We start from the raw sequence: 55,696 nt of genomic DNA, 5'->3' as shown, positions 1-55,696 counted from the left end.
GAACGTGTAGGTGATCAGCAGGTCGGTGCCGCCCACCTGCGGGCTCTCGGCCGGGAACGGCCCGCCCTCGGTGGTGAGCGCGATCGCGTTGAAGTTGTTGAAGTTGTACGCGAACGACGAGATGAGCAGCGGCGTGAGCGCGACCAGCAGCAGCGGGAGCGTGACCCGGCGGAACGCCTTCCACGGCGTGGCCCCGTCGATGGAGGCCGCCTCGGTCAGCTCACGCGGGATGGCCTGCAGCGCGCCCGTGGTGACGAGGAACATGTACGGGAAGCCGAGCCACAGGTTGACCAGGATCACCCCGAACCTGGCGGTCATCGGCTCGCCCAGCCAGTCCACGTTGGCCCCGAGCAGTTGGTTGATCAGGCCGAAGTCGCGGTTGAACATGTCGCGCCACACCAGCAGCATGGCGAAGGCGGGCATCGCGTACGGCAGGATCAGCAGGATCCGGTAGACCCGGGTGCCGCGCATCTTCGGATGGTGCAACGCCAGCGCCACCGACATGCCGAGCACGAACGTGCCGAACACGGAGCCCAGCGCGAAGACCACGTTCCAGCTGAGCACTCCCACGAAATATCCGGAGATCGTGGGATCGGTCAGCACGCGGGCGAAGTTGTCGAACCCGACTCCGACCTGCCAGCCCTGCGCCAGGTGCTCGCCCTTGGCGTTGACGAAGTAGCCCTGGTCCTCGTCGGCCGTCCAGGTGTCGCCGTTGCCGCGCACGCAGTCGCAGGCGGCGTCGTACACCAGGGCCGCCCGGCCCTCGACGGCCCTGCTCAGCCCATTGGCCTTGATCACGCCGCCGTCGGTCGGCACGGCCAGCGCGGTGATCTCCTGGGCGCGGGCGGCCGCCTCGGGCGCCTTGAGCACGGTCAGGCCGGGCGCCTTCAGCACCTTTCCGGTGACGCCGACCTCGGCGCCCGCCAGCGGCGTGAGCCCTTTGGAGTCGCCCAGGGAGACCTGCTTGGTCGCCGGGTTCACCAGCAGGAACACCAGCTCCTCGCCGCGTAGTGCGGCGGTCAGGCCGTACTCGGGCGAGCCCGGGGCCTGCCGCACGGAGCCGGTCTCGATGGCGGTGATGGCGGCGGCCTTGTCACCGCGGTGCCCGTCGCCGAAGTTCGTGAACGCGGTGGTGACCGTGTAGGCGACGGGGAACACCTGGAACGCGATGAGGAAGACGGTGCCCGGGATGAGGTATTTGGCCGGGATGAAGCGGCGGGTGAGGTAGAGGTAGGCGATGGCCGCGCCGGCCGCGCACAGCACTCCCAGCGACACCCAGGAGCCGGCGGCGACCAGCGGCGGCACGGCGTAGACCAGGATCGCGGCGGCCACGGCCAGCACCGCGATCCTGGTCACCACGAACGCCGTGGTGATCTCCCTGCGGGGCCGCTCGGGCGCGCTCGCCCGTGCGGCCTCGCGAACGTCCACAGACACGATCGTCAGTTCTTGAGCGCGCCGTCGATGGTCTTCTGCGCGGCCGTGGCCGCCTTGGCGGCGTCGCCGCCCTTGACGACGGCGGTCTCGGCGATGCCGAACGGCTCCCAGATCGCGGCCATCTCGGGGATGGCGGGCATCGGCATGCCCTCCTTGCCCGCGTCCATGAACTTGACCGCGTCGGGGTCGGTGGCCTGGACCTCCTGCAGCGCGGCGGTCAGCGCCGGGGGCCGCGGGTCGGCCTCGTACAGGGCCTTGGCGACGTCCTTGTTGGTCACGTAGTTGGCGACGAACTCCTGCGCGAGCGCCTTGTTCTTGCCCTTGGAGGCGACGAAGAAGGACTGGACGCCGACGAACGGCGTGGCGGGCTTGCCGTCCTTGAACGCCGGGACGGCCGTGATGTCGTAGGAGATGCCGCCCTTCTTGACCTCGCTCATCGCCCACGGGCCGGAGACGAGGTAGGCGCACTTGCCGGAGGCGAAGTTGACGATGTAGTTCTCGTTGGTGATCGACGTGCGCAGCGCGCCGTCGCCCTTCTCGCCGAGCGCCTTGAGCTTCTCGAACGCCTTGACCGAGTCGGGCGCGCCGAGCAGCACCTGCTTGGGGTCGGGGTCGCCGGTGGAGGTGGCGCCGAACAGGGCGCCGCCGCCGGAGGCGAAGATCGGGTAGACGTGGAAGGCGTCGCCCTTCTGGCCGACGGGGATGCAGAGCACTTCCTTGACCTTGCCGGCCTTCTTGAGCTCCTTGCCCTTGTCGATCATTTCCTCGATCGTGGCGGGGGCGTCGGGGGCGAGCTTGGTGTTGCGGATCAGGGCGATGTTCTCCACCGCGTACGGTGCGCCGTAGATCTGGCCGTTGAAGGTCACCGCCTGGACGGCCTTCTCGGAGAAGGCGGCCTTCTGCTCCTCGGTCAGCGTGACCGGGTCGATGGCGCCGTTCTGCACGAGGTTGCCGATCCAGTCGTGCGCACCGATCATGACGTCCGGGCCGCTGCCCTGCTGGGAGGCGGTGAGGAAGGTCATCTGGTTGTCCTTGCTGATCTCCTTCACCTCCACCGTGACGCCGTTCTCGGTGCCGAACTGGTCGGCGAAGGGCTTGAGCGGCTTGACGCGGCTGGGGTCGGCCCAGATGACGAGCGTGCCGGAGCTCGCGCCGGTGGTGGCCGCCGGGGCGGAGGCGGACGCGCTGGGCGCCGCCGGAGATGCCGACTGGGAGTTGCCGCACGCCGTCGCGGTGAACGCGAGGGTCGCGAGAGCGGCCGTACCGAGAGCCCGCATGCGCATGGGACCTCCTGAGGTCACGCAGGAACGGCGGCACGCAGGGACACGCACCGCCGCCACGAAGGAAAGCCAGTTTTCCGGGACGTTACTGACTCTTTGCAAGAATTGGAAGAACTTGCAAAAAGCGTTACAGAAGCTCGATGTGAGATCTGCAACTTTCCGAAAGTTGCGCTTGACCGGGTGGAAGCGATCAGGACATCCTTCACCAGAACATCACCCGACATCTCGGGCATCCGGGGGAAGGACAGCCATGCTCGGCAACGACGACTGGTGGCGGGACGCCGTCGTGTACCAGGTCTACCCGCGAAGCTTCGCCGACGCCAACGGCGACGGCATGGGGGATCTCGAAGGCGTGCACGGCCGCCTGGACTACCTCGCCGGCCTGGGCGTGGACGCCATCTGGCTGAGCCCCTTCTACGCCTCCCCCATGGCCGACGGCGGCTACGACGTGGCCGACTACCGCGACGTGGACCCCATGTTCGGCACGCTCGCCGACTTCGACGCGCTGGTCGCCGACGCCCACGCCAAGGGCATCAGGATCATCGTGGACCTGGTCCCGAACCACTCCTCCGACGAGCACCCCTGGTTCAAGGCGGGCCTGCGCGATCGCTACATCTTCCGCGACGAGCCGAACGACTGGGAGTCGATCTTCGGCGGGCCGGCCTGGACTCAGGTGGAGGACGGCCAGTGGTATCTGCACCTGTTCGCCCCCGAACAGCCGGACCTCAACTGGGACAACCCTGAGGTACGCGCCGAGTTCCGTGACGTCCTGCGCTTCTGGCTGGACCGTGGCGTGGACGGCTTCCGTGTTGACGTGGCGCACGGCATGATCAAGGCCGCCGGGCTGCCCGACGTGGGGCCGAAGGACGGCCCGCAGGCCGAGATGCTCGGCGACGAGCAGCTGCCGTACTTCGACCAGGACGGCGTGCACGACATCTACCGTGAGTGGCGGCCGATCCTCGATTCCTACCCCGGCGGGCGGATGGCCGTGGCCGAGGCGTGGGTGTCCTCGCCCGAGCGGCTGGCCCGCTACGTCGGCCCCGACGAGCTGCACCAGGCCTTCAACTTCGACTTCATGATGGCCGACTTCCACGCCAAGTCGTTCCGCACGGTCATCGAGAAGGCGCTCAAGGAAGCCGAGCTGGTGGGCGCGCCGACCACCTGGGTGCTGTCGAACCACGACAAGCCCCGCCACGTCACCCGCCACGGCGGACTGGCACGCGCCCGCGCGGCCACGCTGCTCATGCTGGCCCTGCCCGGCTCTGCCTACCTCTACAACGGGGAGGAGCTGGGCCTGCCGGAGGTGCTCGACCTGCCCGACGAGCTGCGCCAGGACCCGGCGTTCCTACGCCGGGGCGAGAGCCGCGACGGCTGCCGGGTGCCGATCCCGTGGACCGCGGCTCCGGGCTGCGGCTGGCGGGACCCGTGGCTGCCGATCCCGCAGGAGTGGACCGCTCTGTCGGCCGAGGCCCAGCAGGACGACCCGGCCTCCACGCTGAACCTCTACCGGGCCGCGCTGCGCATCCGCAAGGAGCACCCGGCGCTCGGCGGCGCGAGCTCCGGCACGCTCACGTGGCTCGATTCCCCCAAGGACGTGCTGATCATCGAGCGCGACCCCGGTCTGGTCGTGGTGCTCAACACCGGCGAGGAGCCGGTGTGCCTCGACCTGGCGGGCGAAGTGCTGCTGTCCAGCGGTCCGCTGGCGGCCGACGGGTCGGTTCCGCCGGACACGGCGGTCTGGTTCCAGCGGTGACCAGTTGGGGGAATCTTTCCCATTAAGCGACATATGACGGTAATTACCCTCGGTAGTGTCGGTGGGTGTCTGCCCTCTGGGCGAGGTCCCTGCGGGGCCGCGTCACCCTCATCGCGACGGCTGTAGCCGCCCTCGTGCTCATCCCCGTGGGCGTCGGGACGGTCCTCGTCACGAGGTCTCTGGTCGAGGCCAGCGTGTACGAGAGCACCCGTGACACCGCCGAGCGCATCGCGTACGAGATGCGCAGCGGCGCCCTGCCCCTGGGCGCCGCGATCCCCGTGTCCGACCCGGCGGTCGACCTGATCCAGATCGTCGGGGCGGACGGGCGGTTCCTGGCCACCAGCGACGCGGCCAGGAACCTGCCGCCGCTCAGCGACGTGCGGCCCACGGACGAGGACCGGGTCATCAGCACCACCCACTGCCTGCCCACCGAGTGCGTGCACCTGTCGGCGGTCCGGGTGAGCAAGTTCACCGACTCCCCCGTCGTCTACGCCGGCCGCAGCACCCCCGACCTGCTGGCCACGAACACCCTCGAGGCGATCGTGTTCACCGAGATCGCCGTGCTGGTCGGGCTGGCCGGATGGGCCACCTGGCTGGTCACGGGCCGGGCGCTGCGGCCGGTGGCGACCATGCGCGATGAGCTGGACGCCGTGCACGCCGGCGACCTGAGCAACCGCGTCACCGAACCGACCGGCGCCGACGAGGTGGCCGACCTCGCCAGATCCGTCAACAGCACGCTGGCCCGGCTGGAACGCTCCGCCGAGCAGCAGCGGCAGTTCGCCTCCGACGCCTCGCACGAGTTGCGCACCCCCATCGCCGGGCTGCGCGCCCAGCTCGAGAGCGCCCAGCTCTATCCGGACGACACCGACGTCGAGATGCTCGTGAGCAGCGCACTGCGCGACACCGACCGTCTGGAGGCCATCATCACGGACCTGCTCCTGCTGGCCAGGATCGGCTCCCGGGTGGACGCGGCCAAGGAGCGGGTGGACCTGGCCGAGCTGGTCCGCCAGGAGCTGTCCATCCGCAGCGACAAGATCCCCGTGCGCGCCGACCTGGTCGAGGGGGTGCGCGTGGACGGCGTACGGCTCCAGCTCGCCAGGGTGCTGACGAACCTGCTGGACAACGCCCAGCGGCACGCCGAGCACTACGTCAAGGTCACCGTCTCCAAGGAGGAGGACGGCATGGCCGTGATGTCGGTCGAGAACGACGGCGTGGAGATCCCCGCACAGGACCGCGAGCGCATCTTCGAGCGCTTCACCCGCCTGGACGCCGCCCGCAGCCGCGATGCGGGCGGCACGGGGCTGGGCCTGGCCATCGCGCGGGACGTGGCGATGGCGCACCGCGGCCAGATCACCGTGGAGGACTGCACGGGCGGCGCCAGGTTCGTCCTGCGGCTTCCCGCCGTTTAGCCCCGTTCCAGCGTGAACAGCGTGATCATTGGGGCATGACGAAGCAAGCGCCGCGTCGTGCGGTATCTGTGCGAGCAGGGCATCACCCAGTTCCTGGACCTCGGCTCGGGATTGCCGGCGCAGGAGAACGTGCACGAGGTGGCGCACCGTCACGCGCCGGAGGCACGCGTGGTCTACGTGGACAACGACCCTGTGGTGGCCACCCACGGCCGCGCGATGCTGGCCGACCCCAACCGGGTGGCCATCGTGCTGGGCGACATACGCCGGCCGGAGCAGATCCTGTCGGACCCCGAGGTGCGCGGGCTGCTGGACTTCGACCGGCCGGTGGGCGTGTTGATGATGTTCATCCTGCATCTCATCCCCGACGAGGACGACCCGCAGGGGTTCGTGGCCGCCTACCGCGACGCCCTCGCCTCCGACAGCTATCTGGCGATCTCGCACGGGATCAACGACGTGGCCACCGAGCGGGTGATGCAGGTCAGCGAGTTCTGTGCTTATGGTCGCGCTCACTCGGCCCTCGCTGGTCACGCAGGCTACCGCTCTCGGGCCTAACCGTTCGCCGCTCCGCAAAAAGGCCAACGCGGCGGCCCGGCAGGGAGATCGGCGCCTTCTTCGGCGACCTCGAGCTCATCCCGCCGGGCCTGGCCACCGGGCCGGGGATGCCGTGGCCTTTCACGGATCCCGATCACCCGCTGTTCATGAACGAGGAGATGACCCGCATGGCGTACGCGGGCATCGGCCGCAAGCCCTAGACCTTCGTCAGCTCCTTCTCGCCGGCCTCCGGCCCGGCCGCCGGCTCCTCGTCATCCAGCAGCGTGGCCTCGTCGAACGGGGCGTGCCCGGTCAACACCTGCTCGGCGCGCTCCCTGTCGAACTCGCCCGTCCAGGTGCCGACGAGCACGGTGGCGACGGCGTTGCCGGCGAAGTTCGTCAGCGCCCTGGCCTCCGACATGAACCGGTCGATGCCGACGATGAAGCCCACGCCCTCGACGAGCTCGGGCCGATGCGCCTGCAGGCCGCCGGCCAGCGTGGCCAGCCCCGCGCCGGTCACGCCCGCCGCGCCCTTGGACGCGACCATCATGAACAGCAGCAGCGCCACCTGCTCGCCGAGCTCCAGCGGCGACCCGGTCGCCGTGGCGATGAACAGCGTGGCCATGGTCAGGTAGATCGCGGTGCCATCGAGGTTGAAGGAGTAGCCGGTCGGCACGGTGATGCCGGCCACGGTCCGGCTCACGCCCAGGTGCTCCATCTTGGCGATGAGCCTGGGCAGCGCCGTCTCCGACGAGGAGGTGGACAGGATCAGCAGGAACTCGCGGCCGAGGTACCGCAGGAGCGACCACAGGTTGACGCGGGCGACCAGCCACAACATCGGGCCGAGCACGACGCCGACGAACAGCAGGCAGGTGATGTAGAAGGCGGCCATGATGATCGCCAGGCTCTTGAGCGCCTCGATGCCGGTGGCCCCCACGACGGCGGCGATCGCGCCGAACGCGCCCACCGGCGTCGCCCACATGATCATGGCGAGGATGCGGAACACGAGCCGCTGCAGGTGCTCCACGCCACGCAGGATCGGCGCGCCCTTGGTGCCCATGGCCTGCAGCGCGAACCCGGTCAGCAGGGCCACCAGCAGCGCCTGCAGCACCGATCCCGAGGTCAGCGACGACACCAGCGTGTCGGGGATGACGCCGAGCAGGAAGTCGACCGTGCTGCCGCTCTCGGCGCCCTTGGCCGCCTCCGCCTCGGCCGCCTGGCGGGCGGCGTCGGTGAGCTGGAGCCCCTCGCCCGGGTGGATGATATTGCCCACGACCAGGCCGATGAGCAGGGCGACCGTGGACATTACGATGAAGTAGCCGAGCGCCAGACCGCCGACCTTGCCGACCTTGGCCGCCTGCCGGACCGAGCCGACGCCGAGCACGATGGTGCAGAAGATGATCGGCCCGATCACCATCTTGATGAGCGCGACGAATCCGGTGCCGAGCGGCTTGAGCTCCTTGCCCACGTCCGGCCAGAGGAACCCGACCAGGATGCCGAGGAGGACCGCCACGATGACGGCCACGTAGAGGTAGCGAGTGCGATCACGCATAGGGCGGTTCTCCAGCCATTTGGGGGGAAGTTCCGGTTGTGCGACTATGCGCTGCACAAGTGACCCAGGTCACGATTGCGTAAGTTACGTTCACGAAAGAAGTCGTTAACATGCGGCGCTGGAGCCTGGCGGGCCAGATGTTGGTCCTGCAGCTGCTTGTGGTCGTGGTCACGGCCGCCGGCGGCGCCGTGCTGGCCCTGGTGCAGGCGCACGATCTGCTCACCCACGAGGCCCGGAGCACCGCAGAGGCGGTGGCGGTGGCCGTGGCCACCACGCCCGAGGTGCTGGAGGCCCTGGACGGCCCGGACCCGAGCGCGCGGCTGCAGCCGCTGGCGGAGGGGATACGCAAGAGCACCGGCGTCGACTTCATCACCATCATGACGCCGGACGGAACCCGCTACACCCATCCGAATCGGGCCGAGATCGGCAAGAAGTTCCGCGGCAACATCGGGCCGGCGCTGGCGGGCAGGACCTTCACCGAGACCTACACCGGCACACTCGGCCCGTCCGAGCGGGCGGTCACCCCGGTCGTCTCGGACGGCCGGGTGGTCGCGCTGGTCAGTGCGGGCATCACGGTCGAGAGGGTCAGCGGCTGGCTGCGTGACCGGCTGGCCTGGGGCGGCTTCATCGTGGCGCTCGCGCTCGGCATGGGCGGCGCCGGAACGTGGCTGGTGACCGCGCGGCTGCGCCGCCAGACCCACGGGCTCGGCCCCGTGGAGCTGGGTCGCATCCACGCCCACCACGACGCGATCCTGCACGCCGTCAGAGAGGGGCTGCTGCTGATCGGCAAGGACGGCACGCTGACGCTGTGCAACGATGCCGCCCGGCACCTGCTCGGCCTGCCCGACGACGCCGAAGGGCGACACGTGGACGAGCTCGGGCTCGCGGACGTGCTGACCGGGGACGAGGAACGCGTTCACCTGGTGGGCGACCGCGTCCTGGCCGTCAACAGCGCCGGCAGCCGCCTCGGCACAGTGGTGACCGTACGCGACCACACCGAGCTGCAGGCGCTGAGCGGCCAGCTCGACGCCGAGCGCGGCTTCGCCGACACCCTGCGCGCGGCCGCGCACGAGGCCGCCAACCGGCTGCACACCGTCATCACCCTGGTGGAGCTGGGCCGCACTGAGCAGGCCGTCGCGCTCGGCACCGCCGAGTTGCGCGCCGCGCAGGAGCTGACCGACCGGGTGGTGGGCTCGGTACGCGAGCCGGTGCTGGCGGCGCTGCTGCTGGGCAAGAGCGCCGAGGCCGCCGAACGCGGCAGCGAGCTGGTCATCAGCCAGGACAGCGAGCTGGACGACCTGGGCCTGGACCCGCGCGAGCTGGTCACGATCGTGGGCAACCTCATCGATAACGCCATCGACGCGGCCACCCGCGTGGAGGCGCACCTGAGCGCGGACGACAAGGAGGTCCTCATCAGGGTCGCCGACAACGGGCCCGGACCGGCCGACCCGGCGGCGTTCGCCAAGGGCTGGACGACCAAGGGCGACGGCCGCGGGCTCGGCCTCGCGCTCGTCGGGCAGGCGGTACGCCGGTTGGGTGGCACCATCGACGTCCAAGGCTCGGTGTTCACCGTCAGGCTGCCCATCCCGGCGCGGCCGCACCCGGACCGGGAGGGGGCACGATGATCTCGGTGCTGGTGGTCGAGGACGAGGAGATCACCGCCGAGGCCAATCGCATCTACGTGGAGCGGGTGCCGGGCTTCGAGGTGGCCGGGGTGGCCCGCTCCGGCGGCGAGGCGCTGCGCTTCCTGCGCAAGAGGCCCGTCGACCTGATCCTGCTCGATCTGCACCTACCCGACATGCACGGCCTGGAGGTGTGCCGGGCCGTGCGCGCAGGCGGCCTCATGTGCGACATCATCGCCGTCACCTCCGCCCGCGACCTGGCCATGGTCCGCTCGGCGGTGTCGCTCGGCATCTCCCAGTACCTTCTCAAGCCGTTCACCTTCGCGACATTGCTCGAAAAGCTCACCCGTTACGCCCGGTTCAAGGATGAAGCCGGGGTCGCCGTCGGCCAGGGCGACGTGGACCGGGTGCTCGGCACCCTCAGAGGCAGCTCGGAGCTGCCGAAAGGCATGTCCAGGGACACCCTCGACGCCGTCGCCGCCAAGCTGCGCGAGCGGCCCGAGGGCATGGCGGCCCAAGCCGTGGCCGACGCGATTGGAGTGTCCCGCGTGACGGCCCGCCGCTACCTGGAACACCTGGTGGAGCTGGGTGTGGCGGCCCGCATGCCGCAGTACGGCGCGGTGGGCCGTCCAGAGCTTCTCTACCGGATCCCCATGGAAAGTTAATGACGGTGACGCTGGCCGTTCAATCCGGCCCTCTAGCTTCTGGGTGCAATCCGATGCTTTGAGGAGACACACCTTGCGAGTCTTGGCCGTTGTTCCCGCCCGCGGAGGTTCGGCGGGCGTTCCCCTGAAGAACCTCGCCCTGGTCGGGGGCGTCCCGCTGGTCACCCGCGCGGTGCGGGCCTGCGTGCGCGCCGAGCTCGTGGACCAGGTCGTGGTCAGCACCGACCACGCCCAGATCGCCGAGACCGCCCGCGAGGCCGGCGCGCTCGTCGTCGAGCGTCCCGAGGAGCTCAGCGGCGCGACCGCCTCCAGTGAGTCCGCGGTGCTGCACGCGCTCGACGCCCTCGGGGAGGACCCCGAGGTGGTGGTGCTCGTGCAGTGCACGAGCGCGTTCATCGACCCCGACGACCTGTCCGCCGCCGTGCGCAAAGTGCTCGACGGCGAGGCCGACTCGGTGGTGTCGGGCCTGCCGACGCACGAGTTCCTCTGGACCGCCACCGGCGGCGGCGTCAACCACGACCCCGGCGTCCGCCCGCGCAGGCAGGACCGCGACCCCGAGTTCCGCGAGAACGGCGCCTTCTACGTCATGCGCACCTCCGGTCTGCGCGAGCACGGCCACCGCTTCTTCGGCACGATCGCCGTGCAGCCGGTGCCGCCGCAGCACGCCATCGAGGTGGACAACCCCGAGGACCTCGAGCTGGTACGCGCGCTGGCCCCGTTCATCGACGCGCCCGAGCCGATCGACATCGACGCCGTCATCACCGACTTCGACGGCGTGCACACCGACGACCGCGCTTACGTCGACTCCGACGGCCGCGAGATGGTGCTGGTCAGCCGCTCGGACGGGATGGGCGTGTCACTGCTGCGCCGCGCCGGCGTCAAGATCCTGATCATGTCGACCGAGCACAACCCGGTCGTGGCCGCCCGCGCCCGCAAGCTGGGCGTGCCCGTGCTGCAGGGGCTGGCCGAGAAGCGGACCGTGCTGCGCGACTGGCTGACCATCGAGGGCCTCGACCCGGCCCGCGTGGCCTACGTCGGCAACGACGTCAACGACCTGGGCCCGATGGGCGAGGTCGGCTGGCCCATCGCCACGCCCGACGCGCACCCGCGCGTGCGCGCCGCCGCCCGGGTGGTGCTCACCAGGCCCGGCGGGTCCGGCGCCGTACGCGAGCTGTGCGACCGCGTGGTGGCCGCCCGTCCCGAGGCGCCGGTGGCCGAGGCCAAGGTACGTCCCAGGCTCGGCCCCGTGGCCATCGGCGACGTGCTGGTCGGCGACGGCGAGCCCGTCTACGTCATCGGCGAGATCGGCATCAACCACAACGGCGACCTCGACATCGCCCGCCGGCTCATCGACGTGGCCGCCGACGCCAGCTGCCAGGCGGTCAAGTTCCAGAAGCGCACCCCCGCGATCTGCGTGCCCGAGGAGCAGAAGGGCCAGATCAGGCAGACGCCGTGGGGCGAGATGACGTACCTGGAGTACAAGGAGCGGACCGAGTTCGGCCGCGACGAATACCGGCAGATCGCGAAATACTGCGACGAGCGCGGCATCCACTGGTTCGCCTCGCCGTGGGACGTGCCGTCCGTCGAGTTCCTGGAGGACATGGACGTCGTGACGCACAAGGTGGCCTCGGCCAGCGTGGCCGACCACGAGCTGCTGCGGACCCTGGCCGGCACCGGCAAGCCGATCATCCTGTCGACTGGAATGTCCACGCTGTCGGAGATCGACGCGGCCGTGGAGATCCTCGGGACTGATAAGCTGATCATGATGCACGCGACGTCCACGTACCCGCTGCCTCCGGAAGAAGCCAACCTGCGCACGATCACCACGCTCAAGGAGCGGTACGGCGTCCCCGTCGGCTACTCCGGCCACGAGCGCGGCCTGCAGATCTCGCTGGCCGCCGTCACGCTCGGCGCGGTGACCGTGGAGCGGCACATCACGCTCGACCGGACCATGTGGGGTTCCGACCACGCCGCCTCGCTGGAGCCCTCCGGGCTCGAGCACCTCGTGCGCGACATCCGGATCATCGAGCAGGCCATGGGCGACGGCGTCAAGCGCGTCTTCCCCGGCGAGGAGGCTCCGAAGGCCCGCCTGCGCCGGGTGACCGTCTGACCGTCACCACCAGGAGAACAAACCATTGATCACGCTCTCGGTCGTCGTGCCGATTCGAGACGGCGAGCGTTTCATCGCCGACGCGCTCACCTCGCTCTGCCGTAACGCGCGGCACGACTTCGAGTTCATCGTCGTCAACGACGGGTCCGTGGACGCCACCGGGGACATCATCGACGACTTCCGCGCCGATCTCCCCGGGCTGACCGTACTGCGCAATCCCGCGCCGGTGGGGCTCGCCGACGCCCGTAACACGGGCCTGTCGGCGGCCTCCGGCCGGTACGTGACGTTCATGGACGGCGACGACTGGCTCGCCCCCGGCTACCTGGCACACCTCGTCGACGCCGTCGACGGGCTCGGCTGCGACTTCGTGCGCGTCGATCATGTGCAGGTCGAGGGCCGAAAGCGGGTCGTGCACCGCGCCCCCATGGCGCGTAGGGGCGCGGTGCTCAACCCTCGCGACGCCATCCTCCCGGCGAACGTGCGGACCATGGTCGACTACCCGTACGCCTGGGCCGGGATCTACCGGCGCTCGCTCGGGGACCTGCTGCACTTCCCCGGCTCGCTGCACACCGCCGAGGACCGGCCGTGGATCTGGCGGCTGCACCGGGAGGCCGCCACGTTCGCCGTCGTATCGCTGGCGGGGATCTTCTACCGGCGCATGGTGTCGGGGTCGCTGACGCAGGTCGGCGACGAGCGCCAGCTGCATTTCTTCGACGCCTTCGAGCTGGTGTTCAAGGACCTGGAGCCGGAGTTCATGCCCAAGGCGGTGCGCAACTTCTGCGCGCTGCTTGCCCACCATCTGGAGATCGGCGACCGGTTCACGCCCGCACTGCGCGCCCGCTTCGAGGAGCGCGGCGCGCAGGTGGTGCGCTCGCTGCCGCTGGAGCCGGTGTCGGACGCGGTGTCGCGCATGTCCGTCGAGCGCGAGGCCACGCTGCGGGCGCTGGTGCCCGACCTGCCCCCCAGCTCGCACGTCCGGGTCCGCCGCGACCGGGAGGATACATAGTGAAGGTCTTCTACGCCTCGACGTTGTTCGGGGCGATGTCGCTGGCCGCCGCGATCGACGACGGCCGGTTCGGCGACGGGCGGCGCGTCCTCGTCGTGTCCAACAACGCCGCCATTCCCGAGGTGTCGACACCGCTGGACAAGACGCCCGGCTTCGCGGTGCTGCGCTCGCGCTTCGACGAAGTGCACTCGTGGAACGACCTCATCGCGCCCCTGCACCCGTCGGACTGGAAGGCACGCGTCATCGAGGTGCCGATGATGGAGCGCCTCATCCGCTCCCATTGGGGGCTGGACGCGGTCGAGGAGCTGGTGCTGGAGTCGATCGCGGTGCCGCCCGCCCGGACGATCGCCGGGCTGGTGCGCGACTGCCCCATCACGGTCTACTCCGACGGGCTGATGAGCTATGGCCCGACCCGCGACCCGCTGCCCGCCGAGATCTTCCGCCGCATCGGCCGGCTGATCCACCTGGACCTGGTGCCGGGCCTGACGCCGCTGCTGCTCAGCGAGTACGGCGTCGCGCCCGAGATCCTGCCCGGCGAGCGGTTCCTGGCGATCGTGTCCGAGGTGGCCGCCACCGCTCCCGACATGATGGCCGGGCAGGCCGTCATCCTCGGCCAGTACCTGTCGGCCCTGGAGATCGTCACGCCGGAGGAGGAGGCGGCGCTGCACGAGACGATGCTCAAGGCGCTGTCCGCCCGCGGCTACACCAACGTCGTGTTCAAGCCGCACCCGGCCGCCGGGCGCCGGCACGCCCAGCTGATGCGGGCCGCCGCCGAGCGCCTGGGAGTGCGGCTGTCGGTGCCCGGGGAGAGCGTCCCGGCCGAGGTGTGCTTCGCCGCGCTGCGGCCCGAGCTGGTCGTCGGCTGCTTCTCCACCGGGCTGGTGACCGCGCAGCGGTACTTCGGGCTGTCCGTGGCCTCGTACGGCACGGAGCTCGTGCTGGACCGGCTGGCGCCGTACGAGAACAGCAACCGGGTCCCGGTCACGATCGTGGACGCGCTGCTGCCGCGGCTGTCGGCCGAAGGCCACATCGAGCAGCCACCGGCCGTGGACCTGCCGGCGCTGGTGCGCGCGGTCGGCTACTGCATGCAGGCCGAAACCTATCCCGACCTGCGGCCTGCGGGCATCGAGTTCGACGCCCGCTACTTCAAGCGCAAGCGCCTGGAGACGCTGGGCTTCGTGGCCAAGCCCAGCACGCTCACCCGCCTCCGGCGCAAGATCCGATCGGCGATCTGACGCCCACCACGAGGCCCCCGGCTCCCGGCCGGGGGCCTCGATGTATGCGCGGGCGGCCGTGCGGCCGAGGTCGCGTGCCAGCCCTGCGGGTGGCGGCTCAGCGGCCCCACACCCCGACCGGGCAGCCTGGGCCGAGAGCCGGGGCCGAGAGCCGTAGGGCCGGGGTCAGGTGAGGGCGCGGAGGTAGCGGCGCATGCGCCGCTTGGCCTTGTAGCCGGCCCGCAGCATCGTGGGCGGCACCTCCACCCGCAGCCGGGCCCGCCGCCGCGCCGCCGCGAACTCGGGTCCGTCCAGGAGCGACTTGGCGGGCACCCGCGGCCGGGAGATCACCAGCCCGGTCAGCAGCCCGGCCCAGTCGTTGCGCTCCACCGGGTGGAAGTAGTTGGCCGCGCACCACGCCGCCGACGCCGTGCGGAAGTCGCCCGCCGCCATCTCGTCCAGGGTCCCCAGCAGGTCGCTGCCCTCGAACACCAGGTTGATCATCTCGGTGCTGACGCCGAAGTCGCGCAGCACCAGCGACGGCACGTCCAGCGCGATGGCTTCCAGCGCCGCCGTCGAGCTGACCGTGACGAATCCGGCGGCCCGCATCAGCTGATCGTGCATCGACCCGGCTTCGAACACCAGTCGCCCCGGCTCACCCATCTCCCGCCACAGCCGCTGGTAGTGGTGGCGCTCGTTGTGCGTCTGCCGCTCGTCCTCCAGGGCCCGCAGCTTGACCACCACGTCCAAGTCGGGCCGCCGCCGCGCCAGCTCGGCCAGCGCCACCAGGATCCGCTCACGCTCCTCGCGCTCGCGCGGCACCTTGGCCTGGGTGGCGAACACCACCCGGTTGCCACCCTGGGCGGCCACCTTGGACCGCAGGAACGGCAGCCTGGCCAGGCCCACCGCCCCTCCCCCGCCGAGCCGGTGGGCGATCTCGCCGAACTCCGCCACCTCCCGCTCGCTGTGCACCACGAACAGGTCGCAGCCGCTGCGGAACTGCCACGCCTTGTCGGTCGCGGGCACCGAGATGCCCGGCAGCCCGCTGACGAACACCGGCCGCGGCCGCAGGTCCGCGAGCACCTCGGCCACCAGCACGTCCACGACCGGGCCCGTGCAGGCCACGAGGATCACGTCGGGCCGGATACGCTCGGCCGCCCGCCGTACCGACCGGGCCGACATCACCGCAGGCGCCTCTCGCTCGCCCACGGCCGCGGCGATCTGCTCGGGCGAGGGCGCGATCGGCGTGCGCACCACCACCAGCTCCGTTACACAGCCTTCGGGCAGATCGGCGAGCAGGCAGGCCGCCCACTTCAGGTACGAGTCGGAGTCGGCGACCGCCAACACTTTCAACCGGACACTCCAGTCAGATGCGAGCGAAGGGCGGGAGCCGCCCTGCTGGTCCACCAGTCATCGGGAACGTCCACGGGCTCGACGGCGACGCCGCGCGGGCTCAGCAGCACCCGCAGCGAGGTGATCGCGGTCGAAGGGAGGCTGAGCACGCGCTGGCCGGAGTCCAGGCCGCGCAGGGTCAGCTCGGCGGGCGCGCCGGCGTCGTGGACGGTGATGCCGGGGCGTTCCCGGATCAGCGCCACGTCCACGGGGTCCTCCCGGCGGTGCGGGTAGTAGGCGACCGGCTCCTGCGAGGCCAGGTCCGTCAGCCAGCGCAGGTAGCGGTCACGGTGAACCAGGCCGTTCCTGACGAGCGAGGTGCCGAGGACAACGGTGCGCTCGGCGGGGCCCTCGGCGCTGGGCGGTTGGGCGCGCAGCCAGGCGAAGTCGTGGCGGACGAGATCGACGCCCACGCGGCGTACGCCATCCTCCAGGTCCTTGTCCACGTCGAGCGCGGTGAAGACGGAGACCTTGCTCAGGCGCAGCCGCAGCGCCGCCGCCAGGCCGAGCGCGGCGCGCAGCCTGGTGGGGTGCGCCCGGGCCCGAAGCAGCGGCCGGCGTGGCCCCGCGGCCAGCAGTTCGAGCAGCCGGATCGTGGCCAGCCCGTCGTCGACGATGACGATGCGGCCGGGATTGGAGGTCAGCCAGCGCAGCTGCACCTTGCCGGAGAAGGCGTCACCCACGGCCTGCACGCGCCGCGGCATGTGATCGCGCGGCTCGGCCAGTTCGAGGCCTTCGGGCAACCCGAGCCTGCGCAGCTCCTTGCGCGTGGCCTTCAGCGGCCGCAGTCCCGCTCGCGGTACCACGACCGTCTCGGGCCCGAGGAGCCCGGCGTGGTGGGCCTCGACGGCGCACAGCATCTGGAGCGGGGACTCCACCCAGGCCGACGCCTGTTCGACCACTCGTTGCCCTCCCAGCCGGGTGATGGCCCGTACATGACCGCTCTAAATTAGCCCCGCCGCCTTAAGCCGCCTGGAACGCGACGTGAACAATGGAGGCATGAATTCGCTCATGCTCAACACCGACGGCGTGCAGATCCCGCAGCTCGGATTCGGCGTCTGGCAGATCCCGAACGACGAGGCCGAGCAGGCCGTGGGGATCGCTCTGGAAGCCGGTTACCGGCACGTCGACACCGCCTCCGCGTACGGCAACGAGGAGGGCGTGGGACGGGCCGTGCGCAGCGCCAAGCGCCCACGCGCGAAGCTGTTCGTCACCACCAAGCTGTGGAACGCCGACCACGGCCGCGCCGAGGAGGCCTTCGACGAGAGTCTGGCCAGGCTGGGCCTCGACTACGTCGATCTTTTCCTCATCCACTGGCCGGTCCCGAAGCAGGACAAGTACGTGCAGGCGTGGAAGGCCCTGGAAAAGATCTACCGTGACGGGCGGGCCAAGGCCATCGGCACCTCGAACTTCACCGTCCAGGCCCTCACCCGGCTCATGGAGGAGACCGAGATCACGCCGTCCATCAACCAGATCGAGCTCCACCCGTACCTGCAGCAGCGCGAGATGCGCGCCTTCCACGAGGCCAACGGCATCCTGACCGAGGCGTGGAGCCCGTTGGGCCAGGGCCAGGGCCTGCTCGACGACCCGGCGCTGAGCGTGCTGTCGGGCAAGTACGGCAAGACGCCCGCCCAGATCGTGCTCCGCTGGCACCTGCAGCTCGGCAACGTCGTCATCCCCAAGTCCGCCACCCCGTCGCGGATCCGCGAGAACATCAACGTGTTCGACTTCATCCTCGACGCCGAGGACATGGCCGCGATCGGCGCCATGAACAGGGGCAAGCGCATCGGGCCCGACCCCGCCACCTTCAACATGACCTGATACCTCTACGATCTCCCCTTGTGCGGGACTTCGGATGGGGAATAGCGGCGACCGGCGGCATCGCGCGAACGGTGGGGGCGGCCATCGTGGCCGAACCCGGCATGCGGGTGGCCGCCGTCGGCTCCAGGAACCTGGGCCGCGCGCAGGCCCTGGCAGCGACGCTGGGCGCGGAGTCGGCCTACGACTCCTACGAGCGGCTGTGCGCCGACCCGGCCGTGGACGCGATCTACGTGGCCACTCCGCACGCCCAGCACCTCCAGGTCGCCGAGGCCGCCATCGCCGCCGGCAAGGCCGTGCTGTGCGAGAAGCCGCTTGCCGCCACCGTGGACGACGCCGAGAAGATGGTGCGCCTGGCACGCGAGGCAGGCGTCTTCTTGATGGAGGCCATGTGGATGAGGTTCAACCCCCTCATCCAGAAGATCGCCTCCGATGAGCGCTTCGGCGAGATCCGGTCCGTGCAGGCCTCTTTCGGCTTCACCCTGCCCTACGACCCCGCCCACCGGCTCTGGGCACCCGAGCTGGGCGGCGGCGCACTGCTCGACCTGGGGATCTACCCGTTCGGGCTGGCCCAGCTGCTCCTCGGCATGCCCTCCGGCCTGCGTGTCACCGGCTCCCTGGCCCCGAACGGGGTGGACGCGGAGACCGCCGGCGTTTTGCTCTATCCCGGCGGCAGGCATGCTCTCGTGGCGACCTCGTTGCTCGGGAATTACCCGAACGATGCCAGCGTTGTAGGCAGTCAGATGCGGGCAGACATCCAGGCTCCGTTCTGGGCGCCGCAGCGGATTCTCCTCACCGGGCCCTCCATGGAGCCGGAAGAGCACGTGCTCGATCCGGCCGACAACGGGTACGCCGGAGAGCTCCGCGAAGTCCGTGCCGCGACGGCCGAAGGCAGGACCGAAAGTTCGATCATGCCGCTTGACGAGTCCCTTGCCATGATGGGGCTTCTTGCCGACGCTCGCAGGCAACTTGCCTAGCTGGGCCTTTAGGCAGTTGTAATCCCCTTGCCCCATGTATTACCTTATGGGGCATCTTGCGGCATGCGTCCGGTTTGTCCGGACACGTCCGACCATCGCACGAAACATCACAGGACAGTCCTGTGACCGCTGAATCCGCCTTGCGCGGAACCGGGGACCCATGTCCTTTGGGGCGAATCGGCACTTCGGTGCCGTAGGGCAGCTTCCACGCCCGAGCCCGTCAGCTAACCCGGTAAGCGGCATGGAAGCAAGGAGTAACCCCTCGATGGCCAAGCACCCCATTTTCGCTGCCAACAAGATCAACATCGCCCGCGCCGCCCTCGGCGCCACCGTCCTCGCCGCTGCGTTCACCGCCCACGTCACAGGTGCCGCGTCGGCCGCGACGGACAAGCAGCCGGTCGCCTCCAAGGCCGAACAGGCCGGCATCAAGGCCGCGGCGACCGACAAGACCAAGATCAATGTCACCGCCGCCCAGGTCCTGGCCCTGGCCAAGTCCCAAGTCGGCACCAGTGAGAACGCCGCCGGCGGCGGCACCAAGTACCAGCAGTGGTACGCCAACTCCCAGCGCGCCGCCGAGACCATCGCCCGCGACGGCGGCAGCCGCGCCCACTACCTGAACGCCGCCTGGTGCGCGATGTTCGTCTCCTGGGTCGGCGAGCAGACCGGCGCCCGCCCGCAGGTCGGCTGGGACGCCTGGACCGTCGCCCACGCCAAGTGGTTCAAGGCCAACAACCGCTTCGGCACCGACGTCAGGCCCGGCGCCGTCGTGTTCTTCTCCTGGAACGGCAGCAAGGACATCAGCGACATCAAGCACGTCGGGTTCGTCGTCAAGGACAACCAGGACGGCACCATCTCCACCATCGAGGGCAACACCGGCAACGGCAAGGTCGAAGAGCGCACTCGGCCGAAGTCGCAGGTCGTCGGCTACGGCTACCCCGAGTACGCCGCCTGACGATCCCTGCGCCCGCACGAGCGCGCATCCCCACGCGGGACGCGCGCTCGCCGCGTTCACGGCCCGACCCTGAGCCGAACGCGCGCCCCTGCTGAGGCAGATGGGGTTCAGTCCAGGAAGAACCGCGCCAGAGCGGCTGCGACGGCGGCCGGGTCGTTCTCCATTGGGATGTGACCGGCGCGCGGGATGCGGACCAGGGAGGTGTTCGGCATCTCGGCGGCGAAACGCTCGGCGTGCCGGACCTCCTGGAAGGTGTCGTCCTCGCCCCACACCAGCAGCTTCGGCGTCCCGTCGGCCTGCAGCGCGGGCACCAGGTCCAGCGTGTAGCGGCTGTCGGCGGCGCCGGCCAGCGCCATCCACGACCGTCGCACCCGGGCGTCGTGCCACGGGTCCAGGTAGTCGGCCAGCTCGGCCTCCGTCGCCGGACGGGCCAGCGCGGTGGTGACGGCCGTGCGGCGGGCGGCCAGCAGCTCCTCCGCGGTCACCGCGGCCACCGCGGCCGGGTCGCGGAAGCGGGCCACGCCAGGCACCGGCCACGAGTCGTACGTGACCGAGTTGACCAGCGCCAGCCGCCCCACCTTCACCTCGCCCGCCGCCAGCAGATGCTGCGCCACCGCGCCCCCGATGTCGTGCCCCGCCACAGCCAGCGGTTCGGCGGCGCCCACCGCCGCCGCGAACCGCGCCACCCACCCGGCCAGCGCCGGAACCACCGCCGTCGCCATCGTGAGCTCCCCTTCGGAGCGCCCCAACCCCGGCAGGTCCACCGCGACGGGACGCAGCCCCGCCGCCGCCAGCTCGTCCAGCACCGGCTGCCAGACCCGGCTCCAGTACGTCCCGTGCAACAGCAGCACCACCGGACCCCGCTCACCCGCCGTCAGATAGCTGGCCCGCCGCCCGTCGATCTCGATCGTCATTCGCTCAGACATGGCATAACCATCGGGTTCTAACCGACCCGTGGTCAAATACCCATTAAGGTATGCCGGTATGACGTTGGCGCAGCTCCGCACGTTGATCGCGGTCGCCGAGCACGGCGGTTTCACCGCCGCCGCCGACATGACCGGCATGTCCCAGCCCGCCGTCAGCCGCGCCATCGCCGCGCTGGAACGCGAGCTCGGCGCGGCCCTCTTCGTACGCCACCGCGACGGCATCGCCCTCACCGAGGCCGGCCGCCGCGCGGTCGAGCGGGCCCGCGAGGCGCTGCGTCACTTCGACCTCGTCCGCGCCGACGTGGCGGCCGCCGCCGGGGAGATCACCGGCGAGCTGCGCCTGGCCAGCCTCCCCAGCGCCACGGGGACGCTCATCGCCCGCCTGCTGCGCACGTTCACCGACCGCTACCCGCAGGTGCGCGTACGGCTGTTCGAGGGGGTCGACGACGACATCCGGGCCTGGCTGCACCGGGGCGCCGCCGAGATCGGCGTCGTCACCCTGCCCGCCCCCGGCCTGGACACCGTGCCTCTCAGCACCCACGACATGGTGGCCGCGCTGCCCACCGGCCACCCGCTGGCCGATCAGGAGGTCGTCCACGTCGCCGACCTCGCCGGCCGGCCGTTCATCCTGACCACCGCCGGCTGCCGCCCTCTCATCATGACCGCGGCACGGGAGTCGGGCGTGCGGCTCGACATCGCCTTCGAGGCCAGCGGGCCGGCCGCCATCCTGGAGATGGTGGCCGCGGGGCTCGGGGTCAGCATCGTCCCCACGCTGGGCCTGCCCGCCGACCTCGGCGCGGTCGTCACCCGGCCGCTGAAGCCGCGAACGACCCGCTCACTCGCCCTCGCCGTCCCGTCGCTGGCCGACTGCCCTCCAGCCGCCCGCGCGTTCCTCGACCAACTGGCCGCCTTTACATCGTAGATTTCTCCGGTCATCTCGGGAGAGCCTGTTCGTCGGCTGAGTGAGCCGTGACACGCTAGTTGGAGCATGGCCATGGCTATTGGCACTATCCAACATCGCTGGCCCAGGCTCGTGTGACTCCCAGTTTTAGGTGGCGGTTCCCAGTTCTAGTTGGCGGCTGGGTGTTCTCTCCGGCCGGTCGCTAGGTCACATCGGAAGGGCGCGCTATCCCAGCTGGTCGCGGCGGCGCGACAGGTAGGCGGACTCCTTCGACTCCAGGAAGGGCCCGTCGGTGAGCACCGCCTCTCCACCGCGGTTGTCGATCACAGTGGCCGTGCTGGGCGCCCCGAGGCCGGCGGCGAGGTCAGATGCGTGCTACTACTCGAACAGGTGGCGGTTGGCTCGGCTCCAGGCCAGCCTTTGGCCCGCTTCGTCGAGGAAGCCGTCGGCGACCCAGTCGGCTTGGGGCTGGTGCCCGGCATCGGCCAGCCGGCGAACCTGCTCGATGAAGTCCCGTTGAACGCCGATGACCGCATCGATCAGACCCGAGGTGGAAGTCAGGCCGTAGGCGGCGGCAAACAGCTCCAGGCGATGACGCCGGCTGGGCGGCGTGGGGTAGCTCAGCCAGCGAAGGCATTCGGCATCGTCGCGGAACGGCGCGACGTACTCCAGCGCGTAGGCGATGTCGTGCAGCCGAGGCCTGGGCCGGGCGTAATCCCAGTCCAGGATCCCGACGGGGCGTGCACCACGCCAGACGATGTTCCACGGGCCGAAGTCCCCGTGGCAGATCACCTCGTCATCGCGTGGTTCTGCCTCGCCGCTGGACCATCCGATCCCCCGGGGCGGGCGAAAGCCGGCGACCGCGTCGTGATAGTCGCGTAGCAGGCGGGCAAAGGCCGTCAAACCTGAATCCCCGACCACCTTGGCCCAGCTCTGAGGACCGGATTCGCCGTCCAGGTAGGTGAGGATCTCGCGACCCTCCTCATCGATCCCCAGCACCCGCGGCGAGTAAGGGAAACCCACCTCCTCCAGATGCTGGAGCAACGCATGGATGGCCGGTGTCCACGGGTGCGTGGGTCTGCGAACCGTGTCGCCGAGGCGTATCACCCTGCGATGCGCAGAATCCTGCAAGATCTCCTCATCCGCCACGTGTTCAGAGACTACTGCGATTCCGACGCGATCGGATCAGGCGCGGCGAAGGCCGTGCCCCCAGAAGCAACCGGGAGAACGATCCGGGGTGGCAGGTCGAGACCGGACTCGAGTACGTTCGGCTTCTCGCGAATGCGTGTCGATTCGCCCGGCCGCCGTTCGACGCGTTGCTGAGACGCGGCACGCGTGAAAGGGAGACAAACACCGATGAAATTCATGATCGTGGGCAAGGCGAACGAGGAGACCGAGGCCGGGGCGCTGCCCAGCCAGGAGCTCGTCGACAACATGCACGCCTACAACGAGTCGCTGGCCAAGGCCGGGGTGCTGCTGGCCGCCGAAGGACTCTACCCGAGCTCGCAGGGGGTGCAGATCGCCTACAGCGGCGGCAAGGCAACGGTGATCGACGGGCCGTTCGCCGAGGCCAAAGAGCTGATCGCCGGGTTCTGGCTGATCCAGGTGAAGTCCAGAGAAGAGGCCATCGAGTGGGCGCTGCGGCTCCCGGTGCCGCCGGGCCACGACGGGATCGGGCTGGACGTGTGGCGGGTGTTCGACGCCTCGGACGTACCGGACGACTCGATGCCCGCCGAGGAGCTCGAGCGCGAGGAGGCCCTGCGCGAACGCCTCGTCGTCGACCAGTCCGGCGACTGACTCGGTGAGCGGCCCTGCGGGCCGCCCACGTCGATCACATTCCGCCCGAGACCGGCACCACGGCTCCGGTGATGTTGCCGTTGGCCGCCGAGGCGAGGAACGCCACGGTGCCGGCCACGTCGGACGGGGTGGAGAAACGGCCGGTGGCCGTGCGGTCGAGCATGCCGGCCGCCATCGGATTGGCCGCCATCAGCGCGGCCTGCTCCTCCGGCATGGTTCCGCCGGGTGCGACGACGTTGCTGAGCACCCCCGAGCGCCCGGCCTCGGCGGCCAGACTGCGGCTGAGCCCTTCGAGCGCCGCTTTGCCCGCGGCGAACTCCTCCCGCCCGACCATGCCGACGCGAATACCCTCGGAGGACAGGAAGACGATCCGGCCCCAGCCGCCGGCCTTCATCACCGGCAGCACCGCCTGAGCGGTGTGGAAGACGCCCTCGACGTTGACCCGCAGCGCCTGCGTCCACTCCTCCACGGGGATGTCCTCGAAGGCCCGCCCCGGCACCGGCCGCTTCATCAACGCGGCGTTGGCCACCAGTACGTCCAGCCGCCCCCACCGCGTGACCACGGCGTCCACCGCCTCCTTGACGGACACCGGATCGCCCAGATCGTAGTGAACCGCCATCCCGCCGATCTCGTCGGCCATCTCCTTGGCGCGCACCTCGTTGTGGCGGTACGTCAACGCGACGCGTGCGCCCTCGGCCGCGAACACCCGGGCCAGCGCGCCACCGATGCTCCCCGTCCCGCCGGTGATGAGCGCGACCTTGTCGTTCAGCCCCAGATCCATCAGTGCCTCCACACTCTCGGAAAGATACTTATGTTGTAGCAGTATCTTTGCTCATGCCGCAAGATACTGCTGATCTAGCAGTAGTACGTACACTGACCCTCGTGACGACAAGCGGGACGGACGCGTGTGTCCGGGAGATCATCGAGTTGGCCGGGCGGCTGCACGCCCGCACGCATGCCCACTACGAGGCCAAGGTCGCCGAGACCGGGCTGACAATGCCCCAGGCGCGTGCCCTGATGTTGCTGTCCGCCGGCGAGGCCATGTCGATGCGGGCCCTGTCCGACCTGCTCGGCGCCAACCCGTCCAACGTGACCATCACCGTGGACCGGCTGCAGGGCCGCGGGCTGGTCGAGCGTGATGAGGTGGTCGCCGATCGCCGGGTCCGCGCCGTACGTCTGAGTCAGGAAGGCGCGCAGCTCAAGCGGCGGCTTGAGGCAGGCCTGCTGGCCGGCAACCCCACCGCCACCCGGCTCAGCACCACGGAGCAGGAGACGCTGCGGGACCTGCTCCGGCGACTCGTGGACGAGCGATAGCGGGTTGCGACGCGACGTGCGGCCCTGGTCTGATAGGCCCGTGACGGCTACCGACACGCATCGTGCGATCGAGGCGGTCTGGCGGATCGAGGCGGCTCGGCTCATCGCTGGCCTCGCCCGGCTGGTGCGCGACGTCGGCCTCGCCGAGGAGCTGGCACAGGACGCGCTGGTCGCCGCCCTGGAGCAGTGGCCCGAGTCCGGGGTGCCGCGCAACCCCGGCGCCTGGCTGATGACGGTCTCCAAGCGCCGCGCCATCGACCTGATCCGCAGGAACGAACGCTTCGAACGCAACCTGGTCGAGCTCGGGCACCGGCTGGAGCACGAGGAAGAGCTGCCCGAGGTCGATGAGATCGAGGACGACCTCCTACGCCTGGTGTTCACCGCCTGCCACCCCGCGCTGTCGATGGAGGCGCGGGTGGCGCTGACCCTGCGCGTGCTCGGCGGCCTGACCACCGAGGAGATCGCCCGCGCGTTCCTGGTCCCGGAGTCCACGGTCGCTCAGCGCATCGTCCGCGCCAAGCGAACGCTGGCCGACAAGCAGGTCCCCTTCGAAGTCCCACAGGGCGCCGAGCTGGCCGGCCGCCTGGCCGCCGTCCTGGAGATCATCTACCTCATCTTCAACGAGGGCTACTCGGCCACGGCCGGCGACGACTGGATGCGCCCCGCCCTGTGCGAGGACGCCCTGCGCCTGGGCCGGGTCCTGGCGGGCCTGCTGCCCAAGGAACCAGAGGTCCACGGGCTCGTGGCGCTGATGGAGATCCACGCGTCCCGTTCAGCTGCCCGCGTGGGCCCCTCCGGAGAGCCCATCCTCCTGCTGGAGCAGAACCGCGCCCGCTGGGACCAGCTCCTCATCCGCCGCGGCCTGGCCGCCCTGGACCACGTAGAGGTGCTTGGCGGCGCCCACGGTCCCTACGCGCTCCAGGCCGCCATCGCCGCCTGCCACGCCCGCGCGCTCAACCCCGGCGACACCGACTGGGTACGCATCGCCGGCCTGTACGAAGAGCTGGCCAAGCTGTCGCGCTCCCCCATCGTCGAGCTCAACCGGGCGGTGGCCCTGTCTATGGCGTACGGCCCGGCGGTGGGGCTCGAACTCCTGGACCAGATCATGAACGAGCCGTCGCTGAAGGACTACCACCTGCTTCCGAGCGTCCGCGGCGACTTCCTGTACAAGCTGGGACGGCTGGGGGAGGCGCGGGCCGAGTTCGAGCGGGCGGCGAGCATGACCCGCAACGCCCGCGAGCGCGCCCTGCTGGAGGAGCGCGCCGCCGCCTGCCAAGGCTGACCGGCGGCGGCCACGCCCGTGTTTGCCTACTTCAGGCCGCTCGTGGCCAGGCCCTCGAGGCGCTGCCAGGCGCCCGTCGATCGACCCGTCAGATGCACGAGCCGATGGCCGTCCCCCCGCTCAGCCAGGTCTGGATGATCTCGCCTTCGTACGGCGCCGCCCGGTGCCGGTGATCGGATAAACGATGGGTGCTGCGTCACTCATGGGAATACGTCCGATCGATCGGAGGTCGGCCCGGTTGCTCGGCGTCCCCGCGACTATAGGGGCGGATTTCCACACCGGACACGGGCCTCCTTGGGAGGCGGCTCTTTGCAGGATGTCGCCGTAAGCATGCTTTGCGAGGGCAATGACCCATGTTTACTCACGCGCATTTTTCGCGACCAAGCGCATCCGGAAAGCGATCTGATCAACGACGTCCGCTTCGCGTCCCCACCTGCCTCATCGTTGGCCGGCGCCCAGCCGTCAGTGACGACGTACACGCCTGACTGACGCAGCGCGACGCGCCCTGTTGCGTCCGGGGCATCATCCCGCGTCACGAACCGGACAGGCGACGGCTCCGGCTCGTTCCCATGGGCGAGGGTCAAGGGGAGCCGGGGCGTGTGCAGCTACAGGCCACGTCCATCCGCGAACACCGAGCAGGGGATATAATGAATTGGTTATATTCGCCGACGAACTGCGACCGCCGTCGTCGGGGACGACGGAGATCCGTATGATTTTCGCGTTCGACCCCGCCCGGGAGGCGATCTTCCTTGTAGCGGGCGACGAATCGGGGAACTGGAGCGAGTGGTATGCGAAGGCGATCCCACTGGCGGACGAACGGTTCACCGAGCATCTGATCGCGTTGAAGGAGCAAGAGAAGCGATGAGCGCCGAATTCGTCAAATGGAGCGAGGTCAAGGCCAAGGCGCGAGAGCTCGACCCCCGGAGCGATACGGATCGTGAAGCGGGCCGGGAGGCGGCGCGGGCGCGGCGCGAGGCGTACCAGCGTGGGTATCAGCTCAGTGAGATGCGCAAGTCGATGGGCGTAACGCAGGCCGAACTGGCTGAGGCACTCGGCGTGAGCCAAGCACGGATATCAAGGATCGAGAACGGCGAAGTGTCGGGAATCGAGGTTGTCCGCGCCTATGTCGCCGCGCTCGGGGGCACCGTCGAGGTGGTGGCCACAGTGGGCGACCGAACTTGGAAGGTTGCGTAGCAGGAACTCCGCCAAGATAGAACGAGATCCTCACCATCGCCCTTGTTCTACAGCCCGAGTGCAGACAATCGCTCTTCACAGCAGGTGGTCGAACGACTCGCTCTCCGGTACATCGGATGAGTCTGGAAACGCTCCCACTTGCGGTTCGATCGCATTCGACCCAGGAGAGCTCATGGCCGTAGAGATCGTTTACGAGACACACGCCACCACCACCGACAACCAGAACGGCATCGCGACCGGCCACCTCCCCGGCCGGTTGTCCGACCTGGGTCACCGCCAGGCCTGGGAGCTGGGCGAACGCCGGCGCGCCGATGGGCTGGCGGCGGTGTTCACCTCCGATCGGCATCGTGCCGTCGAGACCGCCCGCATCGCCTTCCCTGACGGCCGCCCCCGGTTCACCAGGACGCCCGACTGCGGGAGTGCGACTACGGCGATCTCAGCGAAAGCCGCGCCTTCCTCGTCGCCGCGCGGCGCGCCCGGCACATCGACGAGCCGTTCCCCGACGGCCAGAGCTACCGCCAGGTGCTGACGGCCACCAGCAGCTTCCTCAACGACCTTGCAACGGGATGGGACGGCGCCCGGATCCTGATGATCGCCCACTCCGCCAACCGATGGGCCCTGGACTGCCTGCTCACGGGCGCGTCGCTGGTAGACCTGCTGGCAGCGCCGTTCTCCTGGCAGCCGGGCTGGCACTACACCTTGCCCTCAGGTTGGTCCGGCAACCCTGGAACGTGACTGCAAGCAAGCGGTGCCGTACGGGCGGGATGCCCGGGATGCGACACAAAAGATGTCTCTTGTGGTGGGAGCGCTCCCAATCCGCTCTTTGCGTGCTTTATCCTGATATGTCCGGCTTCAACTTTCCAAATCGCACCATTGGTAACGGTTGCGTTTCAGTGGATTGACGTGTAGACCCCGTAAGTGCACCCTTTGTGGGAGCGCTCCCAAAGACTCCCACCGCGGCTGAGCATGTGCCGCGGTGCACTCCCCCAACATTCACCCGAGAAGGGGTCCACCATGATGATCAGCAAGCGTCGCGGCGGTCTGGCCGCGGCCTCTGTGCTCGCTGCGGCGGCGCTGACCGTCGCGTCCTGCGGCTCCGGCAGCACCCCGCAGTCCAGCGGCGCTCCGGCCTCCTCTGCGGCGGCCCAGCCGGTCACGATCCGCGTGCAGACCTTCGGCGGCGGCACGAACTTCGGCTATGAGAAGGCCGTCGCCAAGTGGAACGCCGAGCACAAGGACATCCAGATCAAGCATGAGAACCTCACCGACCAGTTCGAGCAGCAGTACTGGCCGCAGATGATCCAGTGGCTGCAGGCCGGCAACGGCGCGGGCGACGTGGTCGGCATCGACGAGGGCGGTATGGGCCTGGCCAAGGCGCACCCCGAGTGGTGGGCCGACCTGAAGGAGTACGGCCTGGAGTCCCGCAAGGCCGACTTCCCCGCCTGGAAGTGGGAGACCGGCGTCACCGCCGACGGCAAGGTCTTCGGCCTCGGCACCGACATCGGCGGCATGAGCATCTGCTACCGCTCGGACCTGTTCAAGAAGGCCGGTCTGCCGACGGAGCGGGACAAGGTCAGCGCCCTGTGGCCGACCTGGGACGAGTTCATGAAGGTCGGCCAGCAGTTCCAGTCGAAGGTCAAGGACACCAAGTGGGCTGACGGCACCAACACGCTGTACCAGGTGGTCCTGTACCAGGAGGCGGCCAAGAACGGCAACGTCGCCTACTTCGACGCGCAGAACAGCCTCATCGTCGACAAGAACCCGGCGGTGAAGACGGCGTTCGACTTCGCCCAGAAGATGACCCAGCAGGGCCTGACCGCCAAGCTGCGCAACTTCACCGACGAGTGGGCGGCGGGCACCCAGAAGGGCGCGTTCGCCACGCTCGGTTGCCCGTCCTGGATGCTCGGCGTGGTCAGCGGCAACGCCGGCGAGGGCGGCGCGGGCAAGTGGGACGTCGCCTCCGTGCCGGGCGGCGGCGGCAACTGGGGCGGCTCGTGGGTGGCCGTTCCCAAGCAGACCAAGCACCCGAAGGAAGCGGCCATGGTCGCCGACTACCTGACCCAGGCGCAGACCGAGGCGAGCATCTTCTCCGACTTCGGCAACATGCCGAGCAACACCAAGGCTCAGCAGGACCCGGCCGTCCAGGGCGCGAAGAACGAGTTCTTCAACGACGCCCCCATCGGTGAGATCTTCGCCAAGTCGGCGTCGAGCCTGCAGCCGGTGTTCCTCGGTGTGAAGCACGCCCAGGTCAAGAACGCCATCGAGTCGGTTATCCAGGGTATGGACGACGGCTCCGTCGCCCACGACAAGGCCTGGCAGCAGTTGGTCGACGACGCGGTGAAGGCCGCGGGCTGATCTCCCCGCCCGGCCCGCCACAAGCGGGCCGGGCATGTTGCCGCCGAAAGGTCTGCTATGAGCCTCGACACCCTTCCGCGCGCGACGCGGAGCTCCCATCGCCGTGATCGTCCACCCGGCCGCCGCTGGCGTTCCCGGCTGGACATCAAGGCGATGCCGTACGCGCTGGTGTCCCCGTACTTCATCCTGTTCGCCGCCTTCGGACTCTTCCCGTTGGCCTTCACGCTGTACTACTCGCTCTACGACTACGACCTGGCCGGGACCGTCGAGTGGGCCGGGCTGGGCAACTACACCGCGCTGCTGGGCGACGATGACTTCTGGCGCGCCGTCGTCAACACGATCGGCATGTTCGTCCTCGCCACCGTTCCGCAGATGATCCTGGCGCTGTTTCTCGCCAATGCGCTCAACAAACGCTTCAGGCTGCGCCTCGCGATCCGCATGAGCGTGCTGCTGCCGCTGGTGACCTCGGTGGTCGCGGTCGCGGTGGTGTTCACCCAGCTGTACGCCCGGGACTGGGGCCTGGTCAACTGGATCCTGAGCCTGTTCGGCGTGGATCCCTTCAACTGGCGGGCGGAGCGCATCCCGTCGTGGATCGCCATCGCGACCATGGTCGACTGGCGCTGGACCGGCTACAACGCGATCATCTTCCTGGCCGGCATGCAGACGATCCCACGCGACCTGTACGAGGCGGCCTCGATCGACGGCGCCTCGCCACGTAGGCAGTTCTGGCAGGTCACGCTGCCGATGCTGCGCCCGACCATGATCTTCGTGGTGCTCAACTCCACGATCGGCGGCCTGACCCTGTTCTCGGAGCCGATGACGTTCTACAACGGCAACCCCGACGGCGGGTCGCAGGGCCAGTTCCAGACGGTGGCCATGTTCGTTTACAAAGAGGCCTTCCGCGAGTTCGACTACGGCTACGCGTCCGCCGCCGCCTGGCTGCTGTTCCTGCTGATTCTCATCGGCGCGGCGATCAACTTCCTGTTCGTGCGCAGGATCGGGGGCACGAAATGACCATCTGGAAACCGACCGTCCTCACCAGGGTCATGCTGGCGCTGGCCATCATCGTGTCGGCGTTCCCGCTGTACTGGATGCTGGTCATCGCCTCGCGCACGAACTCCGACGCGGTGGCGACGCCGCCGAAGTTCCTGCCGGGCGGAAACCTGGGCCAGAACATCATCGCGGTGCTCACGCACCCGGAAGCCCAGTTCGTGGCGGGCCTGACGAACTCGTTCATCGTGGCGAGCGTCGTCACCGTCTCCGTCATCATCATCTCGACGCTGGCCGGGTTCGCCTTCGCCAACCTGAACTTCAGGGGCCGGAACCTGCTCCTGGTGCTCGTGTTGCTGACGATGGCGGTGCCGCTGCAGCAGATGGGCGTGGTGCCGCTCTACCGGCTCATGGTGAGCCTGGAGTGGACGGGCACGCTCAAGGCCGTCATCCTGCCGTACCTGCTCAACGGGTTCGGCATCTTCCTGATGACGCAGTACACGCGGCAGTCCGTACCGATGGAGCTGGTCGAGGCCGCCCGGGTGGACGGCGCCGCCACGCTGCGCATCTGGTGGAACGTCGTGCTGCCGGCGGTGCGGCCCGGCATGGCCGTGCTCGGCATCAACACTTTCATGCTCATGTGGAACGACTACATGTGGCCGCTGATCGTGCTCAACCAGGACAACCCGACCGTCCAGATCGCGATCAACGGGCTCAACGCGAGATTCTCCACGGAGTACTCGTTGATCTTCGCAGGCACGGCGCTGTCCATCATTCCGCTCGTGCTGGTATTCGTCGCATTCGGCCGTCAGATCGTCGGCGGACTCATGGAAGGTGCGGTCAAGGCGTGACGACTCAAGAGGAACAGACGCGTGCCGGGCTGCGCTTTCCCGCCGGCTTCGCGTTTGGCGCGGCCACCTCGGCGTACCAGATCGAAGGCGCAGTCCAGGAGGACGGGCGGGGCGTCTCCATCTGGGACACGTTCGCCAAGACACCGGGCCGGGTGCTGAACGGGCACAACGCGGACGTGGCCATCGACCACTACCACCGCTACCGGGACGACGTCGCCATCATGGCGGAGCTGGGCCTGACGGCCTACCGGTTCTCGGTCTCCTGGCCGCGCATCCAGCCGACCGGCTCCGGCAAGGTCAATCAGAAGGGGCTGGACTTCTACAAGCGGCTCACCGACGAGCTGCGCGGGCACGGCATCGACCCGTGGCTGACCCTCTACCACTGGGACCTGCCCCAGGAGCTGGAGGACAAGGGTGGCTGGCCCAACCGTGACGTCGCCTACCGCTTCGCCGACTACGCGGCGACGGTCCATGAGGCGCTGAAGGACCATGTGCATACCTTCAGCACCGTCAACGAGCCATGGTGCGCCGCGTTCCTCGGCTACGCCTCGGGCGAGCACGCCCCCGGCCGGCGCGAGCCGCAGAACGCGATCAGGGGCGCGCACCACCTCAATCTGGCGCACGGACTGGCCGTGCAGGCGATGGACGCCCGGCGGGTGGGCGGCTGCGTCAACCTGTACGCGATCAACCCCGCGACCGACAGCGTGGAGGACCTGGACGCGGCGCGGCGCATCGACGGGCTGCAGAACCGGTTCTTCCTGGACGCACTGATGCTGGGCCGTTACCCGGAGGACGTGCTGAACGACCTTCCTGTCGAGATCGACTTCATCCAGCCGGGCGACATGAAGATCATCAACGCGCCCATCGACCTGCTGCTCGTCAACTACTACAGCCGCTTCACGGTCTCGGGAGCACCAGGCGGCAAGCAGTCGGCGTCGGCGGCTCCCACGGATTCGGGCTCGCCGTGGGTGGGCAGCGAGCACGTGTCGTTCGTCAGCGCCGGGCATCCGGTGACGGCGATGGGCTGGGAGATCGACGAGAGCGGTCTGGTCGAGGTCCTCACGCGGGTGGCGCGGGAGTACCCGGCGATCCCGATGGTGGTCTCCGAGAACGGCGCCGCCTTCGACGACGTGCTGGCGGACGGCCGGGTGCACGACCGGGAGCGGCAGGCGTACGTGGAGGCGCACCTCGGCGCGTGCAAGGAGGCCATCGACGCGGGCGTGCCCCTGGAGGGGTATTTCGCCTGGTCGCTGATGGACAACTTCGAGTGGGCGTGGGGCTACGGCAAGCGGTTCGGCCTGGTCCATGTGGACTTCGAGAGCCAGGAGCGGCTGCCGAAGGACAGCGCGCTCTGGTACTCGGAGATCATCCGGCAGAATAGGCAACATGAACCGACCGACTCTTGAGGCTGTCGCGGCTCGGGCCGGTGTAGGCCGGGGCACGGTGTCGAGAGTCATCAACGGCTCGCCGAACGTCAGCGCCAAGGCCCGCGAGGCCGTCGAGCTGGCGATCCGCGAGCTCGGCTACGTGCCCAACCGTGCCGCGCGTGCCTTGGTGACGCGCCGCACCGACACTGTGGCCCTGGTGGTGTCCGAGTCGCAGCTGCGGGTCTTCGACGAGCCCTACTTCGCCGGCACCATCCGCGGCATCGGCTCGGCGCTGGCCGAGACCGGGCTCCAGCTCATCCTGGCGATGGCGCGCTCCCCCGAGGAGCACGAGCGTCTGGAGACCTACCTGACGGGGCAGCACGTCGACGGCGTGCTGCTGCTGTCGCTGCACGGCGCCGACCCGCTGCCGGGCCGGCTCGAGGCGATGGGCGTGCCGACCGTACTGGGCGGCCTGCCCGTCGGCCTCCACCCGTACAGCTATGTGGACATGGACAACAGGGCCGGGGCCCGGCAGGCGGTCAAGCACCTGCTGGGCCTCGGCCGCCGCCGGATCGCCGCGATCGCCGGCTCCCAGGACATGGGCGTGGGCGTCGACCGACTGGCCGGCTACCGCGACGCGTTGCTGCCCTCGGGCCTGCCCGAGCTGGTGGAGTACGGAGACTTCTCCGAGCAGAGCGGGGCGACGGCGATGGCCGAGCTGCTGAAGAAGCATCCCGACGTGGACGCCGTGTTCGCCGCGTCCGACCCGATGGCGCTGGGCGCGATGCGCGTGCTCAAGGCCGCCGGCCGGGCGATCCCGGAGGACGTGGCGGTGATCGGGTTCGACGACTCCAAGGCCGCGGTGAGCGCCGACCCGCCGCTGACCACCGTCCACCAGCCGACCGAGGCCATGGGCCGGCAGATGGCGCAGCTGCTCGTGGCGCGCATCAACGGTGAGGCGCTGCGCCAGCCCGTCGTGATCCTGGACACCCATCTCGTACGCCGCGAATCCGCCTGACCAGCGAGGAGTTCCGTGGACAGCAGAACCAAGCGCCAGTTATCCGCCGCCGAGCTCGACGCGCTGGCCCGCCGGGCTCTGGGCACAGGCGTGACGGCTTCCACCGAGCTGACCGACGGCTACGCCAACGCGGTCTGGCGGCTCGCGCTCCAGGACGGGCGCGAGGTGGTGCTGAAGTTGTCGCCGCACCCGGACCTGGACCAGCTCAGCTACGAGCGCAACCTGCTGCGCATGGAGGCGACCGCGATCGAGCTGGCGGCGGGGGCGGGTGTCCCGGTCGCGCCGCTGGTGCACGCCTGCTACGACGACCCGGTGCTGGGCGGCGACTACCTGATGCTGGCCGCGCTGGACGGCGTGTCGTGGAACGAGGTCAAGCCCGATGGCGAGGCCGCGCTGCGCCGTGAGCTGGGCCGCCATCTGGCCAGGTTCAACGCGGTGACCGGCGAGGTGTTCGGCTACCCGCACGCCGGCATCGTGGGAGAGACGTGGCGGGAGGCGTTCCTGGCGATGGTGACGGCGCTGCTCGGGGACACCGAGCGGTATCCGACGCCGCTGCCCCGGCCGGTCGAGGAGATCATGACGGTGTTCGAGAACGCCGCGCCCGTGCTCGACGAGGTGACGACGCCGCACCTGGTGCACTTCGACGTGTGGGTGGGCAACGTCTTCCTGGATCTGCGCGGCACGCCGCGGATCCAGGCCATCATCGACCACGAGCGGGCGTTCTGGGGCGACCCGATCGCCGAGTTCGTCACGCCGACGATCTTCGGTGAGCTCCGCGAGGACGACCCGCTGCTGGCGGGCTACCGCGAGGTGACGCCGCTGGAGCTGACTCCCGCGGCGCTCACCAGGCTCGACCTCTACCGGGCCTACCTCTCCTTGATCCTGCTGGTGGAGAACGGACCCCGGCAATACCCGGAGGACGAGTACGCCAGACTCCGCGACGGCGCGACGCGGTCACTGACGGACATGCTGGACCGCCTCGTACGCTCCTCCCTCAGCCCCCGCGGTTAGCTTCGCGCACTGGCCGGCCCCGGCGCCTGCCAGCTCGTTCGGCACACCGAGGTCCGCCGGCGCGGGTGTGTTGCCCCCGCAGGCGAGGGCTCCCTTGACGGTGGATCCGGACAGGATCGGCGCCGTGTTGCCGGTCAGCAGCGCGGTGCCGCGCAGGTCGGCGCCCACGACGACCAGCTCGGCCGCGCCGCTGACGGTCAGCGCGCCCTCCACACGGGCTTTGAGCAGGTGTACGGCGACCGGCCGCGACGCGGCCACAGCGCCGATGACGCGCCCGCCGGAGACCACGAGCGAGGCGCCCGGCTTGACCGTGACGGGGCCGCTCACCTGGGCGTGGTCGAGGCAGGTGACGCCGTCGGCGACGACCACCGCGCCCCGGTGCTCGCCGGTGACCGTGCGGGTGCAGGCGGGTGGCGGCGCGATCGTGGTGGCGGTCAAGCTCTTGGCCTTGCCGTAGTTGCCCGCCGCGTCGATCGAGCGGTATTCGATCGTGTGGCGGCCGCGCGGCAGTTTGCCGTACACGAGCGAGTCGATGACCGTGCCCTGCTCGGAGAACGTCCACGGCAGCTGCGAGGACGTGGGCCAGCCGAAGTAGTTGAACCAGCCGTCACCGTCCACCCGGGACTCCGAGACCACATACCCGTCGCGGTCGTCGGTCCCGGTGAGCCGCATCGAGAACGGGCCGTTGTAGACGTAGGTGTCGCCCGACCTGGCCAGCGGTTCGGACAGCTCGTACGCCGTACGCGGCCGCTCGGCGTCGATCGACCACGTGAGCGTGCGGCCGCCGAGTGCCGCGGTGAGCGTGTGCGTCCCAGGGCCGAGATCGAGCTCGCCCAGATCGAGATCGGTGCCGCCCTTGACGCGTTTCCCGTCGAGCGTCCAGGTGATCTCCGGGACGGCGGCGACCGGGTGGGTCGTCTCGACGTACACCACCTCGGCGCGGCCGAGCGGCCGGTCGGCCGGCGTCGACGACACGATGGCGGGCTGGACGCCGTCCGGCGGGGTGGTCAGCGCGGTGTCCACGGTCCACGTGCGGGACCTGGCCATGGACTGCCTGATCGCCGGGTCCCTGACGAACTCGGTCGGGTCGGCGACGGTGGCCGTGACCGTGTGCGTGCCCGGCGTCAGGTCCAGTGTGCGCAGGTCGAGCGTGTCCCGGTCGCCCGGCAGGTCGCGGCCGTCCACGGTCCACGTGGTCGTCAGCGAGTGGCTCACGGGCCGCATCGGCTCCACCCACACCACCCGATCGGCGCCGACCGGCGCGTCCGCGGGCGTGGAGTCCTGGATCAGCAGGGTCTTGGCGGCGATGCGCTGCGTCACGATCTCGCGGCTGACCTGGTCGAAGTAGTAGCCGAGCGTCTTCATCATCGAGTGCGCGCTCGGCCGCCACACGCCGGTCGTGTAGTAGAGGCCGCCCTCGTAGCGGCCGATCGGGCCGCCGGACTCGCTCGGCTCGCCCAGCCAGCGCCACCACTTCTTCTGCTGGTCGCGCATCTGCTGCTCGGTCAGCAGGCTGTGGTGGGCGCTCGGCGGCTCGGCGCCCGGGTAGGCGCCGCCGGGGACGCCGCGCTGGTAGTAGTCGTACTCGTCCTGCAGGCCGCCCAGGGAATGGCCCAGCTCGTGCGGGCTGATCAAGGCGGACATGCTGTTGCTGCCCGAGGCGGTCGCGTACGTGCCGCCCGCGCCGCCGTAGGTGGCGCTGTTGGCCAGCGCGAGGATCTGCCGGTTGCCGGGCGTGGTGCCGGCCACCAGGTTCGCGTAGCGGGTGGCGGCGGCGTTGTCCATGGTGATGAGCCGCTGGACGCTGTTCGGGTTGCAGCGGCCCCAGAAGCCCATGCTCAGCGGGGTCGTCTTCCTCGGTGCGTCAAGGCCGGGGTCGCAGCTGATGCCTGATTCGCCGGAGACGATGTCGATCCGGTAGACGTTGATGTAGTTCCGGTACGACTTGAACGGTTCGATGGACCACATCACGTTGAGGTGCCGGTCGGCGTCGGCCTGGAACGCGGCCTGTTCGGCCTCGGTGTAGCCGTCGCCCATGAGGATCAGGTTGAACCGCTTAGCCGGGGCGCCCGTGACCTGCACGGGCACCACGGTGGCCGCGCCGGGCTCGGCGGCGGCGTCGGTGGTGTCAGCGGCGGCGGATAACGGGACGGAGGGCGCGGACAGGACGGCAGCGGCCATGATCAGAGCCGCGATTCTACGCATGCCCGCACTATCTCGCAGCCGGTGATCATTGCCCAGACGCCGCGGCGGCGCCGAACCGGTCCAGCACCGCCCGCCGGCCGGCCCAGGCCCCGGGCGGTTGCGGGCTCGCTCGGCTCAGGCCTCGGGCAGCTCGGCCAGCATGATGGGTTGCGTCGTGGGTTTCGGGGAGCCGCCGGCCGGCTCTACCGTCAGCGCCACCTTGTCGTCCTCCCGCAACGGGGTGACGAACACGGGGGTGGTGACGCCGCCCTCGGCGCGGCCCAGCATCCCGGCCGGGCGCGGGCCGTCGGGGCCCATCAGCCACAGCTCGTACTCGCGGGAGGCCGGCAGCTCGGACAGGTCGGACGAGGCGAACATCATCCGGCCTTCGGCCCGTGAGATCACCACTGTGGCGGTGCCGCCGGAGGTGACCGGCTGGCGCAGCGTCTTGGCGTCGGGCGCGGCCAGCACGGCCACCATCTCGTCGTTCCTGACGGTGAGCTCGCCCAGGTCGCGACGGGCGTCGAAGGCGACCGCGCCGAACGCGACCGCGGCCGCCGCGGACACAGCCGCCAGCCCCGCCAGCACCTTCGACCGCTTGCGCCGCAGCGGCACCACCTTTCCGCCACCGCCCTCGGCCCGCGCCGGGACCTCCGGCGTGTACTCCGCCCCTGGGGCGGCCGGTCCGCGTGCCCGCGCCGGCTCGGGCAGGATCCGGAGCGTCGGGGGCTCCCCGGGTGCCGAGGGCGGCGCCGGGTAGCCGAGCGTGGGCGCGTCGGCCTCGCGGCGTGACTGGTGCGCTGCGGCGAGCAGGCGGCTGCGGAGCATGGCGGGCGGCGGCTCGGCCACCATCTCCGACAGCCTGGCGGCCGTCTCCCGCAGACGCCTGACCTCGGCCCCGCATCCCTGGCACGCGCGAAGGTGCTCCTCGAACAGCACCCACTCGGCGTACGGCAGTGCGTGCACGGCGTAGGCGCCAGAGAGGGTGTGGAGTTCGTCGTTCATCATCCACTCCCACGGTGAGAGGCGGCTCACGCATGTACTTCGGTCGCTCGGGCACGCCGGATGGCCCTGAGCCCTGCTCATTTCGCATCGAGTGACGCGGAGCGGATATCAAAACGTGGACATTGGGGTCGGTAGCGGCGGGCTGCGTGGAATACCCTCGTATCTCGTGAGCAGCAATCTTCTGGATCTTGATTCCTGGCGAGCCCTCCCCGCGGCGCAGCAGCCCGACTGGCCTGACCGCGGCGAGCTCGACAAGGTCGTCTCTGAGCTCGGCGGCCTGCCCCCCTTGGTCTTCGCCGGCGAGTGCGACCAGCTCAAGGACCAGCTGGCCGCCGTCGCCCGCGGCGAGGCCTTCGTCCTGCAGGGCGGCGACTGCGCCGAGACCTTCTCCGGCGCCACCGCCGACAACGTCCGCAACAAGCTCAAGACGCTGCTGCAGATGGCGATCGTGCTGACGTACGCGGGCAAGGTGCCGGTCGTGAAGATCGGCCGGGTCGCCGGCCAGTTCGCCAAGCCGCGTTCCAAGCCGACCGAGACCCGCGACGGCATCGAGCTGCCCGCCTACCGGGGCGACATGGTCAACGGTTTCGAGTTCACCGCCGAGTCGCGCCGGCCGGATCCGTGGCGGCTGCTCAAGGCGTACCACTCCTCGGCCGTGACGCTGAACCTGGCGCGGGCGTTCACCAAGGGCGGCTACGCCGATCTGCGCCAGGTGCATGCCTGGAACCAGGACTTCGTGGCCGGGTCGCCGGCCGGGCGCCGCTACGAGCAGCTGGCCAGGGAGATCGACCAGGCGCTCGCGTTCATGCACGCCTGCGGCGCCGATCCCGAAGAGTTCCACACGGTCGAGTTCTACTCCTCGCACGAGGCGCTGATCCTCGACTACGACCGGGCGCTCACGCGCATCGACTCGCGTACGGAGCTGCCGTACGACGTGTCGGCGCACATGGTCTGGATCGGCGAGCGCACCCGCCAGCTCGACGGCGCGCACGTCGACTTCTTCTCGCGCATCCGCAACCCGATCGGCGTCAAGCTCGGCCCGACGACCACGCCCGAGGAGGCGCTGGCGCTCGTCGAGCGGCTCAACCCGGGCAATGAGGCGGGGCGGCTCACGTTCATCACCCGGATGGGCGCCTCCAAGATCCGCGAGCACCTGCCCACGCTGGTCAAGGAGGTCACGGCCTCCGGGGCGCAGGTGGCGTGGATCTGCGACCCGATGCACGGCAACACGTTCGAGGCGCCGAGCGGACACAAGACGCGGCGGCTCGACGACGTGCTGGACGAGGTGGCCGGGTTCTTCGAGGTGCACCGGGCGCTCGGCACGCATCCCGGCGGCATTCATATCGAGTTCACCGGCGACGACGTGACCGAGTGCGTCGGCGGCGGGCACGGGATCCTCGAGGGCGACCTGGCGACCCGGTACGAGACGGCCTGCGACCCGCGCCTCAACCGCAGCCAGTCGCTTGACCTGGCCTTCCGCGTGGCCGAGCTCTACCGCGGCTGACCCCGTGGCCGGGCCGGACGATCGCGTCCGGCCCGCGCGCCGCGGCCGTTCGCGGCCGACCCGCCGCCCTCGCGGACCCCAATACACCGTGGCGGCGTGATCTGCGTCTCATTGGCGGCAGGACTAGAACGATTTTCGGGTTCCGGTGGGGGCGGCGGCACTATGATCGCCCCCAAGTCGCCAAATATGGGAGAAAACGTGGACAGAGCCCCCGAGGGGGTGGACCCCAACGTCCCCAACGTCGCGCGCATGTATGACTATTACCTCGACGGCAAGGACAACTTCGCGGCCGACCGGGCAGCGGCGGAACAGATACTCAAGACGTTCCCCAACACCAAAGAGGGCTGCCGGGCGAACCGCGCGTTCCTGAAGCGCGCGGTGCGGCACGTGGTGGACGAGGGTGTCCGGCAGATCGTGGACCTGGGCGCCGGCCTGCCGACCCAGGGCAACACCCACGAGATCGCCCCCGAGGCGCGCGTCGTCTACGTTGACTACGACTCCGTGGTGTGCGTGCATGGCAGGGCGCTGCTGGCCAGGAGGGAGAACGTCGACTTCATCCAGGCCGACGTGCGCGAGCCGGACGTGCTCCTGGACAAGCTGGACGGGCTGATCGACTTCGACCGGCCCGTGGCGTTCCTGCTGCTGGCCGTCCTGCACTTCGTCCCCGACGACAACGCCTACGACCTGGTGACGAAGCTGCGGGAGGTGAGCGCGCCCGGCAGCCACCTCGTGATCAGCCATGCGGTGGACAGCACGCCGGACACGACCCCGCAGGCGTTGGAGATCTACAAGAAGGCCACGGCCTCGCTCAACCTGCGCGCCCGCGAGGAGATCCTGCGGTTCTTCGACGGGTACGAGCTTGCCGAGCCGGGACTGACGTACCCGGCCGGATGGCGTCCGGACGACCCGGACGGGCCGGGCAACGCCATCGACTTCGGATACGTGGGAGCCGGCCGCAAGCTCTGAAGACGCCAAAGCCCCGCCTGCGAAGGGCGGGGCTTTCGCGTTGTCAGCTCTGCTCGGCGTTCTTCATCTCCTGGGCGAGCTCGGCCCTGATGCTGTCCATGTCGAGCGCACGCACCTGGCGGATCAGGTCCTCAAGCGCCGGCCCGGGGATGGCCCCGGCCTGGGCGAAGACCACGATGCCGTCCCTGATCGCCATGAGCGTGGGAATCGAGGTGATGTCGAAACCTTGCGCGAGCCCCTGCTCGGCGTCGGTGTCGATCTTGCCGAAAGTGATGTCGTCGTGCTTGTCCGACGCCTGCTCGAAGATCGGCCCGAACTTCTTGCACGGAGGGCACCACTCGGCCCAGAAGTCGAGCAGGACAATCCCCTTGTCGGCGATGTCGTTGAAGTTCTTCTCTGTTACATCGATGGTCGCCACAAGTGGCTCTCCTCGCTCGTCCGTCGTCGCTGTGGTGCATCGGTGTCAACCACGTACCCTTTCCCAGCATTCCATGCGCAGCCCCCGCTCGGGGCCGCGCATGGCAGGGATCAGCGGGCGCTGGGAAGGGTCAGGCCGACGACCAGGGGGTCGTGGTCAGAAGAGCGGTACGCGTCCGGCTTGTACAGGCCGGGCGGGTTGTACTCGGTGTTGTAGTCGAGGATGCGCGGCTCGTCGGCGTTGATGTGCCAGATGGTCGCGCCGGTCACCCGCTTGAGCAGCTGCTTGCCGACCAGGGCGTGGTCGAGCTCGCCCGCGAGCCCGTCGAAGACGTAGCTGTAGCGCTGCGGCGCGGGCACGAACCTCTTGGTCACGCCGGCCAGGCCGCCGCTCTCGAGGGTGTCGATCGGGTCCTCCTCGCCGTAGGCGTTGAGGTCGCCGAGCACGATCGGGTTCGGCAGCTCCTGGTCCTCGATGATGCCGAGCAGCGCCTTGGCCTGGGCGACGCGGGTGGGGTTCCAACAGCCCTGGCCGTCGCCCTGGTCGGTGTCGGGTCCGCTGGAGGGACAGGAGCCCTTGGACTTGAGGTGGTTGACCACCATCGTGAACGGCTGGCTGCCGCTCTTCCTGCGGAACGTCTGGATCAGCGGCGGGCGGCTGAACACCGGGTCCTGCGACGCCTGGGCCTCGCCCACAGGGGTGAGCTTGGCCGGCTTGTAGATCAGGCCGACCTGGATGGCGTCAGTGCCGGGGTAGGGGTGCGTGAGCGCGGCGTACGTGCCCGCCCCGACCTCGGCGTTGACGGCGTCCACGAGCGCCTGCAGCGCGGTCTGGCCGTTGTTCTCGACCTCCATGAGCGCGACCGCGTCGGCGTTGAGGCCCTTGAGCGCGGCCACCAGCTTGGCGAGCTGGCGCTGCTGTTCCGCGGCGGTGGTGGCGCCACGCGAGCCGAGCGTGGTGAACCAGTTGAGCGTGTTGAACGAGGCCACCTTGACGTTGCCGAGCACCGGGAGCGGCTTGGGCAGACGCGGATTGAGCGAGCTGTAGGCGATCGCCTTGGTGGGCTGCAGCCGGTACTTGCCGAATCCGTACCCGAGCACGCCGGTGATCCCGGCGGCCACGTCGCCGGCCCGCACGATCGGCGGCAGCGTCGCGGGGTTCTCCCGGTTGGAGCCGTCGTCGACGAGCAGCGAGCGGCGGGCGTTGAGCGCGGGGTCCACGCCGGGCCGGTCGGTCGGCTGGTACAGCCGCCCCTGCGAGGACAGCGTGACCTCGCCGTAGCGGCCCAGGTTGTAGTGGTCGCTGACGGTCAGCGGCTGCGGGAACGTCAGCAGCATGTTCTCGACCGGCTCGAGCCCGCCCGAGTTCTCAGCCGTGGGCAGCGTGTACGACTGCGCCGCCACGCTCCCCGCGCCGCACACGTCCACGGCGGTGACCGGCGACAGCTCGGTCCAGCCGTTGAACTCGACCGCCCGGCCGGTGACCAGCACCCGGTCGCCGACCTTGACGTCCTTGAACGACTCGCGCGCGAACGCGAACAACCCCTCGGAGGTCTTCGGGTCGGCGTCGGGCCGCGTGTCCTGCAGGAAGAAGCCGCTGAGCTGGTCGGTGCGCTGGAAGTCGCCGGTCACGACGCCCTCGACGCGCACGGTCTGGCCGGCCAGCGGGGTGGCGTCACCGGCGCCCTGCACCTGTGCGACGCGGTGAGTGGCGGGGGTGTCGCAAGGAGTGGCCGGGGCGGCCGCCGCCGGTGTCGCGGAGAGGGCGACCGCGACCAGGGCAGCAAGGGATGCTCGGGATAAAACGCGCATGCCCGGCACTTTACGGCTTGTTTCGACCGCATATTTCCACGTAAAAGTGGATAGAACATTAAAACATCGAACCTTGACACGGGACCGTCGCGGGTATGACCAGTGCATGGACTGGGTCACCTGCGCGTCTTCGGTCGCCTGCACCGGAATCGCCGGCCGGACGTCCGGCCTCTGCCTCGCCCATCTGTCACCGGAACAACTCCCCGAGGCGCTCGACCAGATGTCCCCCGGCCGCCTCCTCGACCTGCGCGGCACGACCGTCACCGCCGACCTGTGGTCCAGGATTCTGGAGGCCACCGGCGGCAGACCCGGCCGGGCGCGGCTGGACCGGGTCAGGTTCACCGGCGACGTGCGGCTGTCGGGCGTGACGTTCGCCGGCGACGTCTCGCTCGACGGCGCCAGGTTCGACCGGCTGGCCTCGTTCTTCGGCTCCCGGTTCGAGGGCAACGTGTCCCTGGCCGGCGCCAGGTTCGCCCGCGAGCTGTCCTTCCACGGCGTCACCGTGCGCGGGCACGTCTCGCTGGACCGGGCCGTGATGGCCCGCGACGCGCTGTTCAGCCAGGCGATCTTCGGCCACGGGCTGTCCTGCGAGCGGGCCAGGTTCGACGGGTACGCCACGTTCGACGGCGCCCGGCTCGGCGACGGGGCCGCGTTCAGAGGGGCGCGGTTCGGCCGTACGCTGTCCTTCCGCAAGGTCAGCGGGCAGGCCGGGTTCGAGGCCGCGCACTTCGCCGCGGACGCGTACCTGTCGGCCACCGGCCGGCTGTCGGCGGCCCGCGCCCGCGCCGACGGCCTGCTGGACGTGGCGGTGGCGCGGTGCGGCGTCAACCTGCGCGGGGTGGAGGTGGCGGGCGCGACCACGCTGCGGCTCACCGACTCGCAGGCGGACCTGGAGGGCGCGGTGCTGCGCGGCCCCGCCACGGTGAGTGGCCGGGGCACCTCCACGGTGACCTCGCTGCGCCAGGTGGACGCGGCCGATCTGGCACTGCGCGGGCTGGACCTGTCCTCGTGCAGGTTCGCCGGGCTCACTCACCCGGCCGGGGTAAGGGTCAGGGACTGCACGTTCGCGCTCACCACGCGCGGCATGCGGGTGAGCCTGCGCCGGCCGATGCTGCGCTGGTTCTCCCGGCGCAGCGCCCTGGCGGACGAGCACGGCTTGGACGGCGAGCCGGCCCCCGGCGTGTCACCCGACCGGCTGGCCGCGCTCTACGCCGGTTTGCGGCCCAGCGACCGCGCCACGTCGGCGGACTTCACGTTCGCGGCGATGGAGATGCGCCGCCGGGCCGGCCACCGGTGGTGGTCTCCGGCGTCGTGGCTGCTGTTCGGGTACGGCATGCGCATGGGCCGGACGGCGGCCTGGTTCACGCTGCTCGCGGCGCTGGCCGCGGCCGCCGTCCTGTGGGGCCCGATGCACCGCTAAGGCTGCCCTGCTAGAGCTGGGCGGCGACGTCGGCGACGCGGCGGAAGTGGGACGGCCAGCCGCCGCCCATGATGCGGCGCGACAGCTGCTGCATCTCGTCGTCGGGGTCGAAGCCCTCGTGGTCGAGGAACAGCCTGGTGCCCTTGCCCTCGGGCTCCAGCCGCCAGGTGACCGTCCAGTCGGCCATCTTGCGGTCGCTCCAGCTGATCTTCAGAAGCTTCTCCTGCTCGAGCTCCAGCACCTCGCAGTAGACGAGGCCCTCGAAGCCCACCTGCTTCTTGGGCTGGGTCCGGAAGGTGAACTGATGCCCCACCTCCGGCTTGAAGTCGTTGGCCATGAGCCATTGGGCGACCAGGTCGGGCTCGGTGATCGCCCGCCACACCTTGGCCGGTGGGTGCGCGATGAACTGGTCGAGCCTGATCGCTCGGAGGTCTTCAGGCGCCTTGTCCATTTTCTTCCATTTCGTCGAGTAGCTTCGTGAGGTTCGCGAGCTTCTCCCGCCAGAACCGTTCGTACGGGCTGAGCCAGTCGCGGATCTCCATGAGCGGCGCCGGCTCCAGCCGGTAGCGCCGCTCCCTGCCCTTGCGGGTCTCGGACACCAGCCCGGCGTCCTTGAGCACCTTGAGGTGCTCCGACACGCTGGGCCGGCTCATGTCGAACCGCTCGGCCAGCCGGCCTGCGGGCTGGCCGCCCTCTTCGAGCAGCATGCGCAGCAACTCGCGCCTGGCCGGGCTGGCCAGCGCGGTGAACACGTGGTCGGCGGTCATAGCTCGCTGACGACGAACCCGTTGCCGAAGGGGTCCTGGAACAGCAGCTGCCGTCCCCACGGCTCGTCGGACGGCCCCTCGAGGGCCACGCCGTGGTCCCGCAGCCGCGCGGCCAGCGCGTCGAGGTCGGGCGCCCCCACTACGAGGCCACCGATCGGCGCCATGCCGGGGAACCAGGAGGCCAGCAGGAGCGCGGTCGCGGCGCCCTTGGGCGCGACAGTGAGCCAGCGGCCCATCGGGAACGGGTTGTCCGTGCGCATCTCGAAGTCGAGCACGCCCGTGTAGAACGCCAGCGCCCGCTCCTGGTCGGCGACGGGCACGGTGATGGTAAGGATGGAGGAGATAGGCATGTCAGCTACTATATGTAGGTTTTTTCCTACGCGACAACCCCCAGCGCTGAAAATCAGGGAATTCCCCGAGTGAACCCCTGAGGGCCTCCTCCGTAAACTGAGATCATGCGGATCGACGACTACGTGGCAGACCTCAACCGCGCGCTCGCCGGCCCGCCAGGGCCCAAGCGCGACCTGGTCGTCGAGGCACGCGACAGCCTCACCGACACCGCCGACGCCCTCGAGGCCGGCGGGCTCGAGCGGGCTGAGGCGGAGCGGGTGGCGGTGGCGGAGTTCGGCCCCGTCGCCGAGATCGCACCCGGATACCAGGCCGAGCTGACCTCCGCGTCGGGGCGGCGGCTGGGCTTCCTGCTGTTCATCAGCGTGCCGATCACCGTGCTCATGTGGTCGGTGTTGTGGCGCATATACCCGGCCGGCGACGACGCCTGGAGGAACGAGCCCGGATGGTTCTCACCGGTCTCCCGGCTGCTCGACATCGTCCAGCTCGCGGTCGGCGTGTACGGCGGGCTCGTGCTCTTCGCGCTGAGCCGGGGCGCCCGCTGGATCCGCCGGCCCCGCCTGCTCACCCGATCGCTGGCGGTGGTGGTGTGGATCTCGCTGCCGGTCAGCATCGGCCTCGCCCAGCTGCTCACGCACGGCACCGAAGGCGCCAACAGCCTGGCCTTCCTGCCCTCCGTGCTGGCCAACCTCGTGACCGCGGCCATATGGGGGCTGCAGGTCTACGGCGCCGTCCGGTGCATGCGCATCACCCGGGCCGGGCACCCCGGCGTCAGCCGGTCACCCTGACACCCTGGCCTCCGCGCGCAGCACGCCGCCGATCACGGTGGTGAACTCCCGCCAGGCCGACCGCTCCCCTTCGAGCTGCTTCCTGCCCGCATCCGTCAGCCGGTACGTGCGGCGCTTGCGCCCGCCCACGGTCGCCCACTCGCTGGACAGGTAGCCGATGCGCTCCAGCCTGCGCAGCGCCGGGTAGACGGTGCCGGTCGGCACGCTCAACGCTCCCCCGCTGCGTTCCTGCAACGCCTCGATGATGGCGTAGCCGTGCAGCGGCTCCCGCTCCAGCACTGAGAGCAGCAACGCGTCCATGTGCCCGCGCAGCGCGTCCGGATTCATGACTCAGATCTTAGGCAACCGGTCAGCATGTAGCCAGTCTACATGTAGGCTGTCTATATGTAGGCATACACAACTACGGAGTCGTGATGGATGTACTGGACCTGGCCCGAACACAGTTCGCGGTGACCAGCGGGCTGCACTTCCTGTTCGTCGTGCTCACGCTGGGGCTGGCGCCGCTGGTGGCGATCATGCACACCCGCTGGGCGATCTCGGGCAGGCCGCTGAACGAGGCGATGACCCGGTTCTGGGGGCAGATCTACGTCATCAATTACGCGCTGGGCATCGTGACCGGGCTGGTGATGGAGTTCCAGTTCGGGTTGTCGTGGAGCGGGCTGTCCCACTACGCGGGTGACGTGTTCGGCGCGCCTCTGGCCATGGAGACACTGGTGGCCTTCTTCCTGGAGTCCACGTTCCTTGGGCTGTGGATCTTCGGCTGGGGGCGGCTGCCGAAGTGGCTGCACCTGGCGTGCATCTGGCTGGTGACGCTGACGGCGTACGCGAGCGCGTTCTTCATCATGGTCGCCAACTCGTACCTGCAGAATCCGGTCGGCTCGGTCGTGCGTGACGGGCGGATGGAGCTGGTCGACTTCGGCGCGCTGCTCACCAACCCGTCACTGGTGTTCGCGTTCCCGCACGTAGTGGGTGCCGGGCTGTTCACCGGGGCCATGGTGCTGGTGGGGGCGAGCGCGTACCAGCTGCGGCGCCGCACCGAGCATGTGGAGTTCTTCACCAAGTCGATGCGCACCGGCGTGATTGTCGCCGCTATCGGGATCTTCTTCACGATGGGCTTCGGGTACGCGCAGTTCGCGGTGATCCCGGTCGAGGGCAAGTTCACCGGGAACGTGGGGGCGTCGATCGGGCTCGCGGTCATGTTGGAGATCGGGCAGCTGCTGGGGCTGATCGTGCTGCTGGCGATGTTGCCGATGATCCGCGTTCTGCCGCGCTGGCGGTGGACGCACCTGCTGTTGATGGCGATGACGCCGCTGCCGTTCGTCCTGTCGATCGCGGGCTGGGTGGCCAGGGAGGTCGGCCGGCAGCCCTGGATGATCTGGGAGAAGCTCACCGTGGCCGACGCCATGTCGCCGGGTCTGACCTCGGGCATGGTCACGGCCTCGCTGATCGGGTTCGTGGCCGTGCTGGGGCTGCTGGCGGTCGTCGATTACGTGCTCATCGCGCGGGTGGTCAAGCGGGGGCCGCGCGACCCGGACCTGGGCGCCACCGCCAGCGAGTCCCGTACGCCGGCTCTGAGCTTCTAGGAGTGCTGAGATGGAAGTGATCTGGTTCGTTCTCTTCGCGGTGCTGCTGGTTGGATATTTCGCCCTTGAGGGGTTCGACCTGGGGGTGGGGCTGCTGCTTCCCGTTCTCGGGCGGACGCGGGAGGGTCGCGACCGCATGGTGGCCGCGGTGGCGCCGTACGTGCTGGCGAACGAGGTGTGGCTGGTGGCGGTCGCCGGGACGCTCTTCGGGGTCTATCCGCTGCTCGAAGGCGAGGTGTTGTTCGGGCTGTACCCGGTGGTGGTGGCGATGCTGCTGAGCTGGGTGCTGCGGGACGCCGGGCTGTGGTTCCGGCGCAGGATCGACGGCCCGCGGTGGCGCGGATTCTGGGACGCGATGATCGCGTTCGGGTCGCTGGGGCTGTCGTTCGGGTGGGGCATGGCACTGTACGCCGCCGCCACCGGGTTCGAATCCTCGCCGGTGCATCCGGCCGGGCTGATGCTGGGCGTGGTCGTGACGCTGCTGTTCGCCCTGCACGGGTGGACGTTCCTGGCGTGGCGGGCGCCCGGCGACTTCGGGGCGGCCCGGTCGGGGCGGGCTCTGCTGATGTCCGGGATCGTCGCCGCGCTGCCCGCGGCGGGGGTGCTGGCGGGGGCGATGCCGTACCTGCTGGAGCACAGCGCGCCCGCGGCGACACTGAATGTGCTCAGTGTCATGGTCCTGCCGTGCGCACCCATCATGGTGGGCGCGCAACTATGGGTGTGGCGCACTTTCCGTCCAGGAAAGGATGCCTTCCGGCTCCCGTCGTTCTTCTAGAGGACTCGTGCATAAGGATCTCCTGCGGCTCATGCGGGCCGAGCGGTCGGTACGCCGCCACCTGGCCGTCACCATGGCCGCGGCCGTGCTGGCGGGGCTGCTCGTGCTCGTGCAGGCCGAATTGCTCGCCGGGGTGTTGTCCGGACGGTTCGCCGTCATCGCGCTGGCGGGGCTGGCGGCGGTGGTCGGCCTGCGTGCGGCGCTCGCGTGGACGCAGGGCGTCTTCGCCGGGCGTACCGCGACCGGGGTCAAATCCGCGCTGCGCCACCGGCTGCTGGGCCGCCTGCGCGAGCTCGGTCCTGGGCGGCTCACCGAGCACCGCTCGGGCGAGCTGGTCACGCTTACCGGGCGCGGGCTGGACGGGCTGGACGCCTACCTGACCGGATACCTGCCGGCGATCGCGGTGGCCGGGGTGGTGCCGCTGGCCGTGCTCGTGCGGTTGTTCGCCGCCGACCTGGCTTCGGCGGTGATCGTGCTGGTCACGCTGCCGCTGATCCCGATCTTCGGGGCGCTGGTCGGCATGACGACCAAGGCCGTGACCGAGCGCCAGTACCGGGCGCTGTCCCGGCTCGGCGGTCACTTCCTGGACGTGGTGCGCGGGCTGCCCACGCTGCGGGCGTTCGGGCGGGCGCGTTACCAGGCCGGCGTCATCCAGCAGGTGGCCGACGCGCACCGCAGCGCGACCATGAAGACATTGCGGGTGGCGTTCCTGTCGTCGCTGGTGCTGGAGCTGTGCGCGTCGCTGTCGCTGGCGCTGGTCGCGGTGCCGATCGGGCTGCGGCTGCTCGGGGGGTCGCTGGATCTGACGACGGCGCTGCTGGTGTTGTTGCTGGCGCCGGAGGCGTACTTGCCGCTGCGCGCCATGGGGACGCGCTTCCACGCCTCCATGGAGGGGGTCGCGGCGGCCGACGCGGCCTTCGCCGTGCTGGACTCCGCCGAAGACCCGCCCGCTCCCGCGGGGCGGCGGGCCGCGCCGTCCGGCGGCGCCCCGGAGATCCGGCTGGAGAACGTGACCGTCCGCTACCCGGGCAGGGACGTCGCCGCGCTCGAGAACGTCACGCTCACCATTGGGCCGCGGGAGCGGGTCGCCCTGGTGGGCGAGAGCGGCGGCGGCAAGAGCACGCTGCTCCACCTCCTGCTCGGCTTCGTCCAGCCTACGCAGGGGCGGGTCCTGGTGGACGGGGCCGATCTGCGGGAGCTGGACGTGGCGAGCTGGCGGGCGCGGCTGGCGTTCGTGGCGCAGCGGCCCCATCTGTTCGCGACGTCGGTGGCCGACAACATCCGGCTCGGGGCTCCCTCGGCCTCGCTGGAGGACGTACGCCGGGCCGCGTCCGCCGCCCACGCCGGCTTCGTGGCCGCGCTCCCCCAGGGGTTCGACACCGTGGTGGGCGAACGGGGTGCCAACCTGTCCGCCGGCCAGCGACAGCGGATCGCGCTGGCGCGCGCCTTCTGCCGTCCCGGGGCATCGGTGTTGCTGCTGGACGAGCCCACGGCGCGGCTGGACGGGCGCAGCGAGGGCGCGGTGGTGGCGGGGACGGCGGAGCTGGCCCGGGACCGCACGGCCGTCATCGTCGCCCACCGGCCCGCCATGATCGACCTCGCCGACCGCGTCATCCGCCTCCACGAAGGCCGCATCATCTCCGACATCACCCGCACTCCGAGCTCCCCCGCCACCGCCTGCCCGGGCTCCGACGTCGCCGAGCACGAGTCCGCAGCGGGCGGGACCGAGGCGGCGGCATCGAACGGGCACGTGGCACCGGCACGGCGTGAAGGGGGCGCGGGATGATGCGCGGCATGGGGAAGCGGCTGGTGTGGGCGGTGCTGGCCGGGGCGGCGGCGGACCTGGCCGGGCTGGGTCTCATCGCCGCCGCGGCCTGGCTGATCACCAGGGCCGCCCAGCAACCGCCCCTGGCCGCGTTGAGCGTCGCGATCGTGGCGACCAGGGCCTTCGCCACGAGCAAGGGCGTCTTCCGCTACGTCGAACGCCTCACCGGCCACGACGTGGCACTCCGCGCCCAGGCCGGCACCCGTGAGGACCTCTACCGGGCCCTGATCCCGCCCCAGCAACCCCGCCACGGCGGCGCGGACCTGCTCAGCCGCATGGTCGACGACACCGAGGCCGTACAGGACCTGCTCGTCCGCTGCCTGCTCCCCGCGGCCGCCGCGGCCATGGCCGGACTGGCGGCGGTCATCATCGGGCTGACCATCCTGCCGGTGGCCGCGCTGGTGCTGGTGGCCGGTCTGGCCCTGGCGGGAGCGCTGCTGCCCGCGGGCACGGCCGCGGGCGCCCGCCGCTGGTCGGCCAGGATCGCCCCGGCCAGGGCGGCGCTGGCGGGCCGGGCGGCCGACCTGGTGCACGGTTCCGCCGACCTGGCCGCGTACGGCGCCGACGACGAGGCGCTGGCCAAGGCCATGGCGGCCGACGGCGCACTGGCCGCGCTCGAACGCCGCCAGGCTCGCGTCCACGCCGCCGCTCTGGCCGGAGGCACGCTGGTGCAGGGGTTGACGGTCGCAGCCGTCGTTCTGCTCGCCCAGGGGGCCGGCGTCGGCTCGGTCGGCACGGCCGTGCTCGCGCTGACCGCCCTGGTGTCGTTCGAGCCGGTGCTGCCGCTGGCGGCGGCCGGCGAGCGGATGGCGGGCATCACGGCGGCGCTGCGGCGGCTACGCGAGGTCCGCTCGGCCGCCCCGGCCGTCGCCGACCCCGACGCCCCCACGCCGAGGCCCGAGGACCCGCTGACCATCGAGATCGACGATCTCGTGGTACGCCACGCCCCTCGCCTCACCGACCAGGACGACACCACGCCACCACCGCACGACGGCCGCCCCACGCCACTCGATCGCCGGCCCGCGGACCACGCCACGTCGGCGGCGCACGACGGCCGGCCCGCGTTGGACGGGGTGTCGTTGCGGCTCACCCCCGGGAAGCGGGTGGCGGTCGTCGGGCCGAGCGGGGCGGGCAAGAGCACGTTGCTCGCCGCGCTGATGCGGCTGATCGAGCCGGAGTCCGGGCACGTCAGGGTCAACGGCGTGGACATCAGGGACCTGGCCGGCGACGACGTGCGCACGCTGATGACAGGCCTCACCCAGGACCCGTACATCTTCCGCGCCACCCTCCGCGACAACCTGCGCCTGGCCGGCCCCGAGGCCGGGGACGAGACGCTGCGGCGCGCCGTGCAGGACGCCAGGCTCGACGGCTGGGTCGAGCGGACCGGGTGGGACGCCGAGCTGGGCGAGGACGGCAGGACCGTGTCCGGCGGGCAGCTGCAGCGCCTGGCCCTGGCCAGGGCGCTGCTGTACGACCCGCCGGTGCTGCTGCTCGACGAGCCCGCCGAGGCGCTCGACGAGGAGACCGCCGACCGGCTGATGAGCGACCTGCTCGACGTGACAAGGGACCGCACCACGGTACTGGTGACGCACCGGCTCAAGGGCCTGGAGAGCGTCGACGAGATCGTGGTGCTGGAGGAGGGCCGCGTGGTTCAGCGCGGCCGCCACGACGAGCTCGTCGCCGTGCCCGGCTACTACCGCGACCTGTGGGAGTCCGAGGTCCTCACCCGGAGGTAAGCCCCGCCCAGCGGACAGGTATTGTGTTGGCATCGCCAACAGGTTTAAAATGCAAACCAGTTTGAGAATTCGAGGTGTTTGCATGTTGGACGATGAGCGGGCGCCGAGCCCGGAGGAGACGCTCCGCGTCATCGAGGAGCAGCAGGCCGCCGCGGCCAGGCACATCTACATCGACCCGCTCGTGCTCTACCTCCCCTGGGGCGTCGCCTGGCTGCTCGGCTTCACCGCGTACTTTCTGCACTACGGGCTCGACGGGCGGCCGTACGCGCCGATCTCGCAGCCTCAGGCGCAGTCCGTGCTGATGATCGCGCAGCTCGCGGCGGGGGCGGTGGCCGCCTACGGGATCACGCGGATGAACAGGCAGGTCCGCGGCAAAAGCCGCGCCCAAGGCGCGATGTATGGCTACGCGTGGTTCGCCGGGATATCGCTGGTCGCCGTCATCGCCATCAGGCTGGGCCCCCTGCTGCCGCCCCAGGAGACCGGCCTCCTCTGGGCCGGCGCGATGCTGACGATCGTGGCACTGCTGTATATGGCGGGCGGCGCCATCTGGCTGAGCTGGCAAATGTTCTTCGTCGGCGTCTGGGTCGCCGTCGTCAACGGGGTGGGCGTGCTGCTCGGCGCCGGCTGGCACGCGCTGCTGACGGCGGTGCTGCTGGGCGGTGGTTTCATCGTCGCCGGCCTATGGCTGAGGCACCGGCGATGACGGCGGAGCAGTCCTTGCCCGAGCTCGACCCGGTCATCCACGCCCAGGCCAGGCTCCGGGTGGTCGCCGCGCTCAACGTCCTCGGCGAAGGGGACGAGATGGCGTTCGGCTCGCTCAAGGACCTGCTGGGCATGACGGCCGGCAACCTGTCGGTCCACCTGACCAAGCTCGAGGAGGCGGAGTACATCCGCATCACCAAGACGCACAAGGGCCGCACCCCGGTCACGTACGTGGCGCTCACCAAACGCGGGCGGCTGGCTTTCGAGGACTACACCAAGGCGATTCGCGTCTTGCTGGACAACGCAGGGGGAAACGTATGACGATCCTCGCCAGAGCGATCGAAGTCACCCGCCGCTACGGGGACGTGCTGGCACTCGACCGGGTCTCGCTCGACATCAGGGCCGGCGAGCTGGTCGGGCTGCTCGGCCCGAACGGCGCGGGCAAGTCCACTCTCATCAACCTGTTCGTGGGGCTGCGTCGGCCGACGTCGGGCACGGTCGAGCTGCTCGGCGGCTCGCCGGGTGATCCGGCCATGCGGCGCGGCATAGGCGTTACGCCCCAGGAGACCGGGCTGCCCGAGTCCTTACGCGTCGGCGAGATCGTCGACTTCGTGTCGGCGCATTTCCCGGAGAAGACGGACAAGGGCGAGTTGCTGGCCCGTTTCGGCCTGGACGACCTGGTCAAACGGCAGGTCGGCGGCCTGTCGGGCGGGCAGCGGCGGCGACTGGCCGTGGCGCTGGCGTTCGCCGGCAAGCCGCGGCTGGTGTTCCTGGACGAGCCCACGACGGGCCTGGACGTCGAGGCCAGGCGGGCACTGTGGGACGGGATCAAGGCCTTCCATGGCGACGGCGGCACGGTGCTGCTCACCAGCCACTACCTCGAGGAGATCGAGGCCCTGGCCGAGCGGGTCGTGGTGGTCGGGCACGGGCGGGTGCTGGCCGACGACACGGTGCCGGCCGTACGCGACATGGTGGGCGTGCGGCGGGTCTCCCTCGTCGCCGACGCCCTGCCCGAGCTGCCCGGCGTGCTCGGCTCGGAACGGGAGGACGGCCGGATCAGCCTGCTCACCACCGACCCCGACCGGCTGGTCATCGAGCTGGTGCGCAGCGGCGCGCCGTTCTCCGGCCTGGAGATCAGGCCGACCACCCTGGAGGAGGCCTTCCTCGCCATCACCTCGAAGGAGACCGCGCATGTCTAGTCTGGTCGTCGCGCACACCCGCTATCTCCTGATCGAGCAGATCCGGGTGCCCATCGGTCTGCTGGCCAGCTCCCTGTTCCCGGCCATCTCGATGGTGGCGTTCGTGGTGCCGTTCGCGGGGCAGGATCCGGCGGGCGCGACCATGGCGACTGGCTCACTCATGTTCTTCGGCGCGATGTCGGGGGCCGTCATCGGGCTCAGCATCGCGGTGGCGCAGGATCGCGAGCTGCCCTGGAACCCGTACCTGCGCACCCTACCCGCGGGCCCGCTCCCCCGCTTCGCCGGCCGCATCCTGTCGACGTTGGCCGTCATGCTGGTGTCGGTGATCCCGGTGCTGCTGGTGAGCGCGTTGTTCACCGAGGCGACGATCACGCCGGCAAAGCTGCTGCTCGGTCTGGGCGCGCTGATCGTCGGGGTCGTCCCGTTCATGCTGATGGGCCTGTTCATCGGCTTCGTGCTGTCGGCCAAGGCCGCCATCGCGGTGTCGCAGCTCGTGTTCTTCCCGGTGGCCATCCTCGGCGGGCTGCTGCTGCCGCCGCAGATTCTGCCGGAGTTCATCCAGGCGGTCTCGCCGTACGTGCCGACCAGGGGCGCGGCGGAGCTGATCTGGTGGGCTACCACGGGCAGCAGCCCGGACACCGTGGCGCTGGTGATGCTGGCCGTGTGGACCGTCATCGCGGCGGCGGCCGCGGCGTGGGCCTACCGCCGTGACGAGGGTCGGCGCTTCGCCTGATCAAGGGGGTGTGCCGCCGAGTCCGCAGCGATCTCGACGGCACACCCGTCAATGTGGGGGTCCTTGGTTATTTCTTCTCTTCAAGGGTGACGGTGACCTCGTTGGCCTGCCCGTCCCGCACATATGTGATCTTGACCTGTTGACCAGGTTTGAAACCTCTGACCTGCCCAACTACATTATCTCCCCCGTCAACCGCCTTGTCGCCGATCTTCGTGATCAGGTCGCCCTGCTTCAGGCCCGCCTTCTCCGCGGGGCTTCCGGCGGTGACCTGGCTGATGAGGGCGCCGGCCACATCGCCGGTGGCGTCGGTGACGCTCACGCCGAGGAAGGCGTGGCTCACCTTGCCGGTGCTGATGAGCTGGTCGGAGACCTGCTTGGCGGTGTTGACCGGGATGGCGAAGCCGACGCCGCCGCCCGCGGCCTGCGAGGCGATCGCGGTGTTGATGCCGACCAGCTCGCCGACCGCGTTCACCAGCGCGCCGCCGGAGTTGCCGGGGTTGATGGAGGCGTCGGTCTGGATGGCGCCGCCGATCGTGGTGGGCTCGCTGCTCTCGCCCTGCTGCTGACCCCAGCCGGGTGGCACCTGCTGGTTCTGCTCGCCGCCGACGGTGAGCGTGCGGTCGAGCGCGCTGACGATGCCCTTCGTCACGGATCCGTCGAGGCCGAGCGGGCTTCCGATGGCCAGCACGTCGTCGCCGACCTTCAGCAGGTCGCTGTTGCCGAGCGTGGCCTTGGTCAGCCCGGAGACACCCTCCGCCCGGATGACGGCCAGGTCGGTGGCCGGGTCGGTGCCGACCACGCTGGCTTTGGCCGTCTTGCCGTCGCTGAACTTGACGGTCATCTGCCCGCCGCGTCCCGCGCCTTCGACCACGTGATTGTTGGTCAGGATGAGCCCGTCCTCCGACAGCACCACGCCGGAGCCCTCGCCGGTCTGGCCCTGGATCATCACGACGCTCGGCTGCACCTTCGCGGCCACCTCGGTGACGGTGAGCTCGGAGGAGGTGTTCTTGAAGACCGGGCTCGGCGTGCCGGTGTTGGCGTTGGTGGTGACGGCGACCGGATCGGGCTGGAACGCGTTGGCGACGACGGCCCCCACGACGCCGCCGCCGATGGCCGTGGCCGCCAGGGCCAGCCCAGCCACCGTCTTGCGCCCGAAGCCCGGCCTCTTCGGGGGCGCGGGCGGCGGCGGAGGCGGCGGCTCCATGAAGATC

The 55,696-nt window shown here is 70.1% G+C and carries 54 protein-coding genes and 1 riboswitch (2 of these 55 cut by a window edge); of the genes, 37 read left to right on the top strand and 17 right to left on the bottom strand.

Features of this window, described 5'->3' with window-relative positions:
* Together ACTWPT_RS31320 and ACTWPT_RS31315 are read right to left on the bottom strand one after the other, a co-directional pair.
* On the bottom strand, positions 1-1,428 hold the 5' portion of the coding sequence (locus ACTWPT_RS31320) for an ABC transporter permease subunit (protein ID WP_443181088.1). It extends 135 nt beyond the left edge of the window; only the first 1,428 of its 1,563 coding nucleotides appear in the window; it begins with the start codon at positions 1,426-1,428; its stop codon lies beyond the left edge, outside the window.
* Between the two features lie 11 nt (positions 1,429-1,439).
* Positions 1,440-2,717, bottom strand: coding sequence for a sugar ABC transporter substrate-binding protein (locus ACTWPT_RS31315; RefSeq protein WP_443181087.1), 1,278 nt, complete (start codon positions 2,715-2,717; stop codon positions 1,440-1,442).
* A 247-nt stretch (positions 2,718-2,964) separates the two neighbouring features.
* Between ACTWPT_RS31315 and ACTWPT_RS31310 the strand changes: the two genes are divergently transcribed.
* The 3 genes from ACTWPT_RS31310 (at position 2,965) to ACTWPT_RS31300 (ending at position 6,428) form a co-directional block, all read left to right on the top strand.
* Positions 2,965-4,467 carry a glycoside hydrolase family 13 protein gene (locus ACTWPT_RS31310; protein WP_443181086.1) on the top strand — a complete coding sequence of 501 codons (1,503 nt, stop codon included), beginning with the start codon at positions 2,965-2,967 and terminating at the stop codon, positions 4,465-4,467.
* 65 nt (positions 4,468-4,532) lie between these two features.
* On the top strand, positions 4,533-5,876 hold the full coding sequence (locus ACTWPT_RS31305) for a HAMP domain-containing sensor histidine kinase (protein WP_443181085.1): 1,344 nt from the start codon (positions 4,533-4,535) through the stop codon (positions 5,874-5,876).
* A 57-nt stretch (positions 5,877-5,933) separates the two neighbouring features.
* Entirely contained in the window at positions 5,934-6,428 is a 495-nt protein-coding gene (locus tag ACTWPT_RS31300) for an SAM-dependent methyltransferase (protein WP_443181084.1), read from the top strand.
* A gap of 196 nt (positions 6,429-6,624) precedes the next feature.
* Here the strand turns inward: ACTWPT_RS31300 and ACTWPT_RS31295 are convergent, their stop codons facing one another.
* Positions 6,625-7,959, bottom strand: a complete 1,335-nt coding sequence (locus ACTWPT_RS31295; protein WP_443181083.1) for a cation:dicarboxylate symporter family transporter — start codon at positions 7,957-7,959, stop codon at positions 6,625-6,627.
* A gap of 110 nt (positions 7,960-8,069) precedes the next feature.
* On the opposite strand from ACTWPT_RS31295, the gene ACTWPT_RS31290 reads away from it, so the two are divergent.
* From ACTWPT_RS31290 to ACTWPT_RS31270, 5 genes are all read left to right on the top strand, one after another.
* Positions 8,070-9,584 (top strand): sensor histidine kinase, encoded by a 1,515-nt coding sequence (locus tag ACTWPT_RS31290; protein ID WP_443181082.1) that lies wholly within the window; start codon positions 8,070-8,072, stop codon positions 9,582-9,584.
* The gene (locus ACTWPT_RS31285) at positions 9,581-10,246 is read left to right on the top strand and encodes a response regulator (RefSeq protein WP_443181081.1); all 666 of its coding nucleotides are present in this window, start codon (positions 9,581-9,583) and stop codon (positions 10,244-10,246) included. The genes ACTWPT_RS31290 and ACTWPT_RS31285 overlap by 4 nt, the downstream gene beginning before the upstream one ends.
* A 73-nt stretch (positions 10,247-10,319) precedes the next feature.
* A complete protein-coding gene (locus ACTWPT_RS31280; protein WP_443181080.1) occupies positions 10,320-12,356 on the top strand; it encodes an N-acetylneuraminate synthase family protein in 2,037 nt (678 codons plus the stop codon).
* 25 nt (positions 12,357-12,381) lie between these two features.
* Positions 12,382-13,362, top strand: coding sequence for a glycosyltransferase family 2 protein (locus ACTWPT_RS31275; RefSeq protein WP_443181079.1), 981 nt, complete (start codon positions 12,382-12,384; stop codon positions 13,360-13,362).
* Positions 13,362-14,597, top strand: a complete 1,236-nt coding sequence (locus ACTWPT_RS31270; protein WP_443181078.1) for a polysialyltransferase family glycosyltransferase — start codon at positions 13,362-13,364, stop codon at positions 14,595-14,597. The genes ACTWPT_RS31275 and ACTWPT_RS31270 overlap by 1 nt, the downstream gene beginning before the upstream one ends.
* Positions 14,598-14,762: 165 nt before the next feature.
* Here ACTWPT_RS31270 and ACTWPT_RS31265 read toward each other — a convergent pair whose 3' ends face one another.
* Positions 14,763-15,923, bottom strand: a complete 1,161-nt coding sequence (locus tag ACTWPT_RS31265) for a DUF6716 putative glycosyltransferase (protein ID WP_443181127.1) — start codon at positions 15,921-15,923, stop codon at positions 14,763-14,765.
* Positions 15,924-15,925: 2 nt separating this feature from the next.
* A complete protein-coding gene (locus ACTWPT_RS31260) occupies positions 15,926-16,870 on the bottom strand; it encodes a hypothetical protein (protein WP_443181077.1) in 945 nt (314 codons plus the stop codon).
* Between the two features lie 97 nt (positions 16,871-16,967).
* Between ACTWPT_RS31260 and ACTWPT_RS31255 the strand changes: the two genes are divergently transcribed.
* The 3 genes from ACTWPT_RS31255 (at position 16,968) to ACTWPT_RS31245 (ending at position 19,715) form a co-directional block, all read left to right on the top strand.
* Positions 16,968-17,789, top strand: a complete 822-nt coding sequence (locus ACTWPT_RS31255; RefSeq protein WP_443181076.1) for an aldo/keto reductase — start codon at positions 16,968-16,970, stop codon at positions 17,787-17,789.
* A gap of 20 nt (positions 17,790-17,809) precedes the next feature.
* The gene (locus ACTWPT_RS31250; RefSeq protein WP_443181075.1) at positions 17,810-18,763 is read left to right on the top strand and encodes a Gfo/Idh/MocA family protein; all 954 of its coding nucleotides are present in this window, start codon (positions 17,810-17,812) and stop codon (positions 18,761-18,763) included.
* 117 nt (positions 18,764-18,880) lie between these two features.
* A riboswitch (cyclic di-AMP (ydaO/yuaA leader) is annotated at positions 18,881-19,017 on the top strand.
* 11 nt (positions 19,018-19,028) lie between these two features.
* A complete protein-coding gene (locus tag ACTWPT_RS31245) occupies positions 19,029-19,715 on the top strand; it encodes a CHAP domain-containing protein (RefSeq protein WP_443181074.1) in 687 nt (228 codons plus the stop codon).
* A gap of 107 nt (positions 19,716-19,822) precedes the next feature.
* Here ACTWPT_RS31245 and ACTWPT_RS31240 read toward each other — a convergent pair whose 3' ends face one another.
* Positions 19,823-20,641, bottom strand: a complete 819-nt coding sequence (locus ACTWPT_RS31240) for an alpha/beta fold hydrolase (RefSeq protein WP_443181073.1) — start codon at positions 20,639-20,641, stop codon at positions 19,823-19,825.
* A 58-nt stretch (positions 20,642-20,699) separates the two neighbouring features.
* On the opposite strand from ACTWPT_RS31240, the gene ACTWPT_RS31235 reads away from it, so the two are divergent.
* Entirely contained in the window at positions 20,700-21,563 is an 864-nt protein-coding gene (locus ACTWPT_RS31235; RefSeq protein WP_443181072.1) for a LysR family transcriptional regulator, read from the top strand.
* A gap of 357 nt (positions 21,564-21,920) precedes the next feature.
* Here ACTWPT_RS31235 and ACTWPT_RS31230 read toward each other — a convergent pair whose 3' ends face one another.
* The gene (locus tag ACTWPT_RS31230) at positions 21,921-22,691 is read right to left on the bottom strand and encodes an aminoglycoside phosphotransferase family protein (RefSeq protein WP_443181071.1); all 771 of its coding nucleotides are present in this window, start codon (positions 22,689-22,691) and stop codon (positions 21,921-21,923) included.
* Positions 22,692-22,898: 207 nt separating this feature from the next.
* Between ACTWPT_RS31230 and ACTWPT_RS31225 the strand changes: the two genes are divergently transcribed.
* Positions 22,899-23,339 (top strand): YciI family protein, encoded by a 441-nt coding sequence (locus tag ACTWPT_RS31225; RefSeq protein WP_443181070.1) that lies wholly within the window; start codon positions 22,899-22,901, stop codon positions 23,337-23,339.
* Positions 23,340-23,373: 34 nt separating this feature from the next.
* Here the strand turns inward: ACTWPT_RS31225 and ACTWPT_RS31220 are convergent, their stop codons facing one another.
* On the bottom strand, positions 23,374-24,120 hold the full coding sequence (locus tag ACTWPT_RS31220; RefSeq protein ID WP_443181069.1) for an SDR family NAD(P)-dependent oxidoreductase: 747 nt from the start codon (positions 24,118-24,120) through the stop codon (positions 23,374-23,376).
* A gap of 101 nt (positions 24,121-24,221) precedes the next feature.
* Here ACTWPT_RS31220 and ACTWPT_RS31215 point away from each other — a divergent pair, with 101 nt between their 5' ends.
* From ACTWPT_RS31215 to ACTWPT_RS31160, 12 genes are all read left to right on the top strand, one after another.
* On the top strand, positions 24,222-24,653 hold the full coding sequence (locus ACTWPT_RS31215) for a MarR family winged helix-turn-helix transcriptional regulator (protein WP_443181068.1): 432 nt from the start codon (positions 24,222-24,224) through the stop codon (positions 24,651-24,653).
* 40 nt (positions 24,654-24,693) lie between these two features.
* The gene (locus ACTWPT_RS31210; protein ID WP_443181067.1) at positions 24,694-25,935 is read left to right on the top strand and encodes an RNA polymerase sigma factor; all 1,242 of its coding nucleotides are present in this window, start codon (positions 24,694-24,696) and stop codon (positions 25,933-25,935) included.
* Positions 25,936-26,443: 508 nt separating this feature from the next.
* Positions 26,444-26,800 carry a type II toxin-antitoxin system RelE/ParE family toxin gene (locus ACTWPT_RS31205; RefSeq protein ID WP_443181066.1) on the top strand — a complete coding sequence of 119 codons (357 nt, stop codon included), beginning with the start codon at positions 26,444-26,446 and terminating at the stop codon, positions 26,798-26,800.
* Positions 26,797-27,129, top strand: a complete 333-nt coding sequence (locus tag ACTWPT_RS31200; RefSeq protein WP_443181065.1) for a helix-turn-helix domain-containing protein — start codon at positions 26,797-26,799, stop codon at positions 27,127-27,129. Before ACTWPT_RS31205 ends, ACTWPT_RS31200 begins: the two co-directional genes overlap by 4 nt.
* Before the next feature lie 172 nt (positions 27,130-27,301).
* Positions 27,302-27,658 carry a histidine phosphatase family protein gene (locus ACTWPT_RS31195; RefSeq protein ID WP_443181064.1) on the top strand — a complete coding sequence of 119 codons (357 nt, stop codon included), beginning with the start codon at positions 27,302-27,304 and terminating at the stop codon, positions 27,656-27,658.
* Positions 27,541-27,864, top strand: coding sequence for a histidine phosphatase family protein (locus ACTWPT_RS31190; RefSeq protein ID WP_443181126.1), 324 nt, complete (start codon positions 27,541-27,543; stop codon positions 27,862-27,864). The genes ACTWPT_RS31195 and ACTWPT_RS31190 overlap by 118 nt, the downstream gene beginning before the upstream one ends.
* 279 nt (positions 27,865-28,143) lie before the next feature.
* Positions 28,144-29,484 (top strand): ABC transporter substrate-binding protein, encoded by a 1,341-nt coding sequence (locus ACTWPT_RS31185; protein ID WP_443181063.1) that lies wholly within the window; start codon positions 28,144-28,146, stop codon positions 29,482-29,484.
* A 57-nt stretch (positions 29,485-29,541) separates the two neighbouring features.
* A complete protein-coding gene (locus tag ACTWPT_RS31180; protein ID WP_443181062.1) occupies positions 29,542-30,498 on the top strand; it encodes a carbohydrate ABC transporter permease in 957 nt (318 codons plus the stop codon).
* Complete coding sequence (locus ACTWPT_RS31175; RefSeq protein WP_443181061.1) at positions 30,495-31,325, top strand: carbohydrate ABC transporter permease; 831 nt, start codon at positions 30,495-30,497, stop codon at positions 31,323-31,325. The genes ACTWPT_RS31180 and ACTWPT_RS31175 overlap by 4 nt, the downstream gene beginning before the upstream one ends.
* The gene (locus tag ACTWPT_RS31170; protein WP_443181060.1) at positions 31,322-32,731 is read left to right on the top strand and encodes a GH1 family beta-glucosidase; all 1,410 of its coding nucleotides are present in this window, start codon (positions 31,322-31,324) and stop codon (positions 32,729-32,731) included. The genes ACTWPT_RS31175 and ACTWPT_RS31170 overlap by 4 nt, the downstream gene beginning before the upstream one ends.
* Complete coding sequence (locus ACTWPT_RS31165; RefSeq protein WP_443181059.1) at positions 32,712-33,710, top strand: LacI family DNA-binding transcriptional regulator; 999 nt, start codon at positions 32,712-32,714, stop codon at positions 33,708-33,710. Before ACTWPT_RS31170 ends, ACTWPT_RS31165 begins: the two co-directional genes overlap by 20 nt.
* Positions 33,711-33,725: 15 nt before the next feature.
* Positions 33,726-34,721 (top strand): phosphotransferase family protein, encoded by a 996-nt coding sequence (locus tag ACTWPT_RS31160; RefSeq protein ID WP_443181058.1) that lies wholly within the window; start codon positions 33,726-33,728, stop codon positions 34,719-34,721.
* Here ACTWPT_RS31160 and ACTWPT_RS31155 read toward each other — a convergent pair.
* Together ACTWPT_RS31155 and ACTWPT_RS31150 are read right to left on the bottom strand one after the other, a co-directional pair.
* Complete coding sequence (locus ACTWPT_RS31155; RefSeq protein WP_443181057.1) at positions 34,665-36,926, bottom strand: M64 family metallopeptidase; 2,262 nt, start codon at positions 36,924-36,926, stop codon at positions 34,665-34,667. The two genes, ACTWPT_RS31160 and ACTWPT_RS31155, sit on opposite strands and share 57 nt — an antisense overlap.
* 114 nt (positions 36,927-37,040) lie before the next feature.
* Entirely contained in the window at positions 37,041-37,910 is an 870-nt protein-coding gene (locus tag ACTWPT_RS31150; RefSeq protein WP_443181056.1) for an anti-sigma factor domain-containing protein, read from the bottom strand.
* A gap of 166 nt (positions 37,911-38,076) precedes the next feature.
* Here ACTWPT_RS31150 and ACTWPT_RS31145 point away from each other — a divergent pair, with 166 nt between their 5' ends.
* A complete protein-coding gene (locus tag ACTWPT_RS31145) occupies positions 38,077-39,414 on the top strand; it encodes a class II 3-deoxy-7-phosphoheptulonate synthase (protein WP_443181055.1) in 1,338 nt (445 codons plus the stop codon).
* Positions 39,415-39,612: 198 nt separating this feature from the next.
* Positions 39,613-40,380 (top strand): SAM-dependent methyltransferase, encoded by a 768-nt coding sequence (locus ACTWPT_RS31140; protein ID WP_443181054.1) that lies wholly within the window; start codon positions 39,613-39,615, stop codon positions 40,378-40,380.
* A 43-nt stretch (positions 40,381-40,423) separates the two neighbouring features.
* Here ACTWPT_RS31140 and ACTWPT_RS31135 read toward each other — a convergent pair whose 3' ends face one another.
* Both ACTWPT_RS31135 and ACTWPT_RS31130 read right to left on the bottom strand, forming a co-directional pair.
* A complete protein-coding gene (locus ACTWPT_RS31135; RefSeq protein ID WP_443181053.1) occupies positions 40,424-40,798 on the bottom strand; it encodes a thioredoxin family protein in 375 nt (124 codons plus the stop codon).
* Between the two features lie 110 nt (positions 40,799-40,908).
* Positions 40,909-42,609, bottom strand: a complete 1,701-nt coding sequence (locus ACTWPT_RS31130) for an ExeM/NucH family extracellular endonuclease (protein ID WP_443181052.1) — start codon at positions 42,607-42,609, stop codon at positions 40,909-40,911.
* A 106-nt stretch (positions 42,610-42,715) separates the two neighbouring features.
* On the opposite strand from ACTWPT_RS31130, the gene ACTWPT_RS31125 reads away from it, so the two are divergent.
* Entirely contained in the window at positions 42,716-44,029 is a 1,314-nt protein-coding gene (locus ACTWPT_RS31125; RefSeq protein ID WP_443181051.1) for a pentapeptide repeat-containing protein, read from the top strand.
* Positions 44,030-44,039: 10 nt separating this feature from the next.
* Here the strand turns inward: ACTWPT_RS31125 and ACTWPT_RS31120 are convergent, their stop codons facing one another.
* The 3 genes from ACTWPT_RS31120 to ACTWPT_RS31110 are packed head-to-tail and all read right to left on the bottom strand — an operon-like array spanning position 44,040 to position 45,146.
* Positions 44,040-44,480, bottom strand: a complete 441-nt coding sequence (locus ACTWPT_RS31120; RefSeq protein ID WP_443181050.1) for an SRPBCC family protein — start codon at positions 44,478-44,480, stop codon at positions 44,040-44,042.
* Positions 44,464-44,796 (bottom strand): ArsR/SmtB family transcription factor, encoded by a 333-nt coding sequence (locus tag ACTWPT_RS31115; protein ID WP_443181049.1) that lies wholly within the window; start codon positions 44,794-44,796, stop codon positions 44,464-44,466. Before ACTWPT_RS31115 ends, ACTWPT_RS31120 begins: the two co-directional genes overlap by 17 nt.
* On the bottom strand, positions 44,793-45,146 hold the full coding sequence (locus ACTWPT_RS31110) for a VOC family protein (RefSeq protein ID WP_443181048.1): 354 nt from the start codon (positions 45,144-45,146) through the stop codon (positions 44,793-44,795). The genes ACTWPT_RS31115 and ACTWPT_RS31110 overlap by 4 nt, the downstream gene beginning before the upstream one ends.
* Positions 45,147-45,251: 105 nt before the next feature.
* Between ACTWPT_RS31110 and ACTWPT_RS31105 the strand changes: the two genes are divergently transcribed.
* A complete protein-coding gene (locus ACTWPT_RS31105) occupies positions 45,252-45,932 on the top strand; it encodes a permease prefix domain 1-containing protein (protein ID WP_443181047.1) in 681 nt (226 codons plus the stop codon).
* Here the strand turns inward: ACTWPT_RS31105 and ACTWPT_RS31100 are convergent.
* On the bottom strand, positions 45,924-46,259 hold the full coding sequence (locus ACTWPT_RS31100) for a helix-turn-helix transcriptional regulator (RefSeq protein ID WP_443181046.1): 336 nt from the start codon (positions 46,257-46,259) through the stop codon (positions 45,924-45,926). The genes ACTWPT_RS31105 and ACTWPT_RS31100 overlap by 9 nt on opposite strands.
* A gap of 86 nt (positions 46,260-46,345) precedes the next feature.
* On the opposite strand from ACTWPT_RS31100, the gene ACTWPT_RS31095 reads away from it, so the two are divergent.
* The 8 genes from ACTWPT_RS31095 (at position 46,346) to ACTWPT_RS31060 (ending at position 54,485) form a co-directional block, all read left to right on the top strand.
* Complete coding sequence (locus ACTWPT_RS31095; protein ID WP_443181045.1) at positions 46,346-47,515, top strand: cytochrome ubiquinol oxidase subunit I; 1,170 nt, start codon at positions 46,346-46,348, stop codon at positions 47,513-47,515.
* Between the two features lie 10 nt (positions 47,516-47,525).
* A complete protein-coding gene (locus ACTWPT_RS31090) occupies positions 47,526-48,290 on the top strand; it encodes a cytochrome d ubiquinol oxidase subunit II (RefSeq protein ID WP_443181044.1) in 765 nt (254 codons plus the stop codon).
* Between the two features lie 7 nt (positions 48,291-48,297).
* On the top strand, positions 48,298-50,076 hold the full coding sequence (gene cydD, locus ACTWPT_RS31085) for a thiol reductant ABC exporter subunit CydD (RefSeq protein WP_443181043.1): 1,779 nt from the start codon (positions 48,298-48,300) through the stop codon (positions 50,074-50,076).
* 8 nt (positions 50,077-50,084) lie between these two features.
* Entirely contained in the window at positions 50,085-51,851 is a 1,767-nt protein-coding gene (locus ACTWPT_RS31080; RefSeq protein ID WP_443181042.1) for an amino acid ABC transporter ATP-binding/permease protein, read from the top strand.
* Positions 51,852-51,933: 82 nt separating this feature from the next.
* Positions 51,934-52,554 carry a hypothetical protein gene (locus ACTWPT_RS31075; protein ID WP_443181041.1) on the top strand — a complete coding sequence of 207 codons (621 nt, stop codon included), beginning with the start codon at positions 51,934-51,936 and terminating at the stop codon, positions 52,552-52,554.
* Entirely contained in the window at positions 52,533-52,874 is a 342-nt protein-coding gene (locus ACTWPT_RS31070) for a transcriptional regulator (RefSeq protein WP_443181040.1), read from the top strand. Before ACTWPT_RS31075 ends, ACTWPT_RS31070 begins: the two co-directional genes overlap by 22 nt.
* A complete protein-coding gene (locus ACTWPT_RS31065) occupies positions 52,871-53,752 on the top strand; it encodes an ABC transporter ATP-binding protein (RefSeq protein ID WP_443181039.1) in 882 nt (293 codons plus the stop codon). Before ACTWPT_RS31070 ends, ACTWPT_RS31065 begins: the two co-directional genes overlap by 4 nt.
* Positions 53,745-54,485: an ABC transporter permease gene (locus ACTWPT_RS31060; protein WP_443181038.1), complete on the top strand. Its 741-nt coding sequence runs from the start codon at positions 53,745-53,747 to the stop codon at positions 54,483-54,485. Before ACTWPT_RS31065 ends, ACTWPT_RS31060 begins: the two co-directional genes overlap by 8 nt.
* 67 nt (positions 54,486-54,552) lie before the next feature.
* Here the strand turns inward: ACTWPT_RS31060 and ACTWPT_RS31055 are convergent, their stop codons facing one another.
* On the bottom strand, positions 54,553-55,696 hold the 3' portion of the coding sequence (locus tag ACTWPT_RS31055; protein WP_443181037.1) for a S1C family serine protease. Its footprint extends 92 nt past the window's final position; the window shows 1,144 of its 1,236 coding nt (coding positions 93-1,236); the start codon falls outside the window, past its right edge — the gene reads right to left on this strand; its stop codon occupies positions 54,553-54,555.

Origin of the sequence: Nonomuraea sp. 3N208 (assembly GCF_052245935.1) — a bacterium.
Taxonomy (GTDB): Bacteria; Actinomycetota; Actinomycetes; order Streptosporangiales; family Streptosporangiaceae; genus Nonomuraea.
Note: the sequence above shows the minus strand (reverse complement) of the source record. Positions and strands in the feature narration are given on the sequence as shown.

What these genes read in the sequence shown, in the direction of transcription:
- ACTWPT_RS31315 (WP_443181087.1), bottom strand. Translation starts at nt 2,717, where the DNA reads ATGCGCATGCGGGCTCTCGGTACGGCCGCTCTCGCGACCCTCGCGTTC.
- ACTWPT_RS31310 (WP_443181086.1), top strand. Translation starts at nt 2,965, where the DNA reads ATGCTCGGCAACGACGACTGGTGGCGGGACGCCGTCGTGTACCAGGTC.
- ACTWPT_RS31295 (WP_443181083.1), bottom strand. Translation starts at nt 7,959, where the DNA reads ATGCGTGATCGCACTCGCTACCTCTACGTGGCCGTCATCGTGGCGGTC.
- ACTWPT_RS31290 (WP_443181082.1), top strand. Translation starts at nt 8,070, where the DNA reads ATGCGGCGCTGGAGCCTGGCGGGCCAGATGTTGGTCCTGCAGCTGCTT.
- ACTWPT_RS31285 (WP_443181081.1), top strand. Translation starts at nt 9,581, where the DNA reads ATGATCTCGGTGCTGGTGGTCGAGGACGAGGAGATCACCGCCGAGGCC.
- ACTWPT_RS31255 (WP_443181076.1), top strand. Translation starts at nt 16,968, where the DNA reads ATGAATTCGCTCATGCTCAACACCGACGGCGTGCAGATCCCGCAGCTC.
- ACTWPT_RS31245 (WP_443181074.1), top strand. Translation starts at nt 19,029, where the DNA reads ATGGCCAAGCACCCCATTTTCGCTGCCAACAAGATCAACATCGCCCGC.
- ACTWPT_RS31240 (WP_443181073.1), bottom strand. Translation starts at nt 20,641, where the DNA reads ATGTCTGAGCGAATGACGATCGAGATCGACGGGCGGCGGGCCAGCTAT.
- ACTWPT_RS31235 (WP_443181072.1), top strand. Translation starts at nt 20,700, where the DNA reads ATGACGTTGGCGCAGCTCCGCACGTTGATCGCGGTCGCCGAGCACGGC.
- ACTWPT_RS31225 (WP_443181070.1), top strand. Translation starts at nt 22,899, where the DNA reads ATGAAATTCATGATCGTGGGCAAGGCGAACGAGGAGACCGAGGCCGGG.
- ACTWPT_RS31220 (WP_443181069.1), bottom strand. Translation starts at nt 24,120, where the DNA reads ATGGATCTGGGGCTGAACGACAAGGTCGCGCTCATCACCGGCGGGACG.
- ACTWPT_RS31200 (WP_443181065.1), top strand. Translation starts at nt 26,797, where the DNA reads ATGAGCGCCGAATTCGTCAAATGGAGCGAGGTCAAGGCCAAGGCGCGA.
- ACTWPT_RS31195 (WP_443181064.1), top strand. Translation starts at nt 27,302, where the DNA reads ATGGCCGTAGAGATCGTTTACGAGACACACGCCACCACCACCGACAAC.
- ACTWPT_RS31185 (WP_443181063.1), top strand. Translation starts at nt 28,144, where the DNA reads ATGATGATCAGCAAGCGTCGCGGCGGTCTGGCCGCGGCCTCTGTGCTC.
- ACTWPT_RS31180 (WP_443181062.1), top strand. Translation starts at nt 29,542, where the DNA reads ATGAGCCTCGACACCCTTCCGCGCGCGACGCGGAGCTCCCATCGCCGT.
- ACTWPT_RS31175 (WP_443181061.1), top strand. Translation starts at nt 30,495, where the DNA reads ATGACCATCTGGAAACCGACCGTCCTCACCAGGGTCATGCTGGCGCTG.
- ACTWPT_RS31165 (WP_443181059.1), top strand. Translation starts at nt 32,712, where the DNA reads ATGAACCGACCGACTCTTGAGGCTGTCGCGGCTCGGGCCGGTGTAGGC.
- ACTWPT_RS31155 (WP_443181057.1), bottom strand. Translation starts at nt 36,926, where the DNA reads ATGCGTAGAATCGCGGCTCTGATCATGGCCGCTGCCGTCCTGTCCGCG.
- ACTWPT_RS31150 (WP_443181056.1), bottom strand. Translation starts at nt 37,910, where the DNA reads ATGAACGACGAACTCCACACCCTCTCTGGCGCCTACGCCGTGCACGCA.
- ACTWPT_RS31130 (WP_443181052.1), bottom strand. Translation starts at nt 42,609, where the DNA reads ATGCGCGTTTTATCCCGAGCATCCCTTGCTGCCCTGGTCGCGGTCGCC.
- ACTWPT_RS31125 (WP_443181051.1), top strand. Translation starts at nt 42,716, where the DNA reads ATGGACTGGGTCACCTGCGCGTCTTCGGTCGCCTGCACCGGAATCGCC.
- ACTWPT_RS31120 (WP_443181050.1), bottom strand. Translation starts at nt 44,480, where the DNA reads ATGGACAAGGCGCCTGAAGACCTCCGAGCGATCAGGCTCGACCAGTTC.
- ACTWPT_RS31115 (WP_443181049.1), bottom strand. Translation starts at nt 44,796, where the DNA reads ATGACCGCCGACCACGTGTTCACCGCGCTGGCCAGCCCGGCCAGGCGC.
- ACTWPT_RS31110 (WP_443181048.1), bottom strand. Translation starts at nt 45,146, where the DNA reads ATGCCTATCTCCTCCATCCTTACCATCACCGTGCCCGTCGCCGACCAG.
- ACTWPT_RS31105 (WP_443181047.1), top strand. Translation starts at nt 45,252, where the DNA reads ATGCGGATCGACGACTACGTGGCAGACCTCAACCGCGCGCTCGCCGGC.
- ACTWPT_RS31100 (WP_443181046.1), bottom strand. Translation starts at nt 46,259, where the DNA reads ATGAATCCGGACGCGCTGCGCGGGCACATGGACGCGTTGCTGCTCTCA.
- ACTWPT_RS31095 (WP_443181045.1), top strand. Translation starts at nt 46,346, where the DNA reads ATGGATGTACTGGACCTGGCCCGAACACAGTTCGCGGTGACCAGCGGG.
- ACTWPT_RS31090 (WP_443181044.1), top strand. Translation starts at nt 47,526, where the DNA reads ATGGAAGTGATCTGGTTCGTTCTCTTCGCGGTGCTGCTGGTTGGATAT.
- ACTWPT_RS31080 (WP_443181042.1), top strand. Translation starts at nt 50,085, where the DNA reads ATGGGGAAGCGGCTGGTGTGGGCGGTGCTGGCCGGGGCGGCGGCGGAC.
- ACTWPT_RS31075 (WP_443181041.1), top strand. Translation starts at nt 51,934, where the DNA reads ATGTTGGACGATGAGCGGGCGCCGAGCCCGGAGGAGACGCTCCGCGTC.
- ACTWPT_RS31070 (WP_443181040.1), top strand. Translation starts at nt 52,533, where the DNA reads ATGGCTGAGGCACCGGCGATGACGGCGGAGCAGTCCTTGCCCGAGCTC.
- ACTWPT_RS31065 (WP_443181039.1), top strand. Translation starts at nt 52,871, where the DNA reads ATGACGATCCTCGCCAGAGCGATCGAAGTCACCCGCCGCTACGGGGAC.
- ACTWPT_RS31060 (WP_443181038.1), top strand. Translation starts at nt 53,745, where the DNA reads ATGTCTAGTCTGGTCGTCGCGCACACCCGCTATCTCCTGATCGAGCAG.